Below are 57,243 nucleotides of genomic sequence, written 5' to 3' on the forward strand. Positions count from 1 at the left end.
GGGTGCCCCGCCCGCGGGTCCCCGATTGGACCTCGCCAAACGTGTGGGAGGCGCCGCACCCACAAGGTGCGGCGCCTCTTCTGCTTTCCCGGAGTGGACTACTCCGTGTAAAGCCCCATTCCACGCAGCACATTGCGGCGGGCCGCATTGGAGATAAGGAACCGGCGGCCGGTGGTGACCTCCGGTTCAATGCGGACAAACGCGTTTCTCGTCCCCGACTGCCACGGAAAGAGCGCGAGTTGTTCGGAGTCCATGATCTCCGAGAAGTCGTCGAGCAGGGTGGCGCCGCCCTTGAGCACCACGCTCCAGGCGGAGGACAGCGTGTCATCGTAACCGTCAATTTCGAACGCAACCGGGTTGCCCGAGAGTGCGCCGGCCAGTTTGGTTCCCGCCGCGGTGCGGAAAACCACCGTGCCGTGGTCGACGGCAAAGTTAATGGGGAAAATTTCGGGATGTCCGTCGACAATCACGGCGAGCCGGCCGAACTTGGCCTGCCGGACGTATGTCCAGCACTGGCTGGAAGTCAGGTGGTCTGCGGGGTTCTCATCGCTGATCGGCATGGCGTCAGTCTAGGGCAGGTGCAGGCGGGCGGGTATGCAGGCAGAGAAGCCGTGGCTTATCTGTGCCGTGTGGAGAACAATGGAGCCATGAAAGCGATCCTGAACGTCATCTGGCTGCTGTTCGGCGGTATCTGGCTCGCGCTCGGTTATGCGGTGGCGGGTGTGGTCTGCTGCCTGCTGATTGTCACCATCCCGTTCGGCATCGCATCCTTCCGCATCGCCAACTATGCGCTCTGGCCGTTCGGCCGGACGGTTGTGGACCGGGGCGGGTTCACCGGTCCCCTCAGCCTGCTGGGAAACATCATCTGGCTGCTGCTGGCCGGCATCTGGATCGCCATTGGACACGTCCTCACGGCCATCCCGATGTTCGTGAGCATCGTCGGAATCCCGCTGGGCATCGCCAACCTGAAGATGCTGCCGATTTCGCTGATGCCGCTGGGCAAGGTCATCGTGCCTACGGACACCTGGCAGATCACGCCGTACGCCGGGAACGCGTACCGGCAATCCGGTTATCAGGGCCGGGTTGCACCCCAGCAGCAGTGGCCTTCCTGATCCGGTCCGTAGCCTGACTGGCTGACAGGGCTCCGGGGCCTGCTGCTTAGCCCTGGGCGCCCTCAAGGAAGGCCTTCATGAGCGGTCCTCCGGAGGTGGAGCCCCGCTCGCCCTGCTCCACGAACACGGCAACGGCCAGGTCGCCCTGGATGGCCAGCACCCATGCGTGGGTCTCCGGCGGCGTCTGGCTGCCGAACTCAGCGGTCCCGGTCTTGGCGAGCACGGGTTCGCCGGGCACCCCGAGCAGCATCTGCACTCCGCCCTCGGCGACGACGGCGCGCATCATCTCCCGCAGTGATGCTGCCTCCTCTGCCGTGAGGTTGCCCGGAACGGGAGCTGTCGATTCCGAGGGGGAGGCAGTGGGAGAAGCCGAAGCGGAGCCGGCTGCCGGGGCCGGCGGGGCGGATTCCCGGATCAGCGTGGGGGAGACCCGTTCGCCTTTGCCGATGGAGGCACCGGCAACCGCCATGGCCAGCGGGGACACGAGGACCTGCCCTTGTCCGATCAGCGAGGCGGCGTGTTCGGTGCCTTCAGCCTCCGCGGGCACGGACCCCAGGAACGCGTCGGTGCCGATGGACGCGTCCACACCGATGCCCAGGTCTCCGGCGGCAGCGGAGAGGCTCTGCTGGGAAACGGTGCCCTGGGCATTGAGGAAGGCAGTGTTGCAGGAGTTCGCGAATGCCGTGCGCAGCGGGATGCTGCCGGTGGCCTCGGCCGGGTAGCCGGGGACGTTGTTGAACTTGCGGCCGTCGACGTTGAGTTCCGACGGGCACTCCACGGTGCTGGCCGGTGTGGTGCCGTTGCGCAGCATCGCCAACGCGGTGGCTGTCTTGAACGTGGATCCCGGCGGGTACTGGCCCAGGAGGGCGGTTTGCTGGCCCTCGCTGCCGGGGCCGTTGGCCACGGTCAGGATCTCGCCGGTGGAGGGCTGGATAGCCACGATGGCCGACGCCGACGGTTCTTGTTCCAGGACTTCCTCGGCCAACTGCTGCAGCTTCGGGTCCAGGGTGGTCTGCAGGTCCGTGCCCGTTTGCGGATCGGAGCTATGGACGGTTTCCTTGGTTCCGGCCTCGTTGTCGACGGTAACCGTGACGCCGGGGCTGCCCTGCAGCTGCGAGTTGTACTGCCTCTGCAGGCCGGAGAGCCCCGTCTGGTCCCCGGCGGACACCCTGCCCTCAGACTCCTCGACCAATTCCGCAGTCGCCTCGCCCACGGTGCCCAGCAGGGCACGGCCGAAGCCACGGGTGGGTGCCAGGATCCGCTGGGCGGGAAGGGAAAGGGCACCGGGGATGGCTTCGACAGCCGCTGGGGTTGCGGGCCCCTCGGCCTCCTCACGTTGCACAATCGCCTCGACAAAGGCTTCGGGGCCTGAGGCCTGCACCTTTGCGGTGTAGGCGGCGGGATCCAGCCCCACCAGTTCAGCAAGGGCAGCCGACGAGGAGGCATACTGCTCCTCGGAGAGGTCGGGTTTGTTGATGCCGATACGAAGCACCGGCCGCGCATTCATCAGCGGTTCCCCGTTGCGGTCCAGGATGTCGGCACGGTCGCCGGGGGTGGTGGAGCGGACCAGCCGGTCGCCGTCGGCCAGGGAATCGAACACTACGGAGGGTGCCCACTCGACAAGCCACTGGTCGTCCTCTCCGCGGCGGAGCTGGGCGGAGCTCTCATAGGACCAGTCCGGCTGCGAATCGCTGTTGACGTCCCAGGCATAGGCCAGCCGTGCGGTGGCGGCGGAGTCGTCGTCCTCATCTTCGTCAACGCCGGCCACCGTGACCTCGGGACGGAGCGGGCCCATGTCGGCGAGCAACTGCTCCAGCTCCGCATTCACTTCCGCAGGGGTGCCCGCCGTAAAGGCAGATGCTGAAACGTCCATTTGGCTCAGGCCCTGGGCGAGGACGGCAGCGGCGTCGTCAGGCGACGGCTTGTCCCCTGAACAGGACACCAGCGTCAGGGCCAGTGCGGCAACGGCAAGGACAGAAACGGAAGTACGGTTTTTCGCCATCCGCACAGGCTACCCGGCGTGTGCCCCGGACAGGGGGAGCAAGCACCGGAAACCACTCGCCGGGTTGCCCTGGTCCGCGCCGGTCGGCCGACCCTGTGCAGGGCATTGTTTCCCTGCTACGGTTTGAAAAACGGCCGGGAAACGGCCGCTGAAGGTAACTCAGAACTGTAACCCTGAATACAACTCGCTTCCACCGGCATCCTGCGGACAGCCGGGTGGCCCTAATGGCCGCTGGAGGACCGGATCGGTTGCCGGTTGTTCTACGGCAGGAGTGGGCAAATGTCCGATCTGGACATAATTCTCGAGAAGACGGTGCGGTCCTACGGGCGGCGGCAGATCCAGGCTGGCCACGCACTGATGATCGTCATGGAGCGTGACATTCCGCATCCCATCGGAGAGGTGTGGTCGGCCCTCGCTGATCCGGAACAGCTGCGCCAATGGGTGGCGGATCCGGAAGGGGACCTGCGCCGCGGCGGCACCTACACCCTGCCGGACGGATCCCACGGGACGATCCTGCGTTGCGACGGACCCCGCCTTCTCACCGTGTCCTGGGCGCGGGAGGGGTCCTCCGTGGCGGAAGTGGAGTTCCACCTGACCGGAGAGGACGGGTTCACCCGCTTCGAGCTGCGGTACGCCTCCGTACGCAAGGGATTCGCGGTAACCGCCGCCCCCGGCGCAGGCCTCTGGACCGGCGGTGCGGGGTGGGAATATTTCCTCGATGTCCTGGAGGAGTATCTGGCCGGAACCATTCCTGACGAGCCCCAGGGAATCCGGTTTGAAATCGAGGCTGAGGGACCGCTCGCCCAGCTCTTCGAAGCCCGCAATGAACGGTGGCTGCGAACCGCCCATGACTTCGATCAGGAGCATATTCCCTAGGCTTCGCGCACAGCGGCGGAGGTGCGCACGGCTTTACTTCGAAAGTTGAGCCGATTAGACTCAACTTTGTTTAGCATTGCGGAAGCATTCTTCGCTGAGGTTTTGAGGAGCCACCGTGGACACGAAATTCACGAACAAGAGCCAAGAAGCACTTTCGGCTGCGGCCATGAACGCGAACACTGCCGGAAATCCACAGATTGAACCGGCGCATCTGCTGAAAGCGCTGATGGATCAGCGGCAAGGGGTCGCCGTCGCTCTCCTGAAGGCTGCCGGAATCAACGTGGATACCGTCAGTGCCGCTGCCAGCACTGCCATCCACCAGTTGCCGTCCTCCTCCGGCAGTTCGGTGGCGCAGCCCCAGTTTTCCAGGTCCTTGCTCCAAGTCATCAACGCAGCGCAGCAGGAAGCCGAGAAGCTGGGGGATGCCTTTGTCTCCACCGAACACCTCCTGCTTGGGTTGTCTCTCGATAACGGCCCTGCAGGAAAAGCGCTTCGGGATAACAACGCCGGGCACGACGCGCTCAGCGCCGTCCTTCCATCCGTACGAGGAGACCGCAAAGTGACCAATGCCGATCCGGAGAACACCTTCCAGGCTCTGGAAAAATTCAGTACCGACCTGACTGAAATGGCCCGCTCGGGCAAACTGGACCCCGTGATCGGCAGGGACGCCGAGATCCGGCGCGTCATCCAGGTGCTCAGCCGCCGCACCAAGAACAACCCCGTGCTTATCGGCGAGCCCGGCGTCGGCAAGACCGCCGTCGTCGAGGGACTTGCCCAGCGCATTGTCGCGGGGGATGTGCCGGAAAGCCTGAACGGCAAGACCCTGCTGTCCCTGGACCTCGGGTCCATGGTCGCCGGGGCCAAATACCGCGGTGAGTTCGAGGAGCGGTTCAAGGCAGTGCTGGAGGAAATCTCCAGCGCCGAAGGGCAGATCGTCACCTTCATCGATGAGCTGCACACCGTCGTAGGTGCGGGCGCAGCCGAGGGATCCATGGACGCCGGCAATATGCTCAAGCCGATGCTGGCGCGCGGGGAACTGCGGCTGATCGGCGCCACCACCTTGGACGAATACCGCGAAAACATCGAAAAGGACGCGGCATTGGAGCGCCGCTTCCAGCAGGTGTACGTCGGTGAACCCAGCGTCCCGGACACCATCGGCATCCTGCGCGGCCTGAAGGAGCGCTACGAGGCCCACCACAAGGTCGCCATCGCCGACTCGGCTCTTGTTGCCGCTGCAACGCTGTCCAACCGGTACATCACCGGACGCCAGCTTCCGGACAAGGCCATTGACCTGGTGGATGAGGCCGCATCCCGGCTGCGGATGGAGATCGATTCCGCCCCCGAGGAAATCGACGAGCTCCGGCGTGCAGTGGACCGGCTCACCATGGAAGAACTCGCACTGGCGAATGAAACGGACGAGGCCTCGATGGAGCGGCTGGCCGTTCTGCGCGAGGACATGGCCAATAAGAAGGAACAGCTGTCGGCACTCAACGCTCGGTGGGAGGCCGAGAAGGCGGGCCTTAACCGGGTCGGCGACCTCAAGGCGAAGATCGACGAGCTGCGCAGCGAGGCAGAAAAATTCCAGCGCGACGGCGACCTCACGGAAGCCTCCCGCATCCTGTACGGCGAAATACCCGCCCTGCAGAAGGAACTGGAGGCAGCTCAGCAGGCCGAGGAGAACAGCTTCGGCGAAGAAACCCGGGAACTGATGGTCTCCGAGGAAGTCACTGCGGACGACATTGCGGAAGTGGTCTCCGCCTGGACCGGCATCCCGTCCGGACGCATGCTGCAGGGTGAATCCCAGAAACTGCTGGACATGGAAGCAGCCATCGGCTCGCGCCTGATCGGGCAGAGCAAGGCCGTGGCCGCGGTCTCCGATGCCGTGCGCCGCTCACGGGCCGGCGTCAGCGACCCGGACCGGCCCACCGGATCCTTCCTGTTCCTTGGCCCCACCGGCGTCGGCAAGACCGAACTGGCGAAGGCTCTCGCGGACTTCCTCTTCGACGATGAGCGGGCCATGGTCCGCATCGATATGAGTGAGTACTCCGAGAAGCATGCGGTGTCCCGACTGGTGGGGGCACCTCCCGGATACGTGGGCTATGAAGAGGGCGGCCAGCTCACTGAAGCGGTACGCCGCCGCCCCTACTCGGTGATCCTGCTGGACGAAGTGGAGAAGGCACATCCGGATGTCTTCGACATCCTGCTGCAGGTGCTCGACGACGGCCGGCTGACGGACGGCCAGGGCCGGACGGTGGACTTCCGAAATGTCATCCTGATCCTGACGTCCAACCTCGGGTCCCAGTTCCTGGTCGATCCGGGCCTGACCGAGGAGCAGAAGCGCGAATCGGTGATGTCCATGGTCAACGCGAACTTCAAGCCGGAGTTCCTCAACCGACTCGACGACGTGATCCTGTTCGATCCGCTGAGCCTGGAGGACCTGACCCGGATCGTGGACATCCAGGTGCGTGCCCTGGCCAACCGGCTGCATGAGCGCCGTCTGGTGCTGGACGTGACCGATGCAGCGCGGGAATGGCTGGGCCTGACCGGCTACGATCCGGCCTACGGTGCACGGCCGCTCCGCCGCCTGGTGCAGCGGGAGATCGGCGATCAGCTGGCCCGCGGGATCCTGGCCGGAAAGATCAGCGACGGCGACACAGTGCGGGTGGACAGGCCATCAGACGGGCTGGACGGCGACGGGCTGGTGGCCGAGCCCGGGCTTACGGTGGCTGCGGTCGCCTAGACCACAGCAAAAGGCGCGCGGCGGTTGATGCCCGCCGCGCGCCTTTCTGCTGTTACCAGCGCTTACTCCTGCACCCGCTTACTCCTGCACGAGGGACTCGGTGAGTTCCTGGCCCTCAGGGGCGAAAACGATGCAGTCCACGCGGCGGTCACCAGAGGCCCAGGTCTGCTCCGTGGGGATGGACTTGGCCAGCTTCAAGCCCGGGAACTCCGAGGCGGCGTCGGCATACTGCACAGCCTCGCAGACATCGTTGACCCGCTCTTCCAAGGCGCCGGTGCCGGGGAAGGCAGCGTCCTCGGTGAAACTGTCGGTGGCGACCAACTGGGCGTTGTGCGGCGTTTCGCAGGTGACTACGGTGGCACTGGAATTGACGTCGTCCCAATCCTTCAGGCACGCGCCGTCTTCCAGCTCCAGCGGACTTACGTCCTCGGAGATGACGCCTTCCTCCTTGCCGTTAAAAACAAACACGAAAAGCAGGATGGCGACGACGGCGGCGAGTACAACGCCGCCGAGCACCAGAATCAGGCGGGTGTTCCGCTTGCTCTTGCCGCTGTCCTTTGCCCCGGTGGGGGCGGTGCCAACCGCCCTCGCTGCCCCTGTCGCGGGCTCCGTGGTGCCGGAGGATGCACCCGGCTGGTTGAATGCTGCTGTTGCCCCCGCTGCCTGGCTTTCGGCCAGCCGGCGTGACCGGCGGGTGTCGCCGGCCGGCACAGCTGCCGTAACGGGCTCCGGTTCGCCTGACGCAGCCACCGGCGCGGGTGTGCGCTCCTGGTGCGCGGCAGTCATCGGAGCCGCCGCGTTGATGCCGTGCAGGGGGTGAGGCTCTGCGTCCCCTTGGGACGGTTCGTGCTCCGCTTCGCCAGCCGGTTCACGTTCTTCCACTGGCTCCGGGGTGTCTGACCTTGATGCGGTTTCAGCCTCGGCACCATCGGCCTGGGACGCGTCCGCAACGGCTGCGCTGTCCGGCACCGCTTCGGCCTCGGTGCCATTGGCCTCGGCGCTATCCGCGCCGGGGCTATCGGCCTTGGGGTCGGCTGGGTCCTCTGCGCTGCCTGTCGCCGCTCCGTCCCCGCTGCCATCCGTCGCGGCGTCAGTTTCGGCGCTGCCTTCGGAGGCGGTGCCGGCAGCCGAATCGGGATCGGAGGCCGTTGCCTCGCCGTCCTCGGGCGTTGGGCCGGAAAGAGTAGTCGCCTCGCCGGTTTCGCCGGGCCGATTGGCGCCGGCGGCGTTAGCGTCCACCTGGACTTCCGTCCCGGCAGGAGCGGGTTCCAGTCCGGACAGGCGTCCCGCTTCGGCCGCGGTGGCCTCGGCTGCAGCGGTTTCCGAAGCAACCTGGTCGAGGGCTGCTGCTTCCACGGCGTCATCGCTCAGGGTCGGCTCGGCCAGGGAAGGTTCCTCCAGCTTGAGTTCCTCGGGTGCCACTACCACCGGTTCCGGGGGAAGCTCCAACGCAGCGGTACCGTCGCCGTCAGCTTCGGCGTCCGTAGTCGGTGCATCCACCACGGAGCCTACGCCGTCGGCCTCTTCGGCTGCGGCCGTTTCACCGCTCACGGCACCTTCGAAACTGCGTTCCCAGACGCCGGCGTCGTGCGTTCCATCTTCGGAGAGCCACGCGGGGGAGTCCGAATGCGCGCTCAGATCGGGGAAGGCGCCCGGCGTACTTTCCTTCTCCGGTGGCGGAAAACCCGCTCCCGGTGTACTTTTCTGATCGCTCATGGTGAACGTCTGTCCTCCCTGTAGGCGGTGGCATGATGCACCCCAAAACTGTCTCTACCCCCGACTTTAGCCAATATCGGAGGGCAGGCGCAGGGACCGGCGTGCCGGAGGCGCTGTGCTAATGCCCGGGGAACACCCCCTGCTGCGGCGGAGGGGGCACAAGCCAGCGGGAAAACATGTAACCTGTACTTACGACAAATTGACCAAATATTCCGGGGCCCTCGTTCATCTGCCCGAACGACTAACCTCCGGATCGACGCAAAAAGGGGGTCACGCCATGGGGCGCGGCCGTCAAAAGGCAAAAGCAACCAAGCAGGCACGGGAGATGAAGTACTTCACCCCTGCCACGGACTACTCGGCGCTGCAGCGTGAGCTCTCAGGACCGACGAGTCGTCCATCCAGTCGATATCCCGAGGAGCCGGCTGAACCCGACTACTCGGCGTACGAAGATAAGTACGCGGATCAATTTGGCGACGATGACGATGATGAGGGTAACCGCCGCGTAGGCTAGCGGTAATTTCCTCAACGACGTTGGCCAATTGCCTCCTTCAGCGGATCACCTCAGGGTGGGTCCGCTGAATGGCGTTAAGCCTGTATGTTCAGTTCACAGTTAAATGCCAAGGCCCCGCACCGGTGTATCCGGTCCGGGGCCTTGGCTTTGCCCGGCGGGACTGCTCAGGCGTAGGTGCCGACCAGGCGGACCGCGCCGCCGTCAACGCCCTTGGCGCCCTGGACGAAATCGGAATCGGCGCCGGACGGCGTTTCGATCCCGCCGACGGTGCCCATGACCCAGGCGGGGACGCCGCGGGCCGCGAGGCGCTCAAGCGCCGCGTCCGCGCTTTCCGCGTCGACGATCGCCACCATGCCGACGCCGAGGTTCAGCGTGCGTTCGAGGTCCGGCTGAGGGACGTTCCCCAGTTCGGCGATCAGCTTGAACACGGGTGGCAGTTCCCAGGTGGAGCGGTCCACCGTCGCCTGCAACCCCTTCGGCAGCACGCGGGCCAGGTTTGCTGCCAATCCACCGCCGGTCACGTGGCTGAAACCGTGCACTCCGGCCGCGTCGTAGCGGGCCAGGTCCAGACAGTCGGCGGCGTAGACGCGGGTAGGTTCGAGCAGTTCCTCGCCCAGGGTGCGCCCCAGCTCGGAAACCTGGCGCTCAAGCTGCCAGCCGGCATGGTTGATGACGCGTCGGACGAGGGAGTAGCCGTTGGAGTGGATACCCGAGGACGCCATACCGATGACTACGTCGCCGTGGCGCACGCGGTCGGGGCCGAGGAGCCGGTCCGCCTCCACAACGCCCGTGGCAGCGCCCGCGACGTCGTACTCGTGCTCACCCAGCAGGCCCGGGTGTTCGGCGGTTTCCCCGCCCACCAGTGCCGTACCGGCCACCTCGCAGGCCGCCGCAATGCCGCGGACTATGTCGGCGATGCGCTCCGGCACCACTTTGCCGCAGGCAATGTAGTCGGTCATGAACAGCGGCTCGGCTCCCACCACAACGATGTCGTCCACAACCATGCCCACGAGGTCGAAGCCGATGGTGTCGTGGATGTCCATGGCCTGCGCGATGGCAACCTTGGTACCGACGCCGTCCGTGGACGTTGCGAGCAGCGGCTTCCGGTATTGGAGCAGCCGGGAGGCGTCGTAAAGGCCGGCGAAACCTCCCACGCCGCCCAGCACCGACGGATTGTGGGTGGCCTTTACGGCCGCCTTCATCAGTTCAACGGCTTTGTCGCCGGCTTCAACGTCCACTCCTGCGGACGCGTAAGTGATGGGGGCGGCGTTCATACGGCTTCTTTCTTTTCGGCGTCGGTAAGCAGGTTCTCGTATTCGCTGTCCGGTCCCGGGTCACAGCCGTTGGAGCCGGCGTCCTCCGCGGGATTGGCGGGGTTGGCGGGTTCCAGCAGGTTCTTCCCCAGCCGGTCCGCGGCGGGCAGCTCGATCGGGTAGACACCGGTGAAGCAGGCCGTGCACAACCGTTCCCGCGGCTGCAGGGTTGCGTTGATCATGCCGTCTTCGGAAATGTAAGCCAGGCTGTCCGCGCCGATGGATGCGCGGATTTCCTCCACGGCAGCGCCGTTGGCGATCAGCTCGGCGCGCGAGGCGAAGTCGATGCCGTAGAAGCACGGCCACTTGACCGGGGGAGAGGAGATCTTCACGTGTACCTCAAGGGCACCGGCTTCGTGCAGCATCCGGACAATGGCACGCTGCGTATTGCCGCGCACGATCGAATCATCCACCACCACTACCCGCTTGCCGCGGATCACGGATTCGAGGGCGTTCAGCTTCAGCTTGATGCCGAGCTGGCGAAGGGTCTGGCTGGGCTGGATGAAGGTGCGTCCCACGTAGGAGTTCTTGACGAAGCCATGGGCGAAGGGAATGCCGGATTCCTCGGCGTATCCCACCGCGGCCGGGGTGCCGGATTCCGGGACCGGGATCACAATGTCCGCCTCAACCGCGTTCTCCCGTGCCAGCTGGCGGCCCATCTCAACGCGGGATTCGTATACGGACCGGCCGGCAATGGTGGCATCGGGGCGGGCGAGGTAAACGTACTCGAACACGCAGCCGGCCGGCGTCGGCTCACCGAAGGTACGGCTGCGGACCCCGGATTCGTCAATGGCGATGAACTCGCCCGGCTTGATCTCCCGGATGAAACTGGCTCCCACCGTCGCGAGGGCGGAGCCTTCAGAGGCCACCACCCAGCCGCGCTCCAGGCGCCCAAGCACCAGCGGCCGGACGCCGTAGGTGTCCCGCGCGGCATAGAGGGTGCCCTCATCCATAAACACAAAGGAGAACGCGCCGCGCAGTTTCGGCAGCAGTTCCATGGCCGTGTCCTCGAGTGACCGTCCGTCGCTGCCGTTGAGGAGGGCGGTGACCAATGCCGTGTCCGAGGTGTTGCCCTGGGCGATTTCACCGGCGCGGGGCCGGCCCTCGCGCTCGAGGATCAGTTCATACAGTTCGGCGGAGTTGGTCAGGTTGCCGTTGTGCGCCAGGGCCACGGTGCCGCTCGCCGTGGCGCCGAGGGTGGGCTGGGCATTGGCCCAGTGGGAGGCTCCGGTGGTCGAATACCGGCAGTGCCCAACGGCTATGTGCCCCAAGAGGGTATTGAGCGTGGTTTCGTCGAAGACCTGGGAAACCAGTCCCATGTCCTTGTAAACGCTGATGCGGTTGCCGTCGCTGGTGGCGATGCCGGCGGACTCCTGTCCCCGGTGCTGCAGGGCGTAAAGACCGTAATAGGTTAGCTTCGCTACCTCTTCGCCGGGGGCCCAGACTCCGAAGACCCCGCAGGCATCCTGTGGGCCTTTTTCGCCGGGCATCAGATCATGGGAAAGCTGTCCGTCTCCACGTGCCATGTGTGAATTGTCTCATGGACAGCCGACGGTGCGGGCTGTGTGCGCCAGCGTTACGACGGCGGCTGTTCCCGGCTTTCCGGCTCGGCGGGATCCACGCTTTCAACCGTGGACCGGCGAGCCCTGCGGACACTGATCCAATCGAGGATGAGGGCGGTCAAGGCTCCCAGCAGCAGCCCCGGGAGGCCGAACATTATGGTGAAGAACCCGAGGGTGGCCTCACGGGTGAAGCTGGGGTTCTCGGCCCCGCCATAGGCGACAAAGAGGGCAGCAATAAACCCGGCAACCACGCCCAGTGCCAGGAAAGGGACGAAACGGGGAGCGCGGCGGACCGTAATCTCGCGGCGCTCAGGGCTGTGCTGCTCGGAAACCATGCTCCGATTCTACCGGGCGGGTACCCTCCTGCTGTGCCGATGGAGTTTAGGCGCGGACGGGACGGACCAGGCCCCGGGACGCTACGACCCGGTCCGGAACAGCGGCAGCACATCCGAAAGGTCGGCGCGCAGCCCCGAGGCCGCGACCTTCCCGGCGGCAACGGCGTCGGCCCAGGACTGCCGGCCGGTAACCAGCGCCAGCCAGGTGGCGCCGTCGGTCTCGATGACATTCGGGGGAGTGCCGCGGGTATGCCGGGGGCCGGCCACGCACTGGGTCACCCCGAACGGCGGAACCCGGACCTCGACGCTGTTGCCGGGGGCGCGTTCGGCGAGTTCTTCCAAGGCATAGCGCACTGCCATGGCAGTGGTGCCGCGGTCAGTTGCCCCGGCGGCTGCTGCCTGCAGTGCCGCCCGGCCGTCTTCGCCGGAGATCCGGCGCCGTGCCACGCTTCTAGCCCAGCAGCGCCGTGACCGGCGCGCCCAGCCGCAGGCTTCCCACGGGCTGTCCGCCGCCGAGCACCGGCTGCATGATCTTGTCCAGCACCTTCTCCACGGCCAGCGGGTCGACGGCGCCGCTCGCAGCCAGCAGCGTCAGGCCCACCAGGGATGCGGCGCGGGTATTGCCGTCGAGCATCTTCAGTGCCACGGAAGCGCCGGTGTCGGTGCCCAGCACCAGGACACCCTCGGCACCGTTCTTGGCGATGATCCCGAGGTCCTCCATCACAACCGAGTTCTCGCGGCCGTGTCCGTGCACCGCCCAGGGGTAGTCGAGCATCGCGGTGGCTACCGTTGCCGCACGGGCGTTGCCGTGCTTGCCGGACGGCGCCTTGGCCAGCCGGCCGATGCCGCGGGCCAGCCCGGTCAGCGAGACAGCGGCCAGCGGTGCACCGCAGCCGTCCACCGCCCAGTGCTGCACGGTTTCACCGGTGAACTCCTCGATCACCTCGGCGATGCGGCGCTGCAGCGGATGCTGCGGGTCCAGGTAGGTTGCGTGGTCCCAGTTGTTCTCGGTGCAGGCCCAGAGGAAGGCGGCGTGCTTGCCGGAGCAGTTGAACGCGATCCGCTGCGGCCCCTTGCCTTCGCGGATGAGTTCATTGCGGGCCTCAGCGTCCTGCGGCCAGTCCTCGGGGCACTGCAGGTGCCCCTCGGTGACGCCGGCGGCAGCCAGCATGCCGCGGACGACGTCGGTGTGTTCCCGGGAGCCGACGTGGCTGGCGGCGGCAAGGGCCACCTGCGGTCCACGCAGGGGCACTCCGGACTGCATGGCTGCGACGGCCTGGAACGGCTTGAGCGTGGAGCGGGGGAAGATCGGCGTAGTGATGTCACCGAGTTCCGTGACCACGGTGCCGTCGGCGGCCATCACGACGGCGGAACCGATGTGGCGGGACTCAATAAAACCGTTGCGCTCCAGCACGGCCAGTTCAACGGCGTCGGACGCGGTAAAAGTTGCGTTCATGTTCTTCAGTCTAAAGGGGAGCGGGAGGCGAACCGGCGATGACGGCCCCGGCACCGCCGTCGATCTCGCTGCCCCCCGCTGTTCCCCGGCGTGCGCTTTACCGCTGCAGCGTCCGCAGTTCCACTATCGATCCACCTTTGGCTACCTGCAAGGGGTGCGGGCCTACAGGTACCGGGCGGGTGGCAAATAGGTAGCCACGGGGTTTCGAACCGTCGCCGGCAGGCATCCCGGCGGCAATCCGCGCCGCGGCGTCATGTTGGGCAGGTGCTTTCGAGCGGTCCATCCCAGCAAGTACCCTGATCTACTGTGAAGGTTCTCGTAGTAGGCCCAGGCGGCCGCGAACATGCCCTTGTCCGAGCGCTCCTGGCCGATCCCTACGTCCGTGAGGTCCACGCGGCACCCGGGAACGCAGGCATTGCCCAGATGGTCCCGGTCCACCCGGTCGAGGCCACCGACCCCGCCGCTGTCACGGACCTGGCCCGGTCCCTCGGTTCCGACCTAGTGGTTATCGGCCCCGAGGCGCCGCTCGCGGCAGGTGTTGCCGACGCACTGCGGGAGGCAGGGATTGCCGTGTTCGGCCCGTCGCAGGCGGCCGCGCAGCTCGAAGCTTCCAAGGCCTTTGCCAAGCAGGTCATGGCGGCCGCCAACGTTCCCACCGCGATGGCGCGCATGGCCGGGACCGTGGAAGAAGCCGCCGACGCGCTTGACACCTTCGGCGCCCCGTACGTGGTCAAGGACGACGGGCTGGCCGCGGGCAAGGGCGTGGTGGTGACCTCGGACCGGAACGAAGCACTGGAGCACGCCCGAGCCTGCTTCGAGGCAGGCGGAACCGTGGTGATTGAGGAGTTCCTGGACGGCCCCGAGGTCTCCCTCTTCGTGCTCTCCGACGGACGGCACGTGGTGCCGCTGGCTCCCGCCCAGGACTTCAAACGGATTTTCAACGACGACGCCGGCCCCAACACCGGCGGCATGGGCGCCTACTCGCCTCTGGACTGGGCACCGGCCGGGCTGGTGCAGGACGTGGTCCGCCGGGTCGCGCAGCCGACCATTGACGAAATGGCTTCCCGCGGCACCCCTTTTGTGGGTGTGCTTTACTGCGGGCTTGCCCTGACGACGCGCGGGGTGCGGGTCATCGAATTCAACGCCCGCTTCGGTGATCCGGAGACGCAGGCAGTGCTGGCGCGGTTGAGGACCCCGCTCGGTGGTCTGCTGATGGCCGCGGCCAAGGGTGGCCTGGACGCCATGGAGCAGCTTAAATGGGACCCGCGCCCCGCCGTCGCCGTGGTGGTGGCAGCGGAAAACTATCCCGGCACGCCGAAGACCGGTGACCGGGTGCGGGGGCTGAAGAAAGCCGCGCAGCTGGAGGGTGTGCACGTGCTGCACGCCGGCACGAAGCTCAAGAAGGACAAGGTGCGCAGCGCCGGCGGGCGGGTACTTTCCGTGGTCGCGCTGGGTTCCACCTTGGACGAAGCGAGGGACCGCGCCTACGCCGGCGTCGACCTGATCCGGCTGGAAGGCTCCCAGCACCGCACCGATATTGCCTTGAAGGCTGCCCGCGGCGAAGTGCGGGTCCCGGAAGGCAGTTCGGGACAGTCCGGCAGCATGCCTGCGCAGGACGCGGCTGCGGCCCGCGAAGGGAACCCGGCATGAGTGACGGTACGGGCCGTGCGCCCAAGCTGCCGGGCTGGCGGCATGTGTATTCCGGCAAGGTCCGCGATCTGTACGTGCCCGAGGGAGCCGGGGACGACGCCGGCCGCGTGCTGGTGGTGGCCAGCGACCGGATCAGCGCGTACGACCACGTGCTGGCCAGCACCATTCCGGATAAGGGACGGATCCTCACGCAGCTCAGTCTGTGGTGGTTCGACCAGTTGGCGGAAATTCCGAACCACGTGATTTCCGCACAGGAAGGCATTCCGGAGGCCGTGGCCGGCCGGGCGATGATCTGCAAGAAGCTTGAGATGTACCCGGTGGAGTGCATTGCCCGCGGCTACCTGACCGGCTCCGGGCTGGCCGAGTACCAGGCCTCCCGAACAGTGTGCGGGCTGCCGCTGCCTGCCGGGCTGGTGGACGGTTCGCGGATTGAACCGGCCGTTTTCACCCCCTCGGCCAAGGCCGAGCAGGGCGAACATGACGAGAACATCACCTTTGAAGCGGTGGTGGACACGGTGGGCGCCGGCACGGCCGACGAGCTGCGTTCGCTGACGCTGCAGATCTACACCCGTGCCGAAGCCGTCGCACGGGAACGCGGGATCATCCTTGCCGATACCAAAGTGGAGTTCGGGAAGGATCCGCTGACCGGGGCGGTCACCTTGGGGGACGAGGTGCTGACCCCGGATTCGTCCCGTTTCTGGGATGCGGCACTGTATTCGCCCGGTCAGGCCCAGCCGTCCTTCGATAAGCAGTATGTGCGGGACTGGCTTACCTCACCGGCCTCGGGCTGGGACCGGCACTCCGATACGCCGCCCCCTGCCCTCCCGGACGACGTCGTCGAACGAACCCGGGCCCGGTATGTGGAGGCCTATGAACGGCTGACCGGGGAGGGATTCGTGTAAGTTTCCCCGAGGCGCGGGGCGCTTAACGCAAAAGGGCCGGTCAGATTTCTCTGACCGGCCCTTGCTGGTCGGGGTGACAGGATTTGAACCTGCGACCTCGTCGTCCCGAACGACGCGCGCTACCAAGCTGCGCCACACCCCGTAACCACTGCTTCGCTGAAGTGTTTGACGACCTCGCGAAGCAACTTTACAAGGATACTAGACAAATCCCGATTCCGCGAAACGGGCGTTTTGAACGTCTCCGGCGGCACCTGCGAAAGGCAGGTCCGGACCCCGATCCGAGCTAGGCGTCCCGCGCCGTCAGGGTCAGCAGGACTGCCTCGGGACGGCAGGCAAAGCGCACCGGCGCGTAGCGCGAGGTGCCGATGCCGGCGGAGACGTTCAGTGGCACCCGGCGTCCCGCATGTGCCCAGGAGGTCAGGCCGCGGGCCTGCCAGGTCGGCAGGTCGCAGTTGCTGACCAGGGCGCCGTAGCCGGGAATGCAGACCTGTCCGCCGTGGGTGTGCCCCGCAAGGATGATCTCGGCGCCTCCACCGGTGAATTCGTTTAGTACGCGCTGGTAGGGAGCGTGGGCGACGCCGATTTTCACTTCGGGCGCTGTGTTGGTTCCCGTGGAAGCGGGTACGCCGGACGGTGCAAAGCCCTGATATTTGTCCCGCCCCAGATGCGGGTCATCCACGCCGGAGAAGTTCAGGCGTAGGCCGGGCAGGTCCATCACGCTGTTGGTGTTGGTGAGGTTCTGCCAGCCGGCGTCCTGGAAAGATCCGAAGAGGGTTCCCCAAGGCAGCTTCTCCGGCTCGCGCCGATGCTTGGAGGGGCCCGTGAAGTACGTAAACGGGTTCTTCAGTACCGGGGCGTAGTAATCATTGGAGCCCGGGACAAATACGCCCGGGAAACGCATTACGGGTTTCAGCGCCTCAAGCACGGCTGGTACTGCCTGGGGGTGGCTGAGATTGTCACCGGTGTTGACTACCAGGTCCGGTTCCAGGTCAGCCAGGCCCTGCAGCCAGCGGACTTTCCGTTCCTGGCCGGGAACAAAATGGATGTCCGAAAGGTGCAGGACCCGCAGGGGAGTGCTTCCGGCCGGAAGGACCCGGACGGTTTCTTCACGGACACCGAAGAGGTTCCGTTCTATCAGGGAGCCGTAGGCGAAGGCCGCAGCACCGGTGCCGGCCAAGCCGCCGGCCAGCCATGCCGCCTTGCGTCCCACGGATGACAGGGTTGAATCAGCCACTATCCGTTACCGCCGCCGTTGCCGGGACCGCCGCCTTCACCGCCGCCGCCGTTGCCGGGACCGCCGCCTTCACCGCCGCCGCCGTTGCCGGGACCGCCGCCTTCACCGCCGCCACCGTTGCCGGGACCGCCGCCTTCACCGCCGCCACCGTTGCCGGGACCGCCGCCTTCACCGCCGCCGCCGTTGCCGGGACCCTGATCTGCAGCCGGGGACGCCGGCGGGGAGGCAGGGGGTGTGGCGCGCGGGGCAGGAGCCGTGTTGCCGACCATGCTGGCCGGGGGAGCGGTAAACGCATTGGCTTCGTACTGTCCGGCAATCCGCTGGATGTAGTTCTTCCACGAGGGGCCGGCGATCAGGGAGCCGTCGATCTCCGGGTAGGTCCGTCCGCCGATCAACTTGTCCGACATGGTGGTGTTATTGGCTTTCCAGTTGCCGATCCACGAGGCGGTGACCATTCCGGTGCTGTAACCCATGAACCAGGTCTGCGAGCGGGTGTCGTTGGTGCCGGTCTTGCCTGCGGTGGGAACACCGACCTGCAGGTTCACACCGGAACCGTTGGTCATAACCCGCTGGGTGGCCATGTTGACGCCTTGGGCAACCTCTTTACGCATCACCTGTTCGCAGGACTGCTCCGGAACCTGATATTCGGTGCCGTCGGCGCCGGTGACGGATTCAAGGGCAATGGGGTCACACTGCAGGCCTTCGGCGGCCAGAGTTGCAAAACCGGTGGCCATGGACAGCGGAGAGGCGTCGCCGCCGCCGCCGAAGGTTGACGGCGGGTTGACGGAGAGCATGTCCTCTTTGCCTTCCGAGCTCTTGCCGTCGTGGATTCCTGCAGCGAAGGCTATTTGCTGGAAGGAGCACAGATCGAGCTGGTTGATCTCGGCGAGGGTGATGGTGTTGTAGGACTGGGCCAGGCCGTCCAGGACGGTGGTGGTTTTGTAGTTCGTATCCCCGTAGTTGATGGGCGTCCACGGTTCCAGTGCCACATAGCGGCCGCCGGGCAGGCACGAGGCGTTCCAGGAGTGTCCGGCGGGGTAGGTGCGCTTGGAACCGTTCAGTGTGGTGTTCAGGGTCTTGCCCGCATCCAGCCAGGCAGCAACCGTAAACGGTTTGTAGGTGGATCCGGGCTGGAATCCGCCGAGGCCGTTAAGGGGTTTGGTCGGATCACCGCCCTGGTTAACGTCCACGTTGAAGTTCTGGACGGAGTTGCCGTCCGCGAGTTCGGGTGTGTACCGGGTGTTCTGGGCCATCGTCAGGATCTTGCCGGTGCCGGGTTCAACGCTGACCATTGCGTGGCCGATCTCAGCATCGGTGGTGTCCGGATTGGCCGTTTCGTTGACGGCTGTCTGCGCGGCGTTCTGGAACGTCGGGTTCAGCGTGGTCTTGATGGTCAGGCCGCCGCGCTTGAGCAGCTTGTCCCTGTCGTCCTCCGTGGCACCGAAGTTCTCGTCATTGAGCACAAGGCGCGTTACGTAGTCACAGAAGTAGGGGGCCTGTGAGGCCCCAACGCAGTTGCTGGACACCGGCGTGATCTGCAGGTCCAAACCGGTGGCAACAGAAGCGTCGAAGTCTTCCTGGCTGATGCGGCCCTTATCCAACATGGCCTGAAGCACCAGGTTCCGGCGTTCGAGGGAGCGCTCGGGGTTCAGCTCCGGGCTGTAGAACGTGGGACCGTTTACGACGCCGGCCAGCAGCGCCGACTGCGCAATGTTCAGGTCCTTGGCGTCCACGTTGAAGAAGTAGCGCGCCGCAGCCTGGACGCCGTACGTGGTGCCGCTGAAGGGAACGATATTGAAGTAGCCCTCAAGGATTTCGTCCTTGCTCAGCTCTTTCTCCACCGCAATTGCAAGCTTCATTTCGCGAAGCTTGTCGCCCACCGATTTACCGCCGCTGAAAACAACTTCCTTGTTGTTCTGCATGTTGGTGTCAATGATGACGTTGTTTACGTATTGCTGGGTGATGGTGGAAGCACCGCGGGTGCTGTCACTGGTGGCGTTGGACACCAGGGCGCCCATGATGCCCTGCAGGTCCACCCCGCCGTGTTCGTAGAACCGGTCATCCTCGATGGCCAGCATGGCGTCCACCATGTTGGGTGACACCTGGTCGAGGGTCACGGGCTGGCGGTTCTCCTCGTACACGGTGGCGATCAGGGAGCCGTCGTTTGCATAGATCTTTGACGGCGTGGCCAGTGCCCCGCGCTCCAGTTCCGACGGAAGCTGGTCAAAGAACTGGATGGATCCGGATGCGGCTGTGCCTGCTGCTGCGGCTACCGGAACCAGGAGACCGGCAGCCAGGACTCCGCAAAGAGCACTGATGCCGAAGAACGCGACGAGCTTCCCGAGAGTGGTCGCCGTGTCAAAGAACGGTGATTTGCGTGCTGCCATGCGAGACAGTCTACAAGCACGTTACGCTTTCCCTTATGACCAAATGGGAATACTTCATTACGCCTCTTCCACTGCACACACCCGGGCAAGTCCTGAATATGCACGGGGAAGAAGGTTGGGAACTGGTACAGATCGCTTCGGCGCCGAATGGAACCGGTTCCGTCGCCTACATGAAACGCGAAAAAAACCAGTGACTGGCGCTGCCGGTGCAGTCTCGGCTGTTGAGACCAGGCTCCGGGAACTGGGCCTGAGCCTTCCCGCCGTCGCATCTCCGGTGGCTGTCTACGTTCCGGCCGTGATCACCGGCAACCTCGTCCACACGTCCGGCCAGTTGCCGTTTGTGGACGGGGTCCTGCCGGCCACGGGCAAGGTGGGTGCGGAAGTGGGCGCAGAGGATGCGGCGTCCTACGCGGCCGTCTGTGCCGTCAATGCCCTGGCCGCCGTGAAGGCTCAGATCGGTGACCTTGACCGCGTGGTACGGGTGGTCAAAGTGGTGGGCTATGTCGCTTCCGACCCTTCCTTCACCGGCCAGCCGGCCGTCATTAACGGTGCTTCCGAGCTGCTGGGAAATGTCTTCGGCTCCGCGGGAAGCCATGCGCGTTCCGCCGTCGGCGTCGCAGTCCTGCCTCTGGATGCGCCGGTTGAAATAGAAATGATCGTTGAATTTGCCTAACACCCCAGTCCGGCTGTTCCCGGTGGCGCCCTCGGAACGGGTGGCGGCCCAGACCTGGTTCGAGCGCCCCGACCGCACGCCCCGCAAACCGCGGCTGGCGTCCTCAGTAGTGCTGCTGCGGGACTCTCCGCGCGGCACCCAGACGTACCTTTCCTACCGGCGGGGCGAATCGCCCCTGGGTAAGGTCGCCTTCCCGGGCGGCAGCATCGAGGAGAACGACGACGCGCAGGTCACCTGGTACGGTCCGGCACCGGCGCTGTGGGCGAAGTCCATGGGGGCCGACGACGCCCGGCTGGCCCGCCGCCACGTCGTGGCCGCGATCCGCGAGTTGTTCGAAGAAACCGGCATCCTGCTGGCCGGCCCGGACGAGTCCACGCTGCTGGAAAGCAACCGCGGCCCGGAATGGATGGCTGCACGGACGGCGATTGCCACCCAGGAGGCATCCTTCCTGGAGTTGCTTGGAAAGCGCGGCCTCGGTCTGCGCACGGACCTTTTGCGCCCGCTGTCCAACTGGCACAGTGCCGACTTTGCGCTCCGGCGCTTCGATACCCGTTATTTTGCTGCGGTCCAGCCGGTAGGCCAGGACGCCACCCTGCTGGAGGGTAAAGGTGTCTGGGCAGACTGGAAACCGGCGGCGGAAGTCATCGCCGCGCGGGAGAGCACCGCGCTGGGCGACGAAATCGGCCAGCCGGACACCTCCGGACTGACCCTGGGCGAACTGGTGGTTCCCGCCGTCGAAATCACCCTGGAAAAGGTGGCGTCCGCCCGTGGCTGTATCGCTTACCTTTCGAGCCGCCGGCCCGCCGCTGTTTATCAGCCGGAACTGGTGGAAGTTGACGGAAAGCCCTGCGTAGCCGTTCGTGCAGGCGGCGGTGCCGAAGGATCCTCTCAGCACGGGCGCTAACCGCCGCGGGACCGTCGGTGCACAAATGTGCACGGGTTTGAACCAACAACGGCGGGGGGGGGGGGCGCGGGCGGCGGCCCCCGGGGTGGTGGTTGTGGGTGGTGTTGGGGGGGGGGGGCGGTCAACATGTGTCCGGGGTTCCCAACACCCCCGGGCGGCCCGGGCCCCCGGCCCCGCCCCCGCCGTTGTTGGTGTTTCGTGCCTTTAGCGGGAGCGCTGGCGCAGCCGCTGCACGTCAAGAATGACAACCGCGCGGGCTTCCAGGCGCAGCCAACCGCGCTGGACAAACTCGGCGAGGGCCTTGTTCACGGTTTCGCGGGAGGCGCCCACCAGCTGGGCCAGTTCCTCCTGCGTGAGCTCGTGCGCAACGAGGATGCCGTCCGTCGCCGGACGGCCGAAGCGGTCCGCCAGGTCCAACAGCGCCTTTGCCACGCGGCCCGGAACGTCGGAGAACACGAGGTCCGCCAGGGACTCGTTCGTGCGGCGAAGCCTGCGGGCCAGCGCCTGCAGCAGCTGAACGGAAACCTCGGGGCGGGTTTCAATCAGGGCGCGCAGGTTCTCGTGGCGGAGGCCCGCAAGACGGGTTTCGGAAACGGCGGTTGCCGTGGCGTTCCGGGGCGACGGATCAAAAAGGGCCATCTCGCCGAACAGTTCGCCCGGGCCGAGGATCGCCAGCAGGTTTTCACGGCCGTCCGGGGCGGAGCGGCCAAGCTTGATCTTGCCGGAGACGATGAAATAGAGCTGGTCGCCCTGATCGCCTTCGCGGAAGACGGAGGCGCCGCGTGAGAGGTCGACCTCAGTGAGCTCTTCGGTCAGGGCGGCGAAGACGTCGTCTCCCAGAGAGGCGAACAACGGCGCGCGGCGCAGTACCTCGATATCCATGAAATCTCCTGTAAATAGTGGTCTCTCCTTATTATCTTGCCGCACGTCACCCCCTAGTGATACCTAAAGCACGTTTGTTCACTGATAGCTCCGAAAAAGAGGGCAGGACCACAGGCGCGGGGTCAATCCTGATAACGGGTTCCGGAGGTTGTCCCTATAAACTCGCACTGCAGCGGCCTTCCACCGCCCGGCTACCCCGATTGACACGCTTGGAGCTCTTTGTGCTCGGACTGACACTTCTGGACATCATCCTGCTCCTTGTCCTGATCTTCTACTTGGCTGCAGGTCTGCGCAACGGACTGGTGGTCACCCTCGGCGGGATCGTCGGATTCGTTGCCGGCGCCGTCGGCGCGTTCTTTGCCATTCCGCTGGTTGCCGAATGGGTTCCGGATAACGGCTGGCGGCTGACGGTGGTCATTGCCACGGCCGTCGTCCTGGTGCTCGTGGGCCACGCGGCCGGAGCCGCGCTTGGCGGAATGATCCGCAGGTGGCTGAATTTCCCGCCGCTGAGGTTCCTGGACCGCGTACTCGGCGGCGCCGCCAACCTTGCAGTGGCTGCGCTGGTCATGGCGATGCTTGCCTTCAGCGTGACGACGCTGGGCGTCCCGTTCCTGTCCCAGCAGATTGCCGCCTCGAAGGTACTCACCGCCATTGACGATGCCACCCCCGAGCAGGTGAAGACCTGGAGTGCGCAGATCCGTTCCTTCACTGTTTCCGAGGGGCTGCCGACCATCCTCGACAGCGCCGCGCCCCAAACGGCTGTCCCGCCGAGCGCCGAGGTGGACTCCGAAGAGCTGCGGACCGCGTCGGCGTCGGTCCTCAAAATCACGGGCACGGCATATCAGTGCGGACAGAACCAGACAGGTTCAGGCGTTGTGGTGGCGGATGACCGCGTGGTCACCAACGCCCACGTGGTTGCCGGCGTGAACGAACCGGTGGTGGAAGTTCCCGATGGCAGCGTACTGCCCGGACGGGTGGTCCACTTCGATCCGGCCCGCGACCTGGCCGTCCTCGCGGTGGACGGCCTCGACGCCGATCCCGTCCCCATGGGTGAGGCGCTGGCTGCCGGCACCACCGCGGCCTTTGCCGGTTATCCGGCGGGCGGCCCGTTCCGGCTGCAGGCAGCAAGTGTCGAGGGCCTGTCCAACGTGTCCGTCCGGGATATCTACGGAACCTCCCCCGAAGTGCTGGAGGTCTACACCCTGGCCGCGAACGTGCAGCAGGGCAATTCCGGCGGGCCGCTGCTGGACATGGATGGCCGCCTCGCCGGCATCATTTTCGCCAAGACCACCAGCGACCAGCCCATCGGCTACGCCCTCTCGCTGGCCGAAGTCGGCCCCGTGGTTGACGCCGCGTCGGATTACGACAGCCCGGTTTCAGCCGGTCAGTGCACGAGCAAATAAAGCTGCCCCGCTCAATACACGGCCAGCAGTTAACCCGTTAGAGCCAGTGCAGGGACTGCCCGTGCGCTCCGGTGCGGGCCACGGCCCTGCCGTTGTGGTGCAGGACGAACAGTCCCGGTTCTGTACCGGGCTCAGGCTCCACCGGCCCCGGAAGAGCACCGCTGCCCTCGTTGGAAATCCAATGCACCGGGCGTCCGGGGATATCCACGTAGCTGGACACCTTCTCCCGGAAGATTTCCCGGTCCGCCTTCGGAATGTAGGCCAGGACGGCGGTGTGGAACACAACGACGGCGGCCTCGGCCGGGGCTGCTTCAATTAATCCGGCGATTTCGGCGTTGAGGTCCCCCTTGACGATCCGGGCTGGGGACTGGCCGGCGGTTTCGGCCGCTGCCTTCAGGAGTGTTCGGCGGTCTTCCATGCCGGGCCAGATCAAGGCATCCAACCAGGCCAGGTCTTCGGGGTCGGCAGGGTCCAGCGGCGACAGGTCCACGCCGGTTCGGTGGATGATCTCGGGACAGGCCCGCGGCAGCGGCGGATTGCCGGTGGTTGTGCAGTCCAGGACCAGGTCCGGGCGGCCCGGATCGTTGAGGAGGTCGCCGTCGTCGTACCGGTAACCGTAGCGGTCCGGATACAGGCACAGCCCGGCGGAAGCGCCGACTTCGATCAGGGCCAGCGGGCGCCCCTCCGTCCGCGCGATTTCGGCGAACAGGGGAAGGAGGACGGCGCAGCGGCGGGGTTCGTTGGTCTGCGTGCTCCGGCGCAGGATGACCGACCGGATGTCTTCCCAATGCTCCTGAAGGAAGGAGCGGAACTGCGCGTAGGGTTCGGCGGCGGCGCCACGGCTCCGGGCGGCCGCCAGCACGAGGTTGGGTTGGCGCTTGGCCTCCGGAAGGCTGTCAATCAGCTCCAGCACCTCAGGGTCCGCACTGATAGCCGCGGTCCACTGCTCGTAGACAGGGGAGGATCCCCGGGCCTCGAATTCGGCGAACCGGGCATACCGCTGCGCAGTGGCGGCCATGGCTACTCCGCGGCCTGCCCGGCGGACCCGATCAGGTAGTCCACCGCCATGCGGTAGCCGCTGATACCGGCTCCGCAGATCACTACCTCCGCCACGGCGGAGACGAAGGAATGGTGGCGGAACTCCTCGCGGCGGTGGATGTTGCTCAGGTGAACCTCGACCACCGGCAGTTCCACGCCGGACAATGCGTCCGGGATGGCAACCGACGTGTGGCTGTAGGCAGCGGGATTGATGACAATGCCGTCCGCAGTGCCGCGCGCCGCGTGGATGGCATCGATCAGATCGCCTTCGTGGTTGGACTGGACACAGTCCACGGTCCAGCCGTGGGCGGAGGCCGCGGCCATGGCCGCGGCCTCCACATCCGCCAGGGTGGAGCTGCCGTAAATCGCCGGTTCACGGGTGCCCAACAGGTTTAGGTTGGGGCCGTTAAGGACGAGGAGGTTGCGGGTGCCGGCTGCAGTCATGGCTTAACTATGCCGGAGTTCAGTTGCGAAGCGGACTGCAGCGCGTCCGTGTTGCGCGCTGTCATGCGGCGGGCGGCCAGCGCGCCGGCAATGGTGATCAGGGACATCAGGGCCAGGACGACGCCGGGATGCCACCACGCGCCGCCGGTTGCGTTGGAGAACACCTGGGTGATGGACGGGGTGAATCCGGAGAGGATGCCGGCCAAGCTGTAGGCCAGGGACATTGCCGTGAACCCGGTTCGGGCCGGGAACAGATCCGCCATCAACCCGCCCAGCGCCGCCCACGCGGCCGTCGGCGCGATGCCGCCGATCAGGATGGTCAGGATATAGACCGGTGTGGTGGCGTTGCTGATGATGAAGTACAGCGGGAAGGAGATCAGCAGGGTCGCAACGGCCCCGGCCATCACCATCCGTGCCGAACCGATCCGGTTCGCCAGGAAACCGAACGCGGGGATGGTTGCCAGCTGCAGCACCGAACCGACCAATGCGGCGTTCAGGACCGTGGATTCGGACAGCCCCAGCACCGTTGTCCCGTAGGACTGGGTGTAGGTGGTCATCAGGAAGTAGGAGCCGATACCCAGCAGCGCAGCGGCGGCTGCCACCAGGACCGCAGCCCACTGGGTGCGGAGCACCTCCAGCAGCGGAACCCGGGTGATCTGGTGGGCCTGTGCCACGCCCTTGAAAACGGGGGTTTCATCGATGGCCAGCCGCAGGTACAGGGCGATGCCCATGAACGGGAAGGCCAGCAGGAACGGAATGCGCCAGACCCCTGCTGCCAGGTCTGCGTCGGAGACCTGGGTGAGCAGCAGGAAGATGCCGGTGACCATGATCGTGCCTACCGGTGAACCGATCTGCGGGATGGCCGCGTACAGCGCGCGCTTTCGGGGAGCGGCGTGCTCGGTGGCGATCAGGATGGAACCGCCCCATTCGCCCCCGACGGCCAGGCCCTGGAGCAGGCGCAGACCCACCAGCAGCAGCGGCGCCCAGATCCCGATGGTGTCGTAGTCCGGCAGCAGGCCGACGGCTCCGGTGGCGGTACCCATCAGGACGATGGTTCCGATCAGGGACGTTTTGCGTCCTACCCGGTCGCCGATGTGGCCGAAGAGAATGGCGCCCAGCGGTCGGGCGATGAAGCCCATGCCCAGGGTGAGGAAGGACAGCAGAATGCCTGTTGCTGCATCCACGTCGGGAAAGAAAATCCGGTTCAGGATCAGGGCTGCGGCGGTGCCGAAGACATAGAAGTCGTAGGACTCCAGGGCGGTGCCGATAAACGAGGCGCCCGCAACTTTGCGGGCCATCTTGGAAGAGGAGGGGGTGGGGGAAGCGGGCGGTGCGGCCGCTGCGGGTGTAGTAGACACAGACAGGAATTGTCCTAGCAGCGGAGGCTTTCACCAAGTCCATGAGTCCAACGTCACACCGGGCCGGATTTCCGCGGCGCTACGAGGACTGTCCCGGCTCCGGAAGGTGCGGGAGGATCAGCGCCTTCCCGGCGGTGATCAGTGCCGGTTCGACGGCGGTCCCGTCCGCCACGTATCCATGCACCATTGCCCCGTCCCGCAGCATAAGCAGCTGGTCCGCGAGCTGTCCGGCGTCTGCGGCGCCCAGTTGCTGCAGCCGCCCGGTGACCAGGGAATGGAGCCAGGCCCGGTGCTCCGAAACAACCACGCGGACGGGGTGGCCGGGATCGGCATATTCCGCTGCCGCATTGATGAACGGGCAGCCGCGGAAGCCTGCGCTGCACGCCTCGGAACCCATCGCTTCGGCGAACTGCAGCAGCCCGGTGCACGGATCCGGATCCAGCTCCGCTGCCCGCGCCTGCATCGCCGCCGACTGCTCCCGCAGGTACGCGACCACGAGATCATCCTTCGAGCGGAAGTAGCGGTAGAAGGTCACCTTCGTGGTGCCGGCAGCGGCAATGATCTTGTCCGCGCTGACTGCCCGGATCCCCTCTCGGTAAAACAGGAGAGAGGCCTGTGCCAGGATCCGCTCCCGCACGGGTGTAGCTGCCATCATGGTTCCCCTGACTCCCTCACTTGCAGTAGACGTACTAGTTAGTCTACCTTGAGGTCTACCGACTTTCCCCCACAAAAGGAGTTCCCCATGAGCGCTTTGTACACTGCCGCTGCCACCGCCACCGGAGACGGACGCAACGGCGAAGCCCGTACCAGCGACGGCAAGCTCGAGGTGAACCTGTCCACTCCGACCGAAATGGGCGGTTCCGGCGAAGGCACGAACCCCGAGCAGCTTTTTGCCACCGGTTACGCCGCCTGCTTCCTTTCCGCACTGAAGATGATTGCCCGCGCAGAAAAGGCGCCGATCTCGGATGCCGCCGTAACGGCGGACGTCAGCATCTTCAAGAACGACGACGGCGGCTTCAAGCTGGGCGTTGAACTCCACGTGGAGATGTCCGGCGTCGACGAAGCAACTGCGGACAAGCTGACCCAAGCCGCCCACCAGGTCTGCCCCTACTCCAACGCCACCCGCGGCAACATTGACGTGAACCTGGACGTCACCGTCGGCTAAGGGTTACAGGGTTAAACAACAGCAGGTGCCGTCCCCCGGATCGGGGAGGGCACCTGCTGTTGTTTGGTGCTGTGTCTATTTCGCTGTGCCTACTTCTTGAGCGAAGCCGCAATCTGCTGCATCACGGTGTTGTCCGCCAGCGTGCTCGAATCGCCGGCTTCCCGGCCCTCGGCCACGTCCTTGAGCAGCCGGCGCATGATCTTGCCGCTGCGGGTCTTGGGCAGTTCGGGAACCACCAGGATGTGCCGCGGCTTGGCGATGGGACCGATCTCCTTGCCCACGTGGTTGCGCAGGGTGGTGACAATGTCGTCGTCGTCCTTCGCGCTGCCGCGCAGGATCACGAAGGCAACCACGGCTTCACCGGTGGTGTCGTCCGCAGCGCCGACGACGGCGGCCTCGGCCACCGACGGGTGGCTGACCAGGGCGGACTCGATCTCCGTGGTGGAGAGCCGGTGTCCGGAGACATTCATAACGTCGTCCACGCGGCCAAGCAGCCAGATGTCGCCGTCCTCGTCCTTCTTGGCGCCGTCACCGGCGAAGTACATGTTGTCGAACCGGGACCAGTAGGTCTCCTTGAAACGTTCCGGGTCCCCCCAGATGCCGCGCAGCATGGACGGCCAGGGTTCCTTCACCACCAGGAAACCGCCGGACCCGTTGGGCACGGGTTCGCCCATCTCATCGACCACGTCCACCGAAATGCCGGGGACGGCCACCTGGGCAGAGCCAGGCTTGGTGGCCGTGACGCCCGGCATCGGAGCGATCATGTGCGCGCCGGTCTCCGTCTGCCACCAGGTATCCACGATGGGGGCGGGGTGTTCCTTCTTGCCGCCGTTGGCGCCGATGACCTGCCGGTACCACATCCATGCTTCCGGGTTGATCGGTTCGCCCACGGAACCCAGTACCCGGATGGAGTCGAGGTTGTACTTCTGCGGAATGTCCCGGCCCCACTTCATGCAGGTGCGGATGGCGGTGGGGGCGGTGTAGAGGATGGAGACCTTGTACTTTTCCACCAGTTCCCACCAGCGGCCCTGGTGCGGGGTATCCGGGGTGCCTTCGTAAATCAGCTGCGTGGCTCCGTTGACCAGCGGCGCGTAGGCAACATAGCTGTGGCCGGTGACCCAGCCGATGTCCGCGGTGCACCAGTACACGTCCGTTTCGGGGTGCAGGTCGAAGGTGTTCAGGTGCGTAAAGGCCGTCTGGGTGAGGAACCCGCCGGTGGTGTGCAGGATGCCCTTGGGCTTGCCCGTGGTTCCCGAGGTGTAGAGGATGAACAACGGGTGCTCGGAATCGTGGGCCACGGGGGAGTGCTCGGCGCTGGCGGAGTCCACGACGTCGTGCCACCACTTGTCCAGGCTGTCGTTCCACTCCACGGGCTCGCCGTTGCGGCGCACCACCAGTACGTTGTCGACGGTATGCCCGTCCTTGGCGAGGGCTTCGTCCACGGCGGGCTTGAGTGCGCTGGGCTTTCCGCGGCGGTAGGAGCCGTCCGCCGTGACCACAAGCTTCGCCTCGGCGTCGTCGATCCGGCTGCGCAGGGCGTCGGCGGAGAAACCGCCGAAGACCACTGAGTGCACAGCGCCGATCCGGGCGCAGGCCAGCATGGTGATAACTGCTTCGGGGATCATCGGCAGGTACACCGCTACGCGGTCACCCTTGGCGACGCCCAGGGATTCGAACGCGTTTGCTGCCTTCTTGACCTCTTCGGTCAGCTGCGCATACGTGTAGGTGCGCGTATCCCCGGGTTCACCCTCGAAATAAATGGCGACCCGGTCTCCGCGGCCTTCTTCAACGTGCCGGTCCAGGGCGTTGTATGCGGCGTTGAGCTTGCCGCCGACAAACCATTTGGCGAACGGGGCATCGGTCCAGTCCAGCGCCTGGGTGAAGTCCTGTTCCCAGGAGAGAATGTTCCGTGCCTGACGGGCCCAGAACTCGGGACCGTCGGCTGCCGCTTCCTCGTACAGCGAGGGCTGCGCCACTGCGGATGCTGCAAATTCGGCGCTCGGCGGGAAGCTCCGGCTTTCATGCAGCAGGTTCTCGAAGGCGTCTCCGTGCTTCTTTGCAGGGGACTGATCAGACATGGTTGAACCCTTTCACTTCGCTGAAAATCCATCACTTGGGGAATCGTGCATGGCTGCAAACCACCCTATCGCCGGATTTGGGTCGATGTGTCCGCGCTCACATAATCAGTCACAAAACGGCGTGATTATGCGGTGAGCGGTATGTCACTCCGCCGGGACGCGCCGCCCCTGCGCTAGTCTGCCTCGCCGTCGTTGATTAGGCTGTCTGAAGGAAGCAACCGCCTACGTACCGTAGATGCGCACCTCCCGTTGCCTGGCGCCCCCGTGCGGTCTAGGGACAGGTGGTCGTGAATGGAGATCAGTATGAACAACCCCCCTGTTGAGAACGAGGCCCGCACCACGGCCGGATCTTCGGAAACCGGCGGACACCCCTCCGCGACAGACAAGGGCCTGCCGGCACATCCGGCTGCCACGGACCAGGAAGCCCTCATTGGGCCCTTCGGGCTTCGGGACACCGTTGTAGGCGGCTCGGTCCTCGTCATGCTCGTGGGTAGCATCCTGCCGTTCTTCACGGTGACCCGTCTCGGGTTTGAAGAGGACTTCAACCTTTGGAATGCGTTCTCCCTGTTCTTCATCGGCATCGGCATCCTGCTGCCGCTGCTGGTTGCCGGACTGTTTGCCGGCCGCCGCCTCGCCCCCACGATGAAGCCCCGCGTGGGATCGCTCTCCCTGGACCAGTTCGCCTCTGTGACGGCTGTGCTGGCCCTGGCTTTCTTCTTCATCCAGACGGTGACCGACTTCAGCGTCGGCGCGATGGTCGCGTTGGTCGGTTCCCTGGGCCTGGTGGTGTCCACCACCCTGGCGCCGCACCTGCCCTTCTTTGCCCGGGAATTCCGTAACCGCCCCGAAGCAGCCGCCGCACTGACTGCCCGCGACGCTTTGCCGCTGCGTCCCCGTCCGGCCCGCCCGAAGCCGGAAGCAAAGCCGGAGACGGAGAACGCCGCCGGCGCCCGCCGTTTCACCAACCCGCTGCGCCGCAACGAGGACGCCCACCGCAACGAGGACGCCCGCACCACCGTGCATGAGGCGCCGAGCCAGAGCAGCACTGATGTTTCCGCTCCCGGCGGCACCGCCGTCGTCGGAACCTCCGGTGCATCGGCCGCCGCTCCCGCCACCTCCGTGCAGGAGACCTCCACCCCGTCGACGCAGGTTTCCCCCGCCACGGCATCACCGGCTACGCAGGCGCAGCCCGCTGCCGCTCCCGCCGCCGGCTTGCGGGCCGAGGAGCCCATGGCCGCCACCACCGTGAACCCGGTGGTCCGCGATGCCGGAGCCCGCGAAGCGTCCGCAGCAGGGGCCCACGAAGCGGAATCCGCCTCAGCGGAACCCATCACCGCTACCCGTGACGAGTCCGAAGCAGTGGTGGAAGCCTTCTGGTTCGCCGTGGGCACTCCCCGCCAGATTGTGGACGAGCGCACCGGACTGCCGCTGTTTATGTTCCACCCGGGTGACTGGGAACTGGGTCTTGAGGACCGCGGCGACGAGTTCCTGGTCCAGGACAAGCGCACCGGACGCATCGGCGTGCTGCGCGATCTCAGCAACATTGAGCGCGTCGACGCCGACCAGTAAGCCAGGCTCGCAGCAGCGGCCACCAGCAGCATCCAACCGTCAGTAGAAGGAATCCCAGCAGTGGCAAAGGCAACCGGCAGCGATCCGTCCCTTCTCGCTTTGAAGCGGAGGGCACGGCGGATCAACCGGATGCTCGGCGAGGTTTATCCCTACGCCGTGGCCGAGCTGGACTTCACCAACGCGTTTGAGCTGCTGGTGGCCACTGTGCTTTCGGCACAGACCACGGACATCCGGGTTAATGCCGTCACGCCCATCCTGTTTGCCCGCTACCCCGATGCCAAGGCGATGGCGGAGGCCGGCGAGGAAACGCTGCAGGAGATTCTCCGGCCCACCGGGTTCTTCCGAGCCAAAGCGGCCAGCGTGAAAGCGTTGTCCACCCGGCTGGTCGATGAGTTCGACGGCGAAGTGCCGGACCGGCTCGAGGACCTGGTCACCCTGCCCGGCGTCGGCCGGAAGACCGCCAACGTGGTGCTCGGCAATGCCTTCGGCGTTCCGGGCATCACGGTGGACACCCATTTCGGGCGCCTGTCCCGCCGGTTCGGCTGGACCACCGCCACGGACCCGGTGAAGGTGGAGGAAGACGTCGCGGCGCTGTTCGAGCCGAAGGACTGGACACCGCTTTCCAACCGGGTGGTGTTCCACGGCCGGCGGGTCTGCCACGCCAAGAAACCCGCCTGCGGCGCCTGCCCCGTCGCCCAGCTCTGCCCCTCATACGGCGAAGGCGAAACGGACCCCGCGAAGGCACGCAAGCTGCTCAAGTATGAGCTGGCGCCCGGCCGCGAGGAACTGCACGCCCGGATGATGGCCGCCGAAACCCGGGCCCAGCTGCGGGCCGCCGGCTTCGGCCTCGAAGCATGAGCGCCTACGCCGATCTGCGGGCGCTGGGCGTCTCCGCAGCTACCCGCTCCACCTCCTTCGACGCGAACCTGGAGCTGCTGCGCCGCAGCGTGGACCCGGCCACGGCCCGCCGTGCCGCCGTGCTCATTCTCTTCGGCAACCTGGATGACAATCCCGCGGACTTCCGCTCCGCCGGGGTGCCCGCCGAACTCGACGTCCTGCTGGTCGAGCGGGCAGCCACACTCAACGACCACCCCGGCCAGGTGGCCTTTCCGGGCGGCTCCCTGGATGCCGCCGACGCCGGAACGGAAGCCGCAGCCCTGCGCGAAGCCCGGGAAGAAACCGGGTTGGACCCCGACGGCGTCACGGTGCTGGGAACCCTGCCGGAAGTGGGACTGCCCGTCAGCAACTTCCTGGTCACCCCGGTGCTGGGCTGGTGGGACCGGCCCACGCCGGTGGACGTGGTGGACTACGGGGAATCGGCATCGGTGTTCCGCGTACCGGTGGCGGACCTGCTCAATCCGGAAAACCGGCGCACCGCGGTAATCACCAACGGCTCGCGTGCTTACCGTTCTCCCGCCTTCCTCGTGAACGGGGTGCTGGTCTGGGGCTTCACCGGCATCATCCTCAACGCCGTGCTGGAGGAACTGGGCTGGACCCTGCCCTGGGATGAGAGCCGGGAAATCGTTCCCGCTGTTTAGCCTTCGCCGGCGCGTCCCGTCGCGGAAACGCTACTTGGCGTCCGCGTAGGAGTCCACGGCAACGGCGACCACCGGGCACTCCAGCGGAATCGGCCCGAACAGCAGTCTCGTGGCCGCCGCCGCTGCTTCCGTCACCAGTGCGCTGACCTCCTCGACCCGTTCGGCCGGCACCTGGAGCATCACCTCGTCATGCAGGAAAAACACCAGTTCCCCTGCGGGGGAGGACGACGACGCCGCCCGCAGCCGCCGTCGTATCTCCGCCAGCCAGCACAACGCCCATTCCGCCGCCGTCGCCTGGACCACGAAGTTGCGGGTGAACCTGCCCTGGGCGCGGGCCAGCGAATCGGCGCGGCGCTGCTCTTCGGCGCTGGTGCTCTGCTGGGCGCGGAGCCAGCGTTCCGATACCGGCGGTGAACTGCGGCCCAGATGGCTGCTCACCGCCTGCCCGGCTTCACCCGCCCGCGCGCCGCGTTCCACCACGCCGATGGCCTGCGGGTAGGCGCGGGTCAGTACCGGCATCAGCCGGCCCGATTCCCCGCTGGTGGCACCGTACATAGCCCCGAGCATCGCCATCTTTGCCTTGGCCCGGTCGCCGTCGAAACTGCGGTCTGCGATGCCCTGGTAGAGGTCCTTGCCACGGGCTGCTGCCGCCAGTGCATTGTCCTGCCCCAGGGCGGCGAGGACCCGGGGTTCCAGCTGCGCGGCGTCGGCCACGATCAGCCGGTGGCCCGGGTCGGGGCGAACGGCGTCCCGCACCGTCCTGGGAATCTGCAGCGCACCGCCGCCGCGCGAGGACCACCGCCCGGACACCACGCCGCCCACCACGTATTCGGGCCGGAAGCGGCCGCCGTCCACCCAGGCATCCAGCCAGGCCCACCCGTTGGCGGTGAGGAGCCGGGAGAGCTTTTTGTACTCCAGCAGCGGCTCGATGGCGGGATGGTCCTGCTGCTGCAGCTCCCAGGAGCGGGTGCTGCGGACCTCGATGCCGGCGCGGTGCAGGGCGCGCAGCAGCTCCTGCGGGGAATCCGGATTGAAGCCGGGGTTGCCCAGCAGCCGGCGCAGCTCCGAGACCAGATGTTCGAGCTTTTCGGGGCGCCGGCCCTCCGGCGGCCGGGGGCCGAGGGTGTCCCGGAGCAGGGCTTCGTGAATGTCCCGGCGCCACGGGATGCCGGATTTTTCCATTTCCACAGCAATCAGGCCGCCGGTGGACTCCGCGACGGCGAGCAGGTTCAGTTTCGCCGGCGACGTGGAACGGGCGATCGCCTCCAACTGGTCCGCCAGTTCAGCGGCGAGCTCGGCAGCGGTGGCCTGCTGCGGACCGGCCGCCGCTCCGGCGGGGGCGTCGAGCGTATCGAAGATCGAGGTCTGGTCGGGGGAGTGCTGGACGGGGAGCAGCTGGCGGGGCGCCGGATCGGGATCGTCCACCGCGGCGCGCAGCTTTTCGATGTACGGCGTCGGAGGCACCGATTCGGCAAACCGCAGGATCCCGCGCACCAGCGCGAGGTCATGGCAGCGCTCCACCGTGAGTCCGTCGTCCAGCAGCCGGGAATAGACTCCACGGGCGGTTTCCCAGACCCAGCGGACCGGCGCCTGCTCGTAGTGCCTGACGGCTGCAGCCAGCCGGTCCCGGGTAATCACGACGGGGGGCGCGGACGGAAGGCCGGCGTCGTCGGTTTCCTGCAGGGTCCAGGTCTCGTCCTTCGCCTGGGCAGCGCCGGTGCCGGGTGCGAGGACGATGTACATGCTTCTATTCTCACCCGGAACGGGCAGCACGGTGATTTGCCGCTGCTTAGCCGCTCCTTTGCCGAGCCGGGCCCGGGAAACCGGCGGCGCGGCGATAGGGGAGACTGGAAGCTCACCAACTCTCAGGGCGGAACCACTTGATCACTCTTCAGCAGGACAATGACGGCTTTATTCGGATGGACCGGCATTTCCCGGCCTCGGCCTCCATCGCGGTCCGCTTCAGCGACGGCACCAGCGAAGTGCTCACCGGCGCCCGGCTGAACCAGGCGTACGACGACGCCGTGGCCGTTTTCCGTGCCAAGAACCATCTGGATGCCAAGGGCTTCTCCCGCGTACCAAAGAAGGTTTTCCCCGGCGCCAACAAGATCAATGTTGTTCCGGTGCAGCCCGGGATGGGCAACTAGCCCAGACTCAGACGGACCCCACCGTGCGGGCAGCCAGATGCCCGGTGACGAGCCTCAGCAGCTCGGGCACCACCGAGGGGGAGAAATAGTGGCCCATACCGGGGATCGTGGCCAGCCGTGAACCGGGAATCGCGGCCACCGTCGCCGCGCCCCCGCTGGGATGCACAATCGGATCCCGGTCGCCGTGGATTACAAGGGTCGGAACCCGGATCCCGGCCAGGGCCGCGGTGCGGTCGCCGGAGGCATTGATGGCACCGAGCTGCCGAGCCCGGGCCGTCCCACCGTCCGGATAGGCTCCGCGGTCCCAGGCCTGGCCGGCCAGTTCGGCTTCCCTTGCCGGATCCGCCGGGTGGGTCCGCCCGGCAAGATGACGCATCAGAGCTACCCGCGCCCGGATGAACTCCTCCCGGGTCCGCGGCGGCCGCGCCGCGAACCGGCGCTTGGTGGAGAAAGCTGCGGCGCCCACATCCCGGGCTCCGGTGGTGGAGATGAGGGAGGTCAGGGTCAGGACGCGGTCCGGGTGATGAGCGGCCACGGACTGGGCGATCATGCCGCCCAGCGACATCCCCACCATGTGTGCCCGGCCCACCTGCAGATGCTCCAGCAGCCCCGCGACGTCGTCGGCCATGTCCTCAATCCGGTAGGCGCCGGGCATCGGCCGGCCCAGTGCCTGACGCAGCAGCGTGGGGGCGGGTGTATCCATCCGGCCGGAGCGGCCGGCGTCCCGGTTATCCGGCCGGATGACGCGGTAACCGGCAGCAGCCAGGCCCTGTACGAATTCCGCCGGCCACGCCGCCAGGTCCAGGCCGAGACCGGACAGCAGGACCACCGGCTCGCCGTCGTCGGGTCCCTCGACCCGGTAACACAGCCGCATCCCGGACTCGAGCGTGACGAACCGGTCCGCCGCTGAGCCCGCGGCACCGCCGGCCCTGCCGGCGTCGCCGCTGAAGTGCAGGTGCTCGTCTGCCAGTGCGCCCTTCTGCAGGTCCCTCCGGTCAGCCAGGAAGTTCATGGTCATCAGCCAGGGAGCCTGCAGGCCCTGCCGGGGAAGGGATGACAGGCTGCGCTGGACATACCCGGCGCCAAAGTCCAGCAGCGGCCGGGTGGGCATGCCCGGCGGGGCCACGGGGACCGCCGATGTGTAGCCGTGCCGGTCCATGGAGCTAAGCAGGCGCGAGAACCACTGCGTCAGCAGCCCGACCTTCAGCGTCCAGGAAGCGTTGGTGTAGCCGATGGCGAAGGCCATGTTGGGGACGCCGCTGAGCATCACTCCGCGGTAGGCAACGTGCTCGGCCAGGTTCACCGGCACGCCGTCGAGCTTCAGTTCCATACCGCCCAGGACCTGGATGGTGAATCCGGTGGCAGTCACCACGACGTCGGCCTCCACTTCCGCTCCGGAGGCCAGACGGAGGCCGCGCTCAGTAAACCCCGTGGTCAGGCCCGTAACCACGGTTGCTCTGCCGCTGCGCAGGGCGGTGAAGAAATCGCCGTCCGGCACCGCGCACAGCCGCTGGTCCCACGGCCGATACGGCGGATTCAGGTGCTTATCCAGCTCAAAACCCTCCGGGACCTTGCGGGACTGGATACCGCGGATGAGCTTCCGGGCCAGGTTCGGCCACCGCTGGCAGAACACCCAGATGTACCGCTGCCGGCGGGCGCTGACCTCGGCCATGATCCGGCCGGTGCGTTCCGGGCCGACGACGCCGCGCAGCCGCCGGGCGATCGGATCCTTCGCCGGAACGGGAAGGATATAGGTGGGCGTGCGCTGGACCATCGTTACGCGGGCGCCCAGCTCCGCCAGCGCCGGAACGAGGGTGACGGCCGTGGCACCGCTGCCGAGTACGGCAATCCGCTTACCTGCGACGTCGAGGTCCTCGGGCCAGTGCTGCGGGTGCACTATCGGTCCGGCGAACAGTTCCCGGTCGGGGAGCTCCGGCGCGTAGCCCTCCCCGTAGCGGTAGTAGCCGGCGGCATTGAAGATCCAGCCGGCGGTGAGGTGCAGGATCTCCCCGGTCCCCACAGGTTCGGCCGGGGCGAGGTCAGGGCCGGATTCCGGCGTGCGCGTGCGCTCCACCGTGACGGTCCAGTGCGCGTCCCGGCTGGACCAATCCGCGGAGAGTACGCGGTGGTGGTAGCGGATCAGGGAATCCACGCCGTATTCGGCGGCGGTCTCCTTGAGGTAGTGCAGGATGCTGGGGCCGTCGGCAATGGCTTTCTCTTCACGCCACGGCCGGAAGTCATAACCGAAGGTGTAGAGATCCGAGTCGGAGCGGATCCCGGGGTAGCGGAACAGATCCCAGGTGCCGCCGGGGCGGCCGCGGGTCTCCAAGAGGGCGAGGGAGCGCCCCGGATGGTCCATGCGCAGGCGGCAGGCGGCGCCGATGCCGCTCAGACCGGCGCCGATGATCAGCACGTCCAGGTGTTCCATGTCGGTTTCCATAACTTCCCGCTTCGTTCGGTGGCACGTCGCTGGGCTGGGTTGCCGGTGCTGAACCGTTCCTGCCGGATGGTTTGCTCCCGGTTAGCGCCGACCCTATCGGATTCCGCCGCCGGTAGCCGATGGAGCCGGACCTTTCCTCCACAACCTTCTTGCCGGCGGCAGTTTCCCTGATGGTTCGGTCCGGGGATAGGACTGACCGGTCCGTGGTGCGACGGTAGGCGCATGGACATGGAACGAGGTGCGCCGGGCGCCGCGCGGGTACGCACCCGGCGGCTGCCGGAAACCGGGTCGGGCCGACGGCTGCTGGGCACAGCGGGCGGGGACGCCGTCGTCGCTGTGCTGGTGGCGGAGGATCAGGCCCTTCAGGACGAAGTGGCCCGGGTCGCTGCAGCTGCGGGCGTGGAAATTCCCGTGGCTCCGGGCATCCCGGAGGCCCTGGCTTTGGTGCCGGATCTGCTGCTGCTGGGCAGCGGGCACCTTCGGTTCCTGGCCGAACAGGGAGGACCGTGGCGTGCGCTCGCTGCCGCGGGAGCCGTTCCGGCCGGAACGGGGAAACCCGAGGTCATTGTGGTCAGCCTGGCGGAGGACACCACCGTCTGGGACGCAGCTGCGGGAAGTTCCGCGGGCCGGGTCGCGGTCCTCCCCGCAGCAGCCGGCTGGCTCGCCGGCTTTCTGGGCAGGCGGCGGAGCCTCTCCGGAGGTACGGTCCTGGGTGTCTTGGGTGGAGGCGGATCCGGCGCCTCCACCGTGGCCTGCTGGTTGAGCGCCAATGCCGCTGAGACCGGCCGATCGGTGCTGTTGCTGGAGGGGGACGCCTGGGGAGCCGGCTTGGAGTGGGCCCTGGGTGCTGCCGAGCTGGAGGGCATCCGATGGCCGGACCTGGAGGGGCTGAGCGGCAGCCTGAATCCCGTGCAGCTCGCGGCCGGGCTGCCGGCGCTCGCAGGCTTTTCACTTCTGGGCAGGGGGACAGGGATACCTCCGGCTGATGAGGCAGTTGCCGCGGCAGTTGTGGAGGCAGCGCGGAGCGGATATCAGCTGACCGTTGTTGATTTGGGCCGGACCGTCGGGGCAGCGTCGCTGCTGCGTTTCTGTGACCAGGTGCTCTTGGTGGTCCCGGGCCGGACCGGCGGCGTCCTGGGGGCGCAGACGTTGCTGGCGTACCTCGGGGAGGTGCCGGCCCACGTAGTGGTGCGCGGACCCCTCGGGAACGGATTGGACGAAGTCCTGGTGGCCGAAGCCCTGGGGTTGCCGCTGTCCGGTTACCTGCCCTTCCAGCGGGGAACGGGCCGGGAATACGGCCAGGTGCTGGCGGGTGCGGGACGCCCGCGGGTCAGGCGCGTGTCACAGCGGATTCTGGCGACGGTGTTGCCCCGGCCGGTTGGAGCGGCGTCGTGAGTATGTCCGGTGCCGGAAGCGGCGGAGTGCACCGCCAACGGTTGGGTCAGCCGATTGGGCCGGATCCGCTGTTGGCCCGGGTGCGGGACCGGATGCTGGCGCGCTCCGAACCGGTGACAGGAGCACGGCTGGCGGCGGCGGTGCAGGCCAGCGGGCAGCTGCTCGGTTCGGAGGGGACACTGCACGCGGTGGACCGCATGCGTGCCGAGCTGCAGGGCCTGGGGCCGCTGCAGCCGCTGGCATTGCTTCCCGGCGTCAGCGACATCCTGGTGAACGGTCCGGACCGGGTCTGGGTAGATGCCGGCCGCGGTTTGGAACTGACAGCCATCCGGTTTGCCTCCGACTCGGAGGTGCAGGCCCTTGCGACCCGCCTGGTGGCGGCCGGGGGCAGGCGGCTGGACGATTCCTGTCCCTGCGTTGATGTCCAGCTGCAGGGTTACCGCGTGCATGCAGTGCTCCGCCCGGTCTCCACCGGGTCTACGCTCCTGTCGGTCCGCATTCACCGGAACCGGTCCTTCACCCTTGCGGAACTGACACGCGGCGGAACCCTGGACCCGCAGTGTGAAGCCCTGCTCCGAACCATTGTCCGCCGACGCCTGAACTTCCTCGTCAGCGGAGCCACCGGCACCGGGAAAACGACGCTTCTCTCCACGCTGCTTTCCCTCAGCGGACCGCAGGAACGGCTGGTGCTGGTGGAAGACGCCGCAGAACTGGAACCGGACCATCCCCATGTGGTGGGCCTGCAGAGCCGGCACGGAAACGTGGAGGGCAGCGGGGTACTGGATCAAGCCGAACTGGTGCGGCAGGCCCTGCGCATGCGGCCGGACCGCCTAGTGGTGGGCGAGTGCCGGGGAGCCGAGGTCCGGGAACTCCTGGCAGCGCTGAACACCGGCCATGACGGAGCCGGCGGAACCATTCACGCCAACTCGGCCGCGGGGGTGCCGGCCCGGTTGGCGGCGTTAGGCGCACTGGCCGGCATGGCGCCCGAAGCAGTGGCGCTGCAGGCGGCAGCAGCACTGGACGTGGTGGTCCATCTGCACCGGTCCGCCGGCACCCGCACCATTTCGGAGATCGCGGTCCTGGTGATCGCCGACGGGAAACTGACTGCCGTTCCTGCGTTGGTCCTCAGCGGAGGGGAATACCGGCGCGGCAGCGGGTGGGCGGAGCTCGAACGGCGGCTGGAGGTGCGGGCAGCCGCTGACAACGGTGCCGTATCCGCGCCGGCGGGCAGTTAGCGTCAGCGTGGCAGGGCTGACCGTCGCAGTGCTCCTTGCCGTGGCATCGGCCATGACAATCGGGTTTCCGCCGCTCCGGCCGCCGGTTGCCCGCCGCCTGGCTGCACGCAGAACGGAAGGCCAGCTTCTCCGACGGCACCGGCCGAACCGTCGGAATCGTCGGCACCGTCCCCCGGGGCTCGACGGTGATGCCCCGGCGCTGCTCGTGCGGGAACTGGCGGGGCTGCTGGCAGCGGGACGCTCGGCCCACCGGATCTGGGCGGACGCAGCCACCCTTTATGAAGCGCCGGGTCCGGCGGAGACCTCCGTTCACCCCTTTTTCCCGGTGCTGCAGTCGGCCGCGGCTTCGGCAGCGTTGGGCCTTAGCCCGGTGCCGGTACTTGCCGCCGCAGAGCATCCGGACGGCGGGGAAACGGATCCGGCGCTGCAGCAGCTGTGGTCCGGTTTGGCTGTCTGCCTGCGGGTATCGGAGCGGAGCGGCGCCCCGCTGGCCGCTGTGCTCAGCCGGTATGCCGGACAACTGGAAGCTGCCCGTGACGCCGCCTCGGACCGGGAGGCGGCAATGGCCGGCCCGCGGGCCACCGTGCGGCTCCTGACCTGGCTGCCGGGCGGCGGGATATTCCTGGGCTACCTGCTGGGCGGTAACCCGCTGCAGATCCTGACCGCGACACCGTTGGGGTGGCTCGCGGCTGCAGCCGGAACCGGGTTCTGGCTGGCAGGGCGTTTTTGGTCTTCACGGCTGGTGCGGAACGCCCAGACTCCGATTCAGGGCAATTACGGATGACCGGATTGCTGGTGTTCGCTTTCCTCTCGACGGCTGCCCTGCTCCTGACCGGAGCCGGCGGGCATCCGCGGCAGCAGCACCTCCGGCAGCATCTCCGACAGAGGAGCGTGCCCCGGCCGGAGGGCAGCACCGGCGACCCCGCGCTGATGCTGGACCTGATTGCGGCAATGTTGGAAGCAGGACAACCGCTGCCCTCGGCGTTGGCCATCCTGCGCGACGGTGTGGACCCGGCTACGTCCCGGGACCTCGACCGGCTCCTGCAGGCACTGGACCTCGGAATTCCCTGGGATGCCTCGTGGCAGTTGTCCGCCGGTTCCGCTTCCACCGGAACGCAGCCATCGGGTGCAGAACAGATATCCCGTGTCGGCAGGGTACCAACCGGACAGGTCTCGGCACTCGCGGCACTCGGCCCGGCCCTGCGTTTCACGGCCGTTACGGGGGCCCCGTCAGCTGCGGTGCTTCATTCCCAGGCGGACGCCCTTCGGCGGCGTCGGCAGACGGAGAGCAGACGGCGGGCAGCTGCGCTCGGGGTCCGCCTGGTGATGCCGCTGGGGCTGTGTTCGCTGCCCGCGTTTGTGGCGCTGACCGTGGTGCCGCTGCTGATGTCTCTGCTTCCGGGGTGGACCTAACCGGTTCGGCAGGGCAACGTCCCTGTTCGTTCCTCCACAAGCCACCGCCGGACCGGGGTTGTCCCCACCGGTGTAGAGGCCGCGGCCTGCAACCGGCGGCCGGAGGCAGGATCAAATGACAAACGTTTCAGCAGGAGGAAAGACACATGCCACTCAGCACCAGATCCGTCTCCGCACCATCCCAAGCCGCTGCCCGCCCCGACATGGACGGGGGAGGGCAGGGGGCGGCTTGCCCGAACCCGGAATCGGACGGCAGCCACGGGGTGTACAGCCTGTCCGGGCACACGGCCGCGGATAAGCCCCGCCTGACACTGGTGAAGCCGCTGCCGGCACCACAGGCACCGGTGGATCCGCCGTGGACCGACCGGGATGCCGGTATGGCCACGGCCGAATATGCCATTGCCACGCTGGCCGCCGTGGCCTTTGCCGGTCTGCTGGCCATCATCCTGGGCGGCGACGAGGTCCGAGGCATGCTCGTCTCGCTCATCCGATCCGCACTGACCCTGGGGTAGGAGTGCAGGCCAAGAGCGCCGGGAAAAAGGCTTCGAAACAGGGCGACCGGGGAGCGGTGACAGCCGAATTTGCGGTGGCGCTGCCGGCGATCGTGCTTGTACTGGTCGGAGGATTGACCGGTATTTCGGCAGGTATCACCCAGCTTCGGTTGGAGGAAGCCGCCCGGGCGGCGGCACGCGAGGTCATGCGCGCAGATCAACCCGCCGCGGCGGCGGCCGTTCAGCGGCTGGCCGGAAATTCGGCCGAGCTGATCCTCTCTGCTGAGGGGCACTGGACGGCCGTGGAGGTTCGCAGTTCCCTGACCTTGCCCGTGCTGAGCCTGCTCCCGCTGGAACTTTCAGCCGACGCCGTAGCTTTTCCCGGGGACGGAGGCCTGCCGAATGGCGTTCCGTCCACCGGGTAAAGGTCAAGCCGATCCTGGGTCAGCAGTCCTGGGCGATGCCGACGTTGCGGCCGGGGCACAAAGTGACACCGCAGCCGTGGTTGGAGCCCACGTTATGGCCGGAGCCTGCGACGGGAAAGGCAGGGCGGAACCTGTCAACGCCGAGCCGAATGACCGGGGAGCGGGAACGGTTACCGCGCTCGCGATCTGCATGGTGTTGCTGGGGCTTTCAATGGTTGCACTGGTGATGGTGCAGGCATCCGTGGCTGCTGTAAGGGCTGCCACGGCTGCGGACCTTGCAGCGCTTGCCGGTGCGGATGCCCTGCGCGGGCTGCAGCCGCTTGGAACCTCCGCGGGCATTTACCTCGATGCCGGCGGGTCTGAAGCCGGTGACTTCGATGCTGACGACGGACCCGGCGCCGCTAGCACCACAGGCGATGCCTGCGGGGTGGCCCGAGAGGTGGCTGCGCGCAACACTGCTGCACTGCGCGGCTGCACCGCAGATCCCGGTTCCGGAACCGTCACAGTGGAAACGGAGGTGCAGGTCCCCGCGCTGCCGGTTCCTGCCCTGGCCCGGGCACGAGCCGGACCTCCCGGCTAGGCCCGGCGGCCGTCCGGCTAGGGAGTAAGGGCCAGGGCCTCGTCCGGCGCATGGTCGAGCAGGACGTTCAACAGCGTAACGGCGCCCTTCTTATCCAGCGGATTGTTCTTGTTGCCGCATTTGGGGGACTGCACGCAGGAAGGGCAGCCGCCGTCGCACTCGCAGGCACGGATGGCATCGCGGGTGGCTGCCAGCCAGATCCGGGCCGCCTCGTAACCGCGCTCGGCAAAGCCTGCACCGCCGGGATGCCCGTCGTACACGAAGATGGTCGGCTTCTCGGTGTCCGCATGCAGGGCAGTGGAGACCCCGCCGATGTCCCAGCGGTCACTGGTTGCCACGAGCGGCAGCATGCCGATGGAAGCGTGTTCGGCGGCATGCAGGGAACCCGGGAAATCGGCAGGGGCAAGCCCGGCAGAGACGAGGAACTTCTCATCGATGACAAACCACACGGCTTTGGTGAACAGTTCCTTGGCTTCAAGCTCCAGCGGCTCCTCGCCGAGGATCTCGTTCGAGATCAGGGCCTTGCGCTGGTAGGAGACCACCTGCGTGGTGACCTTCACGGTGCCGAAGCAGACCTGGATGCCGTTCCACTCGGAGGTGCGGTCCGTTTCCAGCACCTCCACCTGGGTAATGTCACGGGCCTGGGTGTAGAACTCCGGATTGGTCCGGGTGACCATGGCGCAGTGGTCAGCCTCGTTGAGCTCATCCACCAGGAACGTCTGCCCCTGATGGACGTAAATCGCGCCGGTATGCGCCTGGTACTGCGCCTGCGGGGAGTCCATGGTGCCCAGCAGCGTGCCCGTTTCGGTCTCGACGATGTTGATCGGCCCGCCGCCGGCGGCCCGCAGATTGACCATGGACGCGGCGCTTTCCGGATGCGTCCAGAACCAGCCGGAGGGCCGGCGCCGCAGATAGCCCTGGTCTACCAACTGCTCCAGCAGCCCGCCCGCGGTGGGACCGAAGAGTTCCCGCTCGTCCGGAGTTATCGGCAGCTCGGCTGCGGCAGCGCATAGATGCGGTCCCAGCACGTACGGGTTGGACGGGTCGAAGACCGTCGCCTCCACCGAAATGTCGAAAATGGCCTCGGGATGGTGCACCAGATAGGTGTCCAGCGGATCGTCGCTGGCCACAAACGCGGCCAGCGCGTCCTGGCCCGAGCGTCCGGCCCGGCCGATCTGCTGGAACAGCGACGCCCGGGTGCCCGGCCAGCCGGCCACCAGCACGGCGTCCAGCCCGGAAATGTCGATGCCAAGTTCCAGCGCCGAGGTGCTGGCGATGCCCAGCAGTTCACCGCTGCGCAGCCGCCGTTCCAGCTCCCGCCGTTCTTCGGGCAGGTAACCGGAACGGTAGGCCGCTACCCGGTCCGGCAGGGAAGGGTGCACCTCGTCCAGCAGCCGCCGGGTGATGGTCGCAATGGTTTCGGCACCGCGGCGGGATTTGATGAAGGCGATGGTGCGGACCTGCGCTGCCACCAGGTTGGCGAGCAGATCGGCGGTCTCGGCCACCACCGTGCGCCGCGACCGTGCTCCGTTCTCGCCCTTCAGCTCGGTCAGTTGCGGCTCCCACAAGGCCACCGTGGTGGAACCGTGCGGTGAACGGTCCTGCGTCACTGCAGTGACCGGCGCACCGATCAACCGGCTGAAGGAATCCGACGGTTCGGCGGACGTGGCCGAGGCGCCGATAAACACCGGATCGGCACCGTAGTACCGGCAGATCCGCCGCAGCCGGCGCATCAGGTTGGCGACATTCGAACCGAAGACACCGCGGTAGCTGTGTGCCTCGTCGATGATGACGTATTTCAGGCGGCGGAAGAACCGCGCCCACCAGGCATGGTTCGGCAGGACGCCGAAGTGCAGCATGTCCGGGTTGGCGAGCACCAGGTTGGCATGGTCCCGGATCCAGCGCCGGGCACCCGTGTCCGTGTCGCCGTCGTACGTCTCGGCACGGACCGTGGGCAGCTGCAACGACTTGACGGCGGCTAGCTGATCGGCGGCCAGCGCCTTGGTGGGGGCCAGATACAGTGCGACGGCGCCGGACGGCTCCAGCGTGGCCCGGTCATCGAGGGAAGTGCGGTGGATCGCGTCAAGGACGGGCAGCTGGTAAGCCAGCGACTTTCCCGAAGCCGTGCCGGTGGCAATGATCGTGTGCTGCCCGCTGTGCGCGGCTTCGGCAGCTTCCATCTGGTGCGCCCACGGCTCGTGGATGCCGCGGCGCTGGTAGGCGGCAACGACGTCGGGGTGCGCCCATTCTGGCCACGGCGCGGTAACGGCACGGCGCGCAGGAATGTGGTGCACGTGCATCAGCTGCTCGGGCTCGGCGCCGCCGCCCAGCAGCGGAATCAGGGAATCATGAAGAGCCACGTGCTCATTCTCCCACCCGGAAATCCGAGGGCACGTATGTTCACTGCCGGGGGAAAAGGGGGTGCGAAGATCAGAGCCGCGGCTCGAACATGACGACGGCGGCGAGGGACTCCCAGCCCAGGTACCGGTAGAGCTCCTGCCCCTCCAGCGAGGCGATAAGCAGTCCGGCGTCGGCGTCGTCCTCCAGGGCCAGTGCGGTCAATGCCCGCATCACGTAGCTTCCCAAACCCCGCCGCCGGTACGCAGGCTCGGTGATGATCCGGTCAAACACGGCGTAACCGTCAATCACGGCCACCCTTCCGGCGGCTATCGGCTGCCCCGCGTCGAGCACCGTTACGGTGCCCACCTTGTTCTCGTGGGTGCTTTCGGTTTCATAGCCGTCCCACGGCAGCACGGGGTACTCGATGTCCTGGCCCGCCATATCGGCCGCCATCAGGACCTCGTCGCTTGACCGGATCTGCATCCCGTACACCGATGCCGCGCCGTGGATTTCGTGAACCCGCGTAGTCACGATGGTGAACAGCCGGGTGGGGCTGTGCCGTGCGGAAGAAGCAAGGGCGGCGAACTCGTCATGGGAGGGTTCGAGAGCGAAATACTCCCAGTCGTTGGTTCGGTCATGCAGGAGTGCAGCCGGGAAGCGGCCCTCATGACGGGTCCGGTACCCCCTCGCCTGGGCCCACCCGGAGACCCAGGTCTCAAGCAAATCGTCATCCAGCGCTCTCATAGATGCACACTAGCGGCCACCCGGTGGGAACGGTATGCATCGGAGATGAAATGCGGATGCCTGCCTCGGTCTACCCTTATCTTGTGGCACTGAACCGAATCGCACTGTATTACGCTTTCACTCCCCTTCCCGACCCGGATGCAATCCGCCTCTGGCAGCGCGCACTCTGCGAAAAGCTGGGCCTGCGCGGGCGCATCCTGATCTCGCAGGACGGCATCAACGGCACCGTCGGGGGTGAGCTGGACGCCGTCAAGGCCTATGTGAAGGCCACCCGGGAATATCCCGCCTTCAAGAAGATGGACATCAAGTACTCCGAGGGCTCGGCGGAGGATTTCCCGCGCCTGAGCGTGAAGGTGCGCAACGAGATAGTGAGTTTCGGCGCACCGGGCGAATTGAAGGTGGACGAGAACGGCGTGGTCGGCGGCGGAACGCACCTGCGCCCCGAAGAACTCCACCAGCTGGTGGAGGAGAAGGAAAAGGCCGGCGAGGAAGTGGTCTTCTTCGACGGGCGCAACGCCTTCGAAGCGCAGATCGGAAAGTTCAAGGGCGCCGTGGTGCCCGATGTTTCCACCACGCATGACTTCATCGCCGAACTGGAATCTGGCAAGTACGACGACCTCAAGGACAAGCCGGTGGTCACCTACTGCACCGGAGGCATCCGCTGCGAGGTGCTCTCCAGCCTCATGGTGAACCGCGGGTTCTCCGAGGTCTACCAGATGAAGGGCGGCATTGTCCGCTACGGGGAAACCTACGGCGACAAGGGCCTCTGGGAAGGTTCGCTCTACGTTTTTGACAAGCGGATGCACACGGAGTTCACGGACGACACCGTGACCATCGGCCAGTGCGTGCGCTGCCAGGCTCCCACGAGCAAGTTCGAGAACTGCTCCAACCCGTCCTGCCGCAAGCTGACCCTGTACTGTGCGGACTGCGCATCGGACCCCGCCACGCTCCGCTGCCCTGACGGCTGCGACGGGTGACCTCCGGCAATACTTAGGCCGCCCCTAACTGCCTCTATACTTCCCCACCCGGCGTTGTTAGCATCGCGGGCACGGGCGCTGACGCCCGGAACAGGCCTGACCGGAACCGGCGTCTGCCGGGCACGCCGGGATCGGGCGTAGCCCAAAGGCGGGGGAGTATGGAAACGGTTGGCACGGCGGCGGACGCCGCAGAGAATACAAATGAGTGGGACCGGATAGTCGACGTCCTTGTGGTGGGGTCGGGTGCGGCCGCGCTGACGGCGGCCATCACGGCAGCGGATGAGGGACTGGACGTCCTGGTCGTGGAGAGCACCAAACTCTGGGGCGGCACCACCTCCATTTCCGGCGGCGGTCTCTGGATGCCCAACAACCCCCTGATGAAAGCGGCAGGGGTGCAGGACAGCCAGCAAAACGCCCTCACCTATATGGAAGAGGTGATTGCCGACGTCGGCCCCGCCTCCTCGCGCGAACGCAAGTTCGCGTTCCTGCGCTCCGTGCCCGAAGTCGTGACGTTCCTGGGCGGTCTCGGGGTCCAGTGGATGCGTTCCAAGGACTACCCGGACTACTATCCGGACCGGCCCGGCGGAATGGTCGGCCGCTCCCTTGAGGTGAAGCCCTTCGACACGAAGCTCCTGGGCCCCTGGTTCAAGCACTCGCGCGCCGCGGCGTCGGGCATTCCCGCACCCCTGGCCACCGACGACGTCTGGGAGCTCTCCCGGGCCTGGTCCACGCCGAGCGGGTTCATCCGCGGCGCCCGCTTCGTTTTCCGCACCCTCGGCGGGCTGGTCCGGGGCAAGCGGCTGTATGGTCTGGGTGGAGCCCTGTCCTCCTCGCTCATGTACATCGTGCGTAACCAGCAGACGCCGGTCTGGCTCTCGGCGCCGCTGACGGACCTGATCCAGGACGACGACGGCGCGGTGCTGGGCGCCGTCGTCCGCCGGCAGGGACGGGACGTCCGGATTCGGGCAAGGCACGGCGTGGTTCTGGGCGCCGGCGGCTTTGCACGGAACGCCGAATGGCGGGAAAAGTACCAGGGCCTGGAGAAGGAGTACTCCTCGGCCCCGGAAGGCGACCTCGGCCAGGCCATCGACATTGTGGCCGCTCGGGGCGGTGCGCTGGCCCTCATGGACGATGCCTGGTGGGGACCGACCGCCGTTGGACCCAAGGGGAAGGTGACGTTCACGCTTGCGGAGCGGTCCATGCCGTTTTCCCTGGTGGTGGACGCTGCGGGCAAACGGTTCCTGAACGAGTCCGAATCCTATGTGGATTTCGGCCACCACATGCTCGAGAACAACAGGAAAGTACCGGGGGACCCCGCCTGGCTGGTGTTCGAGGCCCGGCACGCCCGCCGCTACCTGTTCAACGCCCTGCTGATCGGGCGCAAGGACTGGACGCGGCAGGGGCTGCTGCTTCGGGACGACACGGTTGCGGGGCTGGCGGAGAAGATGGGTGTGCCGCCGGCGGCGCTGCAGGCCACGGTGGAACGGTTCAACGGCTTCGCGCAGACCGGCATCGACGAAGATTTCCATCGCGGCGACACCGTCTATGACAACTACTACAGCGATCCGCGGGTGAAGCCGAACCCGAACCTGGGGCCGCTGGAGAAGGGACCGTTTTCCGCCGTGCGCCTGTACCCCGGGGACCTGGGCACCAAGGGCGGTCTGGTGACGGACAGCGATGCGCGCGTGCTCCGCGAGGACGGCAGCGTCATTCCCGGACTGTATGCCGCTGGAAACACCACCGCCTCCGTCATGGGCCGGACCTATCCGGGGGCCGGGGCAACCATCGCACCGGCCGTAGTCTTCGGTTACCGCGCTGCCCGGCACGCGGCTGCCCACGCTCCCTCGGCTGTCAGTCGGGTGAAGGCGGCCACATCGGCAGCCGCGCCGGCAGCCGCACCGGCAGCGGACGTCCCGGTGCAGGGAACGGCCGGTTAGCGGGCTCTCCGGCACGGCGTTCCGGGCGGTGACCGAACGTCCGGGCAGAGCGGACGGGTACTTCATCGACTTGTTGGAGTGCCCGTCCGTCGTTTGCACGGACCGCCGATAGCGCGGCCCTAGACTGGGGGATGTGATTGATTTCTCTTCCGTTCCTTCCGCACCCCGTAGCCGTGACACCTGGCTTCTCAAGGCGCTCGCCGCCGATCTGGAGGAAGCCGGATACACCGTAAACGGTGTGGCCGGGTTCCTTGGCGAGGAAGCATCGGCGGCCCTGCAGCGGGACCAGCTGGTTCCCGCCCTGCTGGCCTGCCGTGCGGAAGCGGAAGCCGCAGATCCCCGTCGGGTGGCGGTTCCCATCCAGCTTTGGCTATTGGGGGAAACGGCTGAGCGGGCCGCACTGGACAGCGCGCTGCCGCGCACCGGCACCGAAGGCCTCCTGGAACTCGGGCTCATTGAACGCGGACGCATCTTCGGCACCTTCCGTGCAGCAGTGGACCTGCGCCCCTACGGCACCGATGACGGCGGCACCGGTTCCGCCGGCAATCCGGACGGTGATCTCTGGGTGGCCAGCGACCTGGGCAGCCACCAGCGTCCCGGCGTGCTGCGGCGCGACCACGTCCTCGGCATCGGACAGGCTTCCCTGAGCCTGGCCCAGCTCACCGTACGCACGCCTGTGGGACGCGCCTTGGACCTGGGCACCGGATGCGGGATCCAGACCTTCCATCTGCTCCGGCACGCGGACCATGTGACGGCGACCGACGTTTCCGAGCGTGCCCTCGGCTTCACCCGGTTCAACCTGATGCTCAACGCCCCCCAGCTGGACATCGATCCGGACCAGCCCGAGGAGCGGTTCACCCTCCGGCTGGGCAGCCTGCTGGAGCCGGTGGCCGGCGAAAAGTTCGATCTGGTGGTCTCCAACCCGCCGTTCGTCATCACTCCGCGCACCGGCGGCGACAACGATGAAAGGTACACCTACCGCGACGGCGGCCTGGCCGGTGACGGCATCGTCGCTGCCCTGGTGGCCGGCCTCGAGGAGGTCCTGCGTCCCGGCGGCACCGCCCAGATGCTGGGGAACTGGGAGATCCCGGCTGGCCGGGACGAGGAATGGTCCGCCAGGCTCGAGGAATGGCTTCCGGAGGGGACGGACGCCTGGGTCATCCAGCGCGAAACCCTCACCCCGACGGAGTACGCCGAAATGTGGCTCCGCGACGCCGCGCAGGGCCGTGAACGCGAGGAATACACTGCGGCGTACGCCGGTTACCTGGAGGACTTCGCTTCCCGGAATGTTGGAACTGTGGGGTTCGGCTCACTTTGGCTGCGCCGACGGCGGAAGCCCGGCGCCGAGCCGCTGCGCAGGTTCGAGGAAATCACCCACCCCATTGAACAGCCCGTGGGTCCGCACCTCGATGCCGCCGTACGCCGGTTCGACTGGGTCACCAGCCGCACCAAGCTGGAGAACGTGCACCTTCTGGTCGCGGAAGACGTTACTGAGGAGCGCCACCAGCGCCCCGGCGCCGAGCATCCGGGTGTGATTCTGCTCCGTCAGGGCGCCGGACTGCGGCGGACCAACCTCATGAGCACGGAGCTCACCGGGTTCGTTTCCGCCTGTGACGGCGAGCTCTCCGTAGGACAGATAGTCTCAGCCCTGGCCGCCCTGCTGGATCGCCCTGAACCGGAGTTTGGCGAAAACCTGATCGCGGAAGTGCGTAATCTGGTCTTGGACGGGTTCCTCGTTCCGGACCGCTGGTAGGTCCCGCGCCTGTCCCGGTGCGGGTCAGTGCCTGCGGTGCTTTCCGGTTACCCTAGTGCTGGGGCATCGCGCATACTGTCTGTGGATGTACCGGACTGCCGATGCACCAAAGCGCCGGAACAACGCGCCCCAAAACTTATTTGAACCACCCCGTTACGTAGGAGAACAGTGCCAGTTAAGGCAACGGACAAGAAGACCGGCAAGAAGAAGCTTGTAATTGTCGAGTCTCCGGCCAAGGGCAAGACCATCGCCGGGTACCTCGGCGAAGGCTTCGAGGTGACGGCGTCGATGGGTCATATCCGCGATCTTCCGCAGCCCTCCGACCTGCCCGCGGAGCTGAAGAAGACGGGCGTCGGCAAGTTTGCCGTGGACCTCGACAATGACTTCGAGCCGTATTACGTGGTGTCTGCGGACAAGAAGAAGAAGGTGGCCGAGCTCAAGGCCGCATTGAAGGACGCCGACGAGCTCTATCTCGCAACTGACGGTGACCGTGAAGGCGAAGCCATTGCCTGGCACCTGCTGCAGGTGCTCAAGCCCAAGGTCCCCGTTCACCGGCTGACCTTCCCGGAAATCACCCGCGAAGCCATCCAGCGTGCCCTGCTGGAAATGCGCGACGTCGACGTCGCCATGGTGGACGCCCAGGAAACCCGCCGCATCCTTGACCGCCTCTACGGCTACGAGATTTCCCCTGTGCTCTGGCGCAAGGTAGCCCGCGGCCTGTCCGCCGGACGTGTGCAGTCCGTCGCCACCCGGCTCGTGGTCGAACGCGAGCGGGAGCGCATGGCGTTCCGCGCGGCGTCGTACTGGGACCTTGTGGGAACCTTCGCCACGGAAGCCGCCGAGAAATTCAAGGCCCGCCTGGTCTCCGTCGACGGCGCCCGCGTCGCCACCGGCAAGGATTTCACCGACCGCGGTGAGCTGAAGTCCAAGACCGCCGTGCACCTGGACGAAGCAGCTGCCGTCTCGCTTGCCGCCGGCCTGGAATCGGCCGCATTCACCGTCCGTTCCGTGGATACCAAGCCGTACACCCGCCGTCCGGCAGCGCCGTTCACCACCTCCACCCTGCAGCAGGAAGCCGGCCGCAAGCTGCGCTTCTCCTCGCGGGTGACCATGCAGGTGGCCCAGCGGCTGTACGAAAACGGTTACATCACCTATATGCGTACGGACTCCCCGGCGCTGTCGGACCAGGCCATCAACGCCGCCCGCCGCCAGGCCTCGGAGCTTTACGGCCCCGAGTACGTGCCCGAAGCCCGGCGCGTCTACAAGGGCAAGTCCAAGAACGCCCAGGAAGCACACGAGGCCATCCGCCCCGCCGGTGACTCCTTCCGCACCCCCGCACAGGTGGCCTCCTCGCTGCGCGGCGACGAGTTCCGGCTCTACGAGCTGATCTGGAAGCGAACCGTCGCCTCCCAGATGGCCGACGCCAAGGGTTCCACCGCTTCCGTGCGCCTCGGTGCGGTGTCCGCTGACGGGCGCGACGCCGAGTTCTCGGCTTCCGGCACGGTCATCACCTTCCGCGGCTTCATGGCTGCCTATGAAGAGGGCCGCGACGCCGTCCGCGAGGACGACGAGGCCGAGGGCACCGAAGGCGCCCGCCTGCCGGTGCTGAAGGCCCAGGACACCTTGACTGCTGCAGACATCGCTGCCGGCGGACATGAGACCTCCCCGCCGCCGCGGTTCACTGAAGCGTCCCTGGTGAAGATGCTCGAAGAACTCGGCATCGGCCGCCCCTCCACGTACGCCGCCACCATCTCCACGATCATGGACCGCGGCTATGTCACCAGCCGCGGCCAGGCACTCGTGCCGAGCTGGATCGCGTTCTCAGTGGTCCGCCTGCTGGAGGAACACTTCACGGATTACGTGGATTACGACTTCACCGCTGAACTCGAAGAAGACCTGGACCGCATTTCCCGCGGCGAAGCCGGCCGCGTGGAGTGGCTGAACCAGTTCTACTACGGCGACCGTGTGGAAACCGGCCTGCACACCATCGTGAACGACCTCGGCGAAATTGACGCCAAGGCGATCAACTCGATCGAGATTGCCGACGGCATTGTGCTGCGCGTGGGCAAGTTCGGCCCCTACCTGGAGCGTCCGCTGCCCGCAGACGCCCCCGAAGGGACCGAGCCCGAGCGGGCAAACGTTCCCGAGGACCTGGCCCCTGACGAACTCACCGCCGAAAAGGCCGTGGAACTGATGGAGACCGCCGCTCCCGAAGAGCGCGTGCTGGGCACCGATCCGGAGACGGGCCGGACCATCGTGGCCCGCAACGGGCGCTACGGTCCGTACGTGATCGAGCTGATCCCGGAACCCACCGAAGAGGACCTGGCCAACCAGCCGGTGGAGTACTACAAGAACGGCAAGCCCAAGCCTCCGAAGAAGCCGGTGAAGGTCAAGCCCCGCACCGGCTCGCTCTTCAAATCAATGAGCGTGGAAACGGTGACCTTGGACGAGGCGCTGAAGCTGATGAAGCTGCCGCGTGTCCTGGGCACAGACGCCGAAGGCAACGAGATCACGGTGCAGAACGGCCGGTTCGGTCCGTACCTGAAGAAGGGCACGGATTCGCGCTCGATCGGCTCCGAAGAGGAAATCTTCACGATCACGCTCGAGCAGGCGCTGGAGATCTATTCCCAGCCCAAGCAGCGCGGCGGCCGGCAGGCTGCGGCACCGCTGGCGGAATTCGGTGCTGATCCCGTGTCGGAAAAGCCGATTGTGGTCAAGGACGGCCGCTTCGGGCCGTACATCACCGACGGCATCACCAACATCACGGTGCCCCGCTCCACGGCCATCGAAGAGCTGACCCGCGAGCAGGCCATTGAACTGCTGGCGGAGAAGCGCGAGAAGGGCCCGGCGAAGAAGCCCGTGAAGAAGCGTGCGGCTCCGCGGAAAGCTACAGCGAAGAAGTAGGGACCGGTAGAGCGATAATGGAATCATGCGCCTAGGCGTTCTCGACATCGGGTCCAATACCGTCCACCTCCTGCTGGTGGACGCCCATCCCGGTGCCCGTCCAGTCTCCTTCGCCTCGCACAAGCGTCCGCTGCAACTGGTGTCCTACCTGGACGCCGACGGCGCGATAAGCGAGGCCGGGCAGGAAGAACTCATCGGGTTCGTCAACGAGGCCTGGAACTTCGCCCGCCGGCACGGCGCGCAGGACCTGCTGGCCTTCTCCACCTCGGCCATCCGGGAATCGGCCAACGGTGCCGAGGTCCTGGCCCGGGTGCAGCGGGAGACACCGGTGCGGCTGGAAGAACTCTCCGGCGGAGACGAAGCGGCGATGACGTTCCTCGCCGTCCGCCGCTGGTACGGCTGGGGCGCCGGTTCCATCCTGGACCTGGACATCGGCGGGGGTTCCTTCGAGATGGCACTGGGCCAGGACGAACTTCCGGAAATCGCCCGGTCCCTGCCGCTCGGCGCCGGACGGCTGACTCGGGACTGGCTTCCCGAGGATCCGCCCTCACCCAAGAGCGTCAAAAAGCTGCGCAAATACATCCGCGGGTTGGTCGGGGAAGCGGCTGAGGAGTTCAGCGCCTTCGGCCGTCCGGACCTCGTTGCCGGAACGTCCAAGACCTTCCGGTCACTGGCGCGCATTGCCGGCGCCGCGCCGTCGGCCGCCGGACCGTTTGTGCCCCGCGTGCTCACGCTGGAGGACCTGTCCCTCTGGACCAAGCGGCTGGGCGCCCTGAGTGCCCGGGACCGTGCCGGTCTGGACGGTGTGTCCGCGCTGCGCGCCCCGCAGATGCTGGCCGGAGCTCTGGTGGCGCAGGCCGCCATGGAAGCCTTCGACGTGCAGTCCCTGAAGATCTGTCCGTGGGCGCTGCGCGAGGGCTTGATCCTGCGCCGGTTCGACACCCTGCGCTTCGAAACAACCGGTGACCTGCCCCGCGGCCCCGCCGAAGGAGAGGAATTCCTCGTGGCTGCCGGGGTGGGTCCTTCCTCCAACGGAAAGCCAACCTGACATGCCGACGTCCCTGCCGCAGCCCGGACGCGCCGCCATTCCGGTGGCGCTGTCCAGCGCTTCCGTATACCCGCTGTCCGTGCATGACACCTTCGCGGTGGCTCATGACCTGGGCTATGACGGTGTGGAAATCATGGTCACCAACAGCCAGGTCAGCCAGGACCCGGAGTCCCTCAGGGAGCTGAGCGAGCAGTACCGGCAGCCGATCCTTGCCATCCACGCCCCCACCCTGCTCCTGACGCAGCAGGTCTGGGGTGCGGCCTGGACCAAGATCGAGCTGTCTGCGGCGATGGCCGCGGAAGTAGGTGCTTCCACCGTCGTGGCGCACCCACCGTTTAGGTGGCAGACGGGTTATGCGGAGAACTTCGCCGAAGGCGTGAAGGATATCGCCGAGCAATACGGCGTCACCATCGCCGTGGAGAACATGTATCCGTGGCGGGTGCGGGGGCGTGAGGCAAAAGCCTACCTGCCGCATTGGAACCCGATTCCTGAGCCGTATGAAAACGTCACCTGGGACTTTTCCCATGCTGCCATCGCCGGCATGGACTCCTTTGAGCAGATCCGGAAGCTCGGGGACCGGCTCCGGCACGTCCACCTGACGGATGGAACTCCCAACGGCAAGGACGAGCATCTGCTGCCCGGTGACGGCACGCAGCGGTGTGCCGAGGCGCTGTCCTACCTCGCCGGCGCCGGGTTCGACGGCGTGGTGGCCGTGGAAGTCAGTACCCGAAAGGCCCGTGGCGCGGGGGAGCGCGAGGAACAGTTGAAGCAGACCCTGGAATTCGCACGGGAGCACCTCCGGCCCAAAGCCGTCCTGACCGGGCACAGCGCCAGCTGACCGGCCGCCTTTGCCGGTCCGCAAACCCCTTAGAAGCGGCATGACAGAATCGAAGTCATGGAAAGCGCACAGAATCCCCGACTGACATTCCTTGGCTGCGGCTCGATGAACGAAGCCATCCTCGGCGGAATCCTCGCCGGAGGCCTTGCCGCCGAGCAGGTTACCGCCACCGTCCGGCGGACCGAGCGGGCTGAAGAGCTTCGCACGGCGCACGGCGTCACTGTCCTTGCGGGCGGCGAGGATCCGGACGCGAACCGGAAAGCCGTCGCCGGTGCTGACCTGGTCATCGTCGGCGTCAAACCCGTGGGTGTGGCTGATCTGCTGCGCGAAATCGCCGCGGACCTGCCCCGCGGCGCCGTGGTCCTTAGCGTGGCTGCCGCCGTGCCGCTGCACCTGATGGAGTCGCTGCTGCCGGCCGGCCAGTCCGTCATCCGTGCGATGCCCAACACCCCGTCCCGCCTCGGCCGAGGCGTTACGTCCATTTCCGCCGGCAGTTCCGCCGGCCCGGAGGCGATGGACCTGGCCCGCCGGGTGCTGTCCGCCACCGGCACCGTGGTGGAAGTGCCCGAAGAACAAGTCGACGCCGTTTCCGCTGTCAGCGGTTCCGGCCCCGCCTACGCGTTCTACCTGGCCGAGGCCATGGCCCGGGCCGGCGTCGAACTCGGCCTGGACCCGGACCTCTCGGCCCTGCTGGCCCGCGAAACGGTGGCCGGTGCCGGGTACATGCTGGCCGAGCCCGACGCCGATGCCCCGTCCCTGCGCCGAGCCGTCACCAGCCCCAACGGCACCACGGAAGCGGCCATCCGCACCTTCGACGAGCTGAACCTGCCCGGTGTGATCGAGGCCGGTGCCCGTGCGGCAGCGGCCCGGGCCGAAGAGATCACGAAGCAGCTGACTTCTTAGTCCTGCCCGGTTCGTTGGCTCGCCGGCTGGCTGGGCCGGCCTCCGGGCCTGGCTCCGGCGGCAACGAAATTCCTACGCTCGCAGAGCTCGCGCGGAATATTAAAGCCCCCTCCGCCAGGCCCTGCGGCCGGACGGTAACGCTGCCGCCTCCGCCAGGCCCTGCGGCCGGACGGTAACGCTGCCGCCTCCGCCAGGCCCTGCGGCCGGACGGTAGAGCCGCCTCCGTGAGGCCCTTCGGCCGGTCCGTGCCCTGCGAGGCAAGCACTGCGCCAGAATCCCTCCGGTTTGTCGGGATCCCTTCGGTTTGTGACAATCCCTGCGCTGCGCCGTGCAGGAAAGTGCACAAACTGCAGGGACTTGCACAAACCGCAGGGAGCATTACCGACTCTGGCCCCGCGAGGCACATCCCTGCGGGGCATTCGTCCGTCCGCACCCGGGAAACCACGAAGCAGCTCACCGTCTGGCCCCTGTGCAGGACCTGCGCCTGCCGCTGAGAGGTGGCGTGTCGCCGTAGGGTGCGGGAAGGCGCCGTGCCGCCGCCGTAAGGCGTGGCGGAGGCGGCTTTAATATTCCAAGCGAGCTCTGCGAGCGAGGAATTTCGTTGCCGCCGGAGCCACGCCTGAAGGCGACCCGAAGGTGACGAAAGCTGACCCGAAGCCGACCCGAAGCCGACCCGAAGGCGACCCGGAAGGCGACCCGGAAGGCCGAAAACCTACGGCCGCGCCGCGAAGCGTTCGAGCAGATCCACGTGGCCGGACACGATCAGGGTGTCACGGCTGGAGACCTTGGTGTTCGGCTGCGCGTAGGTGAAGTCCTCGCCCGGGG

The 57,243-nt window shown here is 66.8% G+C and carries 50 protein-coding genes and 1 tRNA gene (1 of these 51 only partly in view); 29 read left to right on the forward strand and 22 right to left on the reverse strand.

Going from position 1 to position 57,243, the window contains the following annotated elements:
- Window positions 1-98 precede the first annotated feature (98 nt).
- A complete protein-coding gene (locus NNX38_RS03675; protein ID WP_255796805.1) occupies window positions 99-560 on the reverse strand; it encodes a pyridoxamine 5'-phosphate oxidase family protein in 462 nt (153 codons plus the stop codon).
- Between the two features lie 87 nt (window positions 561-647).
- Between NNX38_RS03675 and NNX38_RS03680 the strand changes: the two genes are divergently transcribed.
- Window positions 648-1,112 carry a YccF domain-containing protein gene (locus NNX38_RS03680; RefSeq protein WP_255796806.1) on the forward strand — a complete coding sequence of 155 codons (465 nt, stop codon included), beginning with the start codon at window positions 648-650 and terminating at the stop codon, window positions 1,110-1,112.
- 46 nt (window positions 1,113-1,158) lie between these two features.
- Here NNX38_RS03680 and NNX38_RS03685 read toward each other — a convergent pair whose 3' ends face one another.
- Complete coding sequence (locus NNX38_RS03685; RefSeq protein WP_255796807.1) at window positions 1,159-3,114, reverse strand: penicillin-binding transpeptidase domain-containing protein; 1,956 nt, start codon at window positions 3,112-3,114, stop codon at window positions 1,159-1,161.
- A 279-nt stretch (window positions 3,115-3,393) separates the two neighbouring features.
- Between NNX38_RS03685 and NNX38_RS03690 the strand changes: the two genes are divergently transcribed.
- Window positions 3,394-3,990 carry an SRPBCC domain-containing protein gene (locus NNX38_RS03690; protein ID WP_255796808.1) on the forward strand — a complete coding sequence of 199 codons (597 nt, stop codon included), beginning with the start codon at window positions 3,394-3,396 and terminating at the stop codon, window positions 3,988-3,990.
- A 115-nt stretch (window positions 3,991-4,105) separates the two neighbouring features.
- Window positions 4,106-6,730, forward strand: coding sequence for an ATP-dependent chaperone ClpB (clpB, locus tag NNX38_RS03695; RefSeq protein ID WP_255796809.1), 2,625 nt, complete (start codon window positions 4,106-4,108; stop codon window positions 6,728-6,730).
- 78 nt (window positions 6,731-6,808) lie between these two features.
- On the opposite strand, the gene NNX38_RS03700 is transcribed toward clpB, so the two are convergent.
- On the reverse strand, window positions 6,809-8,446 hold the full coding sequence (locus tag NNX38_RS03700) for a septum formation family protein (protein WP_255796810.1): 1,638 nt from the start codon (window positions 8,444-8,446) through the stop codon (window positions 6,809-6,811).
- A 277-nt stretch (window positions 8,447-8,723) separates the two neighbouring features.
- Here NNX38_RS03700 and NNX38_RS03705 point away from each other — a divergent pair, with 277 nt between their 5' ends.
- On the forward strand, window positions 8,724-8,957 hold the full coding sequence (locus tag NNX38_RS03705) for a DUF3073 domain-containing protein (protein ID WP_146361664.1): 234 nt from the start codon (window positions 8,724-8,726) through the stop codon (window positions 8,955-8,957).
- A 164-nt stretch (window positions 8,958-9,121) separates the two neighbouring features.
- On the opposite strand, the gene purM is transcribed toward NNX38_RS03705, so the two are convergent.
- The 5 genes from purM to NNX38_RS03730 form a co-directional block, all read right to left on the reverse strand.
- Window positions 9,122-10,231: a phosphoribosylformylglycinamidine cyclo-ligase gene (gene purM / locus NNX38_RS03710; protein WP_255796811.1), complete on the reverse strand. Its 1,110-nt coding sequence runs from the start codon at window positions 10,229-10,231 to the stop codon at window positions 9,122-9,124.
- Window positions 10,228-11,796, reverse strand: coding sequence for an amidophosphoribosyltransferase (gene purF / locus NNX38_RS03715; RefSeq protein ID WP_255796812.1), 1,569 nt, complete (start codon window positions 11,794-11,796; stop codon window positions 10,228-10,230). The genes purM and purF overlap by 4 nt, the downstream gene beginning before the upstream one ends.
- 50 nt (window positions 11,797-11,846) lie before the next feature.
- Complete coding sequence (locus NNX38_RS03720) at window positions 11,847-12,167, reverse strand: hypothetical protein (protein ID WP_255796813.1); 321 nt, start codon at window positions 12,165-12,167, stop codon at window positions 11,847-11,849.
- A gap of 81 nt (window positions 12,168-12,248) precedes the next feature.
- Window positions 12,249-12,614, reverse strand: coding sequence for a sterol carrier family protein (locus NNX38_RS03725; RefSeq protein WP_227919182.1), 366 nt, complete (start codon window positions 12,612-12,614; stop codon window positions 12,249-12,251).
- Between the two features lie 4 nt (window positions 12,615-12,618).
- A complete protein-coding gene (locus tag NNX38_RS03730) occupies window positions 12,619-13,623 on the reverse strand; it encodes an asparaginase (RefSeq protein ID WP_255796814.1) in 1,005 nt (334 codons plus the stop codon).
- Window positions 13,624-13,929: 306 nt separating this feature from the next.
- Here NNX38_RS03730 and purD point away from each other — a divergent pair, with 306 nt between their 5' ends.
- Together purD and NNX38_RS03740 are read left to right on the forward strand one after the other, a co-directional pair.
- Complete coding sequence (purD, locus tag NNX38_RS03735) at window positions 13,930-15,273, forward strand: phosphoribosylamine--glycine ligase (RefSeq protein WP_255796815.1); 1,344 nt, start codon at window positions 13,930-13,932, stop codon at window positions 15,271-15,273.
- Window positions 15,270-16,175 (forward strand): phosphoribosylaminoimidazolesuccinocarboxamide synthase, encoded by a 906-nt coding sequence (locus tag NNX38_RS03740; RefSeq protein ID WP_255796816.1) that lies wholly within the window; start codon window positions 15,270-15,272, stop codon window positions 16,173-16,175. The genes purD and NNX38_RS03740 overlap by 4 nt, the downstream gene beginning before the upstream one ends.
- Before the next feature lie 65 nt (window positions 16,176-16,240).
- Here NNX38_RS03740 and NNX38_RS03745 read toward each other — a convergent pair.
- From NNX38_RS03745 to NNX38_RS03755, 3 genes are all read right to left on the reverse strand, one after another.
- Window positions 16,241-16,317: transfer RNA gene (locus NNX38_RS03745), tRNA-Pro, on the reverse strand.
- Between the two features lie 141 nt (window positions 16,318-16,458).
- Window positions 16,459-17,412 (reverse strand): metallophosphoesterase, encoded by a 954-nt coding sequence (locus NNX38_RS03750; RefSeq protein ID WP_370646368.1) that lies wholly within the window; start codon window positions 17,410-17,412, stop codon window positions 16,459-16,461.
- On the reverse strand, window positions 17,409-19,796 hold the full coding sequence (locus tag NNX38_RS03755) for a transglycosylase domain-containing protein (RefSeq protein ID WP_255796817.1): 2,388 nt from the start codon (window positions 19,794-19,796) through the stop codon (window positions 17,409-17,411). Before NNX38_RS03755 ends, NNX38_RS03750 begins: the two co-directional genes overlap by 4 nt.
- On the opposite strand from NNX38_RS03755, the gene NNX38_RS03760 reads away from it, so the two are divergent.
- From NNX38_RS03760 to NNX38_RS03770, 3 genes are read left to right on the forward strand one after another with little or no spacing between them, the layout of a single operon-like run.
- Complete coding sequence (locus tag NNX38_RS03760) at window positions 19,787-19,990, forward strand: DUF4177 domain-containing protein (protein ID WP_370646360.1); 204 nt, start codon at window positions 19,787-19,789, stop codon at window positions 19,988-19,990. The genes NNX38_RS03755 and NNX38_RS03760 overlap by 10 nt on opposite strands.
- Window positions 19,987-20,469 carry a RidA family protein gene (locus NNX38_RS03765; protein ID WP_255796819.1) on the forward strand — a complete coding sequence of 161 codons (483 nt, stop codon included), beginning with the start codon at window positions 19,987-19,989 and terminating at the stop codon, window positions 20,467-20,469. The genes NNX38_RS03760 and NNX38_RS03765 overlap by 4 nt, the downstream gene beginning before the upstream one ends.
- Window positions 20,462-21,373 carry an NUDIX hydrolase gene (locus NNX38_RS03770; RefSeq protein WP_255796820.1) on the forward strand — a complete coding sequence of 304 codons (912 nt, stop codon included), beginning with the start codon at window positions 20,462-20,464 and terminating at the stop codon, window positions 21,371-21,373. Before NNX38_RS03765 ends, NNX38_RS03770 begins: the two co-directional genes overlap by 8 nt.
- 204 nt (window positions 21,374-21,577) lie before the next feature.
- Here NNX38_RS03770 and NNX38_RS03775 read toward each other — a convergent pair whose 3' ends face one another.
- Window positions 21,578-22,255, reverse strand: coding sequence for a Crp/Fnr family transcriptional regulator (locus NNX38_RS03775; RefSeq protein WP_146360700.1), 678 nt, complete (start codon window positions 22,253-22,255; stop codon window positions 21,578-21,580).
- Window positions 22,256-22,476: 221 nt separating this feature from the next.
- Between NNX38_RS03775 and NNX38_RS03780 the strand changes: the two genes are divergently transcribed.
- Window positions 22,477-23,658, forward strand: coding sequence for a MarP family serine protease (locus NNX38_RS03780; RefSeq protein WP_255796821.1), 1,182 nt, complete (start codon window positions 22,477-22,479; stop codon window positions 23,656-23,658).
- Window positions 23,659-23,695: 37 nt separating this feature from the next.
- On the opposite strand, the gene NNX38_RS03785 is transcribed toward NNX38_RS03780, so the two are convergent.
- The 4 genes from NNX38_RS03785 to NNX38_RS03800 form a co-directional block, all read right to left on the reverse strand.
- On the reverse strand, window positions 23,696-24,676 hold the full coding sequence (locus NNX38_RS03785; protein WP_255796822.1) for a DUF2332 domain-containing protein: 981 nt from the start codon (window positions 24,674-24,676) through the stop codon (window positions 23,696-23,698).
- A gap of 2 nt (window positions 24,677-24,678) precedes the next feature.
- Window positions 24,679-25,140, reverse strand: a complete 462-nt coding sequence (gene aroQ, locus NNX38_RS03790; protein WP_255796823.1) for a type II 3-dehydroquinate dehydratase — start codon at window positions 25,138-25,140, stop codon at window positions 24,679-24,681.
- A complete protein-coding gene (locus tag NNX38_RS03795; RefSeq protein WP_255796824.1) occupies window positions 25,137-26,498 on the reverse strand; it encodes an MFS transporter in 1,362 nt (453 codons plus the stop codon). The genes aroQ and NNX38_RS03795 overlap by 4 nt, the downstream gene beginning before the upstream one ends.
- A gap of 79 nt (window positions 26,499-26,577) precedes the next feature.
- Window positions 26,578-27,150, reverse strand: a complete 573-nt coding sequence (locus NNX38_RS03800; protein ID WP_255796825.1) for a TetR/AcrR family transcriptional regulator — start codon at window positions 27,148-27,150, stop codon at window positions 26,578-26,580.
- 90 nt (window positions 27,151-27,240) lie between these two features.
- Here NNX38_RS03800 and NNX38_RS03805 point away from each other — a divergent pair, with 90 nt between their 5' ends.
- Window positions 27,241-27,663 (forward strand): organic hydroperoxide resistance protein, encoded by a 423-nt coding sequence (locus NNX38_RS03805; RefSeq protein WP_255796826.1) that lies wholly within the window; start codon window positions 27,241-27,243, stop codon window positions 27,661-27,663.
- Between the two features lie 89 nt (window positions 27,664-27,752).
- Here the strand turns inward: NNX38_RS03805 and acs are convergent, their stop codons facing one another.
- On the reverse strand, window positions 27,753-29,741 hold the full coding sequence (acs, locus tag NNX38_RS03810) for an acetate--CoA ligase (protein ID WP_255796827.1): 1,989 nt from the start codon (window positions 29,739-29,741) through the stop codon (window positions 27,753-27,755).
- Between the two features lie 303 nt (window positions 29,742-30,044).
- On the opposite strand from acs, the gene NNX38_RS03815 reads away from it, so the two are divergent.
- Genes NNX38_RS03815 through NNX38_RS03825 form a run of 3 tightly spaced genes read left to right on the forward strand, consistent with a single transcriptional unit; the run spans window position 30,045 to window position 32,848 of the window.
- Entirely contained in the window at window positions 30,045-31,310 is a 1,266-nt protein-coding gene (locus NNX38_RS03815; protein ID WP_255796828.1) for a hypothetical protein, read from the forward strand.
- Window positions 31,311-31,370: 60 nt separating this feature from the next.
- Window positions 31,371-32,168: an endonuclease III gene (gene nth / locus NNX38_RS03820; protein ID WP_255796829.1), complete on the forward strand. Its 798-nt coding sequence runs from the start codon at window positions 31,371-31,373 to the stop codon at window positions 32,166-32,168.
- Complete coding sequence (locus tag NNX38_RS03825) at window positions 32,165-32,848, forward strand: CoA pyrophosphatase (protein WP_255796830.1); 684 nt, start codon at window positions 32,165-32,167, stop codon at window positions 32,846-32,848. The genes nth and NNX38_RS03825 overlap by 4 nt, the downstream gene beginning before the upstream one ends.
- A gap of 30 nt (window positions 32,849-32,878) precedes the next feature.
- Here NNX38_RS03825 and NNX38_RS03830 read toward each other — a convergent pair whose 3' ends face one another.
- Window positions 32,879-34,591, reverse strand: coding sequence for a bifunctional 3'-5' exonuclease/DNA polymerase (locus NNX38_RS03830; RefSeq protein ID WP_255796831.1), 1,713 nt, complete (start codon window positions 34,589-34,591; stop codon window positions 32,879-32,881).
- A 137-nt stretch (window positions 34,592-34,728) separates the two neighbouring features.
- On the opposite strand from NNX38_RS03830, the gene NNX38_RS03835 reads away from it, so the two are divergent.
- Complete coding sequence (locus NNX38_RS03835) at window positions 34,729-34,995, forward strand: hypothetical protein (RefSeq protein ID WP_229950329.1); 267 nt, start codon at window positions 34,729-34,731, stop codon at window positions 34,993-34,995.
- A gap of 7 nt (window positions 34,996-35,002) precedes the next feature.
- Here the strand turns inward: NNX38_RS03835 and NNX38_RS03840 are convergent, their stop codons facing one another.
- Window positions 35,003-37,423: an alpha/beta fold hydrolase gene (locus tag NNX38_RS03840; protein ID WP_255796832.1), complete on the reverse strand. Its 2,421-nt coding sequence runs from the start codon at window positions 37,421-37,423 to the stop codon at window positions 35,003-35,005.
- Between the two features lie 234 nt (window positions 37,424-37,657).
- Between NNX38_RS03840 and ssd the strand changes: the two genes are divergently transcribed.
- From ssd to NNX38_RS03875, 7 genes are all read left to right on the forward strand, one after another.
- On the forward strand, window positions 37,658-38,830 hold the full coding sequence (gene ssd / locus NNX38_RS03845; protein ID WP_255796833.1) for a septum site-determining protein Ssd: 1,173 nt from the start codon (window positions 37,658-37,660) through the stop codon (window positions 38,828-38,830).
- Window positions 38,831-38,832: 2 nt separating this feature from the next.
- A complete protein-coding gene (locus NNX38_RS03850) occupies window positions 38,833-40,065 on the forward strand; it encodes a TadA family conjugal transfer-associated ATPase (protein ID WP_255797003.1) in 1,233 nt (410 codons plus the stop codon).
- A gap of 7 nt (window positions 40,066-40,072) precedes the next feature.
- Complete coding sequence (locus NNX38_RS03855) at window positions 40,073-40,849, forward strand: type II secretion system F family protein (protein ID WP_255796834.1); 777 nt, start codon at window positions 40,073-40,075, stop codon at window positions 40,847-40,849.
- Window positions 40,846-41,478, forward strand: a complete 633-nt coding sequence (locus tag NNX38_RS03860; protein ID WP_255796835.1) for a type II secretion system F family protein — start codon at window positions 40,846-40,848, stop codon at window positions 41,476-41,478. Before NNX38_RS03855 ends, NNX38_RS03860 begins: the two co-directional genes overlap by 4 nt.
- 146 nt (window positions 41,479-41,624) lie before the next feature.
- Window positions 41,625-41,990 (forward strand): DUF4244 domain-containing protein, encoded by a 366-nt coding sequence (locus NNX38_RS03865; protein WP_255796836.1) that lies wholly within the window; start codon window positions 41,625-41,627, stop codon window positions 41,988-41,990.
- Between the two features lie 56 nt (window positions 41,991-42,046).
- Window positions 42,047-42,394, forward strand: a complete 348-nt coding sequence (locus NNX38_RS03870; protein WP_255796837.1) for a TadE family type IV pilus minor pilin — start codon at window positions 42,047-42,049, stop codon at window positions 42,392-42,394.
- On the forward strand, window positions 42,372-42,974 hold the full coding sequence (locus tag NNX38_RS03875) for a hypothetical protein (RefSeq protein WP_255796838.1): 603 nt from the start codon (window positions 42,372-42,374) through the stop codon (window positions 42,972-42,974). Before NNX38_RS03870 ends, NNX38_RS03875 begins: the two co-directional genes overlap by 23 nt.
- A gap of 17 nt (window positions 42,975-42,991) precedes the next feature.
- On the opposite strand, the gene NNX38_RS03880 is transcribed toward NNX38_RS03875, so the two are convergent.
- Both NNX38_RS03880 and NNX38_RS03885 read right to left on the reverse strand, forming a co-directional pair.
- Entirely contained in the window at window positions 42,992-45,334 is a 2,343-nt protein-coding gene (locus NNX38_RS03880; RefSeq protein WP_255796839.1) for a DEAD/DEAH box helicase, read from the reverse strand.
- 70 nt (window positions 45,335-45,404) lie between these two features.
- Window positions 45,405-46,058, reverse strand: a complete 654-nt coding sequence (locus NNX38_RS03885) for a GNAT family N-acetyltransferase (RefSeq protein ID WP_255796841.1) — start codon at window positions 46,056-46,058, stop codon at window positions 45,405-45,407.
- Window positions 46,059-46,141: 83 nt separating this feature from the next.
- On the opposite strand from NNX38_RS03885, the gene NNX38_RS03890 reads away from it, so the two are divergent.
- From NNX38_RS03890 to proC, 7 genes are all read left to right on the forward strand, one after another.
- Window positions 46,142-47,035, forward strand: a complete 894-nt coding sequence (locus NNX38_RS03890) for a rhodanese-related sulfurtransferase (RefSeq protein WP_255796842.1) — start codon at window positions 46,142-46,144, stop codon at window positions 47,033-47,035.
- A 158-nt stretch (window positions 47,036-47,193) separates the two neighbouring features.
- Window positions 47,194-48,972 carry an FAD-dependent oxidoreductase gene (locus NNX38_RS03895; protein WP_255796843.1) on the forward strand — a complete coding sequence of 593 codons (1,779 nt, stop codon included), beginning with the start codon at window positions 47,194-47,196 and terminating at the stop codon, window positions 48,970-48,972.
- A gap of 133 nt (window positions 48,973-49,105) precedes the next feature.
- Entirely contained in the window at window positions 49,106-50,725 is a 1,620-nt protein-coding gene (locus NNX38_RS03900) for a methyltransferase (RefSeq protein ID WP_255796844.1), read from the forward strand.
- A 168-nt stretch (window positions 50,726-50,893) separates the two neighbouring features.
- Complete coding sequence (gene topA, locus NNX38_RS03905) at window positions 50,894-53,629, forward strand: type I DNA topoisomerase (protein WP_255796845.1); 2,736 nt, start codon at window positions 50,894-50,896, stop codon at window positions 53,627-53,629.
- A 25-nt stretch (window positions 53,630-53,654) separates the two neighbouring features.
- A complete protein-coding gene (locus NNX38_RS03910; protein WP_255796846.1) occupies window positions 53,655-54,677 on the forward strand; it encodes a Ppx/GppA phosphatase family protein in 1,023 nt (340 codons plus the stop codon).
- 1 nt (window position 54,678) lies between these two features.
- On the forward strand, window positions 54,679-55,515 hold the full coding sequence (locus tag NNX38_RS03915) for a sugar phosphate isomerase/epimerase (protein ID WP_255796847.1): 837 nt from the start codon (window positions 54,679-54,681) through the stop codon (window positions 55,513-55,515).
- 57 nt (window positions 55,516-55,572) lie between these two features.
- The gene (gene proC / locus NNX38_RS03920; RefSeq protein WP_255796848.1) at window positions 55,573-56,418 is read left to right on the forward strand and encodes a pyrroline-5-carboxylate reductase; all 846 of its coding nucleotides are present in this window, start codon (window positions 55,573-55,575) and stop codon (window positions 56,416-56,418) included.
- 712 nt (window positions 56,419-57,130) lie between these two features.
- Here the strand turns inward: proC and NNX38_RS03925 are convergent.
- Window positions 57,131-57,243, reverse strand: partial view of a TrkA family potassium uptake protein gene (locus NNX38_RS03925; RefSeq protein WP_255797004.1) — the 3' portion only. 526 nt of this gene lie beyond the right edge of the window; 113 of the gene's 639 nt are visible here — the last part of the coding sequence; its start codon lies off the right edge, out of view — the gene reads right to left on this strand; the stop codon is at window positions 57,131-57,133.

Origin of the sequence: Arthrobacter sp. zg-Y238 (assembly GCF_024385525.1) — a bacterium.
GTDB classification, from domain to species: domain Bacteria; phylum Actinomycetota; class Actinomycetes; order Actinomycetales; family Micrococcaceae; genus Arthrobacter_B; species Arthrobacter_B jinronghuae.

What these genes read in the sequence shown, in the direction of transcription:
- NNX38_RS03675 (WP_255796805.1), bottom strand. Translation starts at nt 560, where the DNA reads ATGCCGATCAGCGATGAGAACCCCGCAGACCACCTGACTTCCAGCCAG.
- NNX38_RS03680 (WP_255796806.1), top strand. Translation starts at nt 648, where the DNA reads ATGAAAGCGATCCTGAACGTCATCTGGCTGCTGTTCGGCGGTATCTGG.
- NNX38_RS03685 (WP_255796807.1), bottom strand. Translation starts at nt 3,114, where the DNA reads ATGGCGAAAAACCGTACTTCCGTTTCTGTCCTTGCCGTTGCCGCACTG.
- NNX38_RS03690 (WP_255796808.1), top strand. Translation starts at nt 3,394, where the DNA reads ATGTCCGATCTGGACATAATTCTCGAGAAGACGGTGCGGTCCTACGGG.
- NNX38_RS03700 (WP_255796810.1), bottom strand. Translation starts at nt 8,446, where the DNA reads ATGAGCGATCAGAAAAGTACACCGGGAGCGGGTTTTCCGCCACCGGAG.
- NNX38_RS03705 (WP_146361664.1), top strand. Translation starts at nt 8,724, where the DNA reads ATGGGGCGCGGCCGTCAAAAGGCAAAAGCAACCAAGCAGGCACGGGAG.
- purM (WP_255796811.1), bottom strand. Translation starts at nt 10,231, where the DNA reads ATGAACGCCGCCCCCATCACTTACGCGTCCGCAGGAGTGGACGTTGAA.
- purF (WP_255796812.1), bottom strand. Translation starts at nt 11,796, where the DNA reads ATGGCACGTGGAGACGGACAGCTTTCCCATGATCTGATGCCCGGCGAA.
- NNX38_RS03720 (WP_255796813.1), bottom strand. Translation starts at nt 12,167, where the DNA reads ATGGTTTCCGAGCAGCACAGCCCTGAGCGCCGCGAGATTACGGTCCGC.
- NNX38_RS03730 (WP_255796814.1), bottom strand. Translation starts at nt 13,623, where the DNA reads ATGAACGCAACTTTTACCGCGTCCGACGCCGTTGAACTGGCCGTGCTG.
- NNX38_RS03740 (WP_255796816.1), top strand. Translation starts at nt 15,270, where the DNA reads ATGAGTGACGGTACGGGCCGTGCGCCCAAGCTGCCGGGCTGGCGGCAT.
- NNX38_RS03755 (WP_255796817.1), bottom strand. Translation starts at nt 19,796, where the DNA reads ATGGCAGCACGCAAATCACCGTTCTTTGACACGGCGACCACTCTCGGG.
- NNX38_RS03775 (WP_146360700.1), bottom strand. Translation starts at nt 22,255, where the DNA reads ATGGATATCGAGGTACTGCGCCGCGCGCCGTTGTTCGCCTCTCTGGGA.
- NNX38_RS03785 (WP_255796822.1), bottom strand. Translation starts at nt 24,676, where the DNA reads ATGGCCGCCACTGCGCAGCGGTATGCCCGGTTCGCCGAATTCGAGGCC.
- aroQ (WP_255796823.1), bottom strand. Translation starts at nt 25,140, where the DNA reads ATGACTGCAGCCGGCACCCGCAACCTCCTCGTCCTTAACGGCCCCAAC.
- NNX38_RS03800 (WP_255796825.1), bottom strand. Translation starts at nt 27,150, where the DNA reads ATGGCAGCTACACCCGTGCGGGAGCGGATCCTGGCACAGGCCTCTCTC.
- NNX38_RS03805 (WP_255796826.1), top strand. Translation starts at nt 27,241, where the DNA reads ATGAGCGCTTTGTACACTGCCGCTGCCACCGCCACCGGAGACGGACGC.
- acs (WP_255796827.1), bottom strand. Translation starts at nt 29,741, where the DNA reads ATGTCTGATCAGTCCCCTGCAAAGAAGCACGGAGACGCCTTCGAGAAC.
- NNX38_RS03815 (WP_255796828.1), top strand. Translation starts at nt 30,045, where the DNA reads ATGAACAACCCCCCTGTTGAGAACGAGGCCCGCACCACGGCCGGATCT.
- NNX38_RS03825 (WP_255796830.1), top strand. Translation starts at nt 32,165, where the DNA reads ATGAGCGCCTACGCCGATCTGCGGGCGCTGGGCGTCTCCGCAGCTACC.
- NNX38_RS03830 (WP_255796831.1), bottom strand. Translation starts at nt 34,591, where the DNA reads ATGTACATCGTCCTCGCACCCGGCACCGGCGCTGCCCAGGCGAAGGAC.
- NNX38_RS03840 (WP_255796832.1), bottom strand. Translation starts at nt 37,423, where the DNA reads ATGGAACACCTGGACGTGCTGATCATCGGCGCCGGTCTGAGCGGCATC.
- ssd (WP_255796833.1), top strand. Translation starts at nt 37,658, where the DNA reads ATGGACATGGAACGAGGTGCGCCGGGCGCCGCGCGGGTACGCACCCGG.
- NNX38_RS03850 (WP_255797003.1), top strand. Translation starts at nt 38,833, where the DNA reads ATGTCCGGTGCCGGAAGCGGCGGAGTGCACCGCCAACGGTTGGGTCAG.
- NNX38_RS03860 (WP_255796835.1), top strand. Translation starts at nt 40,846, where the DNA reads ATGACCGGATTGCTGGTGTTCGCTTTCCTCTCGACGGCTGCCCTGCTC.
- NNX38_RS03865 (WP_255796836.1), top strand. Translation starts at nt 41,625, where the DNA reads ATGCCACTCAGCACCAGATCCGTCTCCGCACCATCCCAAGCCGCTGCC.
- NNX38_RS03875 (WP_255796838.1), top strand. Translation starts at nt 42,372, where the DNA reads ATGGCGTTCCGTCCACCGGGTAAAGGTCAAGCCGATCCTGGGTCAGCA.
- NNX38_RS03885 (WP_255796841.1), bottom strand. Translation starts at nt 46,058, where the DNA reads ATGAGAGCGCTGGATGACGATTTGCTTGAGACCTGGGTCTCCGGGTGG.
- NNX38_RS03895 (WP_255796843.1), top strand. Translation starts at nt 47,194, where the DNA reads ATGGAAACGGTTGGCACGGCGGCGGACGCCGCAGAGAATACAAATGAG.
- NNX38_RS03910 (WP_255796846.1), top strand. Translation starts at nt 53,655, where the DNA reads ATGCGCCTAGGCGTTCTCGACATCGGGTCCAATACCGTCCACCTCCTG.
- NNX38_RS03915 (WP_255796847.1), top strand. Translation starts at nt 54,679, where the DNA reads ATGCCGACGTCCCTGCCGCAGCCCGGACGCGCCGCCATTCCGGTGGCG.
- proC (WP_255796848.1), top strand. Translation starts at nt 55,573, where the DNA reads ATGGAAAGCGCACAGAATCCCCGACTGACATTCCTTGGCTGCGGCTCG.